Genomic DNA, 56,788 nt, shown 5'->3' with positions numbered 1-56,788 from the left:
GCTCCCCGCCTCGATCTCGCTCGTGCGGAGAACCGTCTTTACGTGGCCCAAGCCGCGGAACTGGATGTTCGTGCCCAGAGGGAGGTCACCGAGCACGCCATTGCGGTGCTCACCAACACGGCTCCGGAAAGTTTTCATCTGGAGCCGGCGCAGAGTTTCTCTCTTCAACAACTGGGCGTTCCGTCGGGTGTGCCATCCGAACTTCTTCAGCGCCGTCCTGATATTGCGGCGGCCGAGCGCGTGATGGCACAGGCCAACCGCTCCATCGGCGTGGCACGAGCGGCCTTTTATCCGCACATCTCTCTTCATGCAGATGGCGGGTTTCATGCCAATGGCTTCGATCTTGCAAAACTGGCGAACAGCGCATGGAGTTACGGAGCAACGGCGTCGATGCCAATCTTTGAAGGCGGCTTGAGACGGGCGGCGTTGCAATATTCCTGGGCGGCCTATCGGGAGACACGCGACGATTATCGGTCAACCGTTTTGGCTGGATTTCGGGAGGTCGAGGACGAACAGTCCCGTATGCACCTCTTTCGTGAGGAGGACATGCGGCTGAAGGCGGCGGTCCATACGGCTATGGACATGCAGGACATGACCATGACGCTCTACAAGGGCGGTCTCTCGAACTATCTCGACTCCATTGTGGCGCAGGAGGCTGCCCTCGATGCACGGATTGCGGAAGTTCAGGTGGCGGTGCGGTCCGTTCAGGCGTCCGTGGGGCTGATTCGCGCTCTGGGTGGTGGGTGGAATGACAGACTCTTGCCGACGCCCGATGACACCATGACGTTCGATGTCTTTCAGTATGATCATCTGCATCATCCAGAACCCGCTGGTGGCATTTCATCGGTGGCGCCGCAGAAATTCGAGAATCTTGTGGCTGGAGGACAAACTGCCATTTTGGCGCGGTAACGGCCGGTAGGACGTTTCGCCTTCTCTGCGTTGCGAGCGGGGTCAGCTTCCTGAAAGGTGGATTTCACGGGGCGGTGGCGGCCAAGATCAGTCCATCACCGTGCTCTCCTCGCGGATGAGAGCTTCGATCCGTCTACGGATATGGATGGCTTCGGCGTCGCTTGTGAAGTTGGGTTCGTGACGCCCGTCAGCTGTGGAAAGATGCGGTTCTATGGCATCGAGGATGCGAATATCTTCTGTAATCACTGAGCGGTTTCGTTCGGAATAGAGATCCGAAAGTTCATCGCAGTCAGTGGAAAAATCACGCAGGATGGCGAAGTGATAGTGCGTGCTGGTGTCGGTTTCCGGTGTGATGCCGTGAAGGAACTCCAGCCGGCCCATTGTCTGTCCGGGTTGCCCTTCCTGATTGCAGGAAATGATTTCCGATCCTGCCGCGACCACAAGGGAAACACCGAACAATTCGGCGCGACTCTGCACGCTTGTAATGGGGCCGATGTTTGGAAAGAGCGCTGCGATATCGGGGGATGTCGGATGCTTTCTGGCGGGATGCTGAAAGGAGATCCGGTTCGGTTCTTCGACGATGGAACAGGCTTTGGTGGGACCGTTTTCAATGTCGCGCGTGCCGAGTGTCTTGGGGTGCGTGAAACTGATGTGCGACTGATCGAACAGGTTTTCGAGCACGATCTGCGATCGGGCACGCACATGGCATGTGCCCGTTCCAAACAGAATTTTCTTGTCATCGGCGGGGAATAAGATGCTTGTGTCCGGCAGGCGGCTCATGTCTGCGGGTTCTTCCGGAGCAGCCCAGATCCACACAAAAGGGGCCTGCTCGACGACGGGGAAGGGTGTCAGGTCCATTCCTTGGGGAATGTGTGTCTGAAACGGCAGGCTTACGCAGTGTCCTTGTTGGTCAAATGTCGCGCCGTGATAGGGGCAGATCAGTCGATCGGCTTTCTGGTTATCGGCACAGAGCGGCATCTGACGATGAGGGCACAGGGCTGTAAGAGCTTTAACGTCTCCATTGCGGGTGCGCAGGAGCAGAAGATCCCGACCGAACATTTTCCGACGCAGCGGAGTTGTGGTGATTTCTCCACTCCATCCGGCGATGTACCACTGGTGTTGTGGATAGGGCTGAGAAACAGACGAAAAAGGATAAATCGGTGTCATGGGCGGAATGCGTCTCCCGAGAATGGTTTCGGATGCCGCAGTGGGATAAATGAAATGTAAGCGCAAAGAGGTTTTTGGGCGGAATTTAAGTTTCGAGCGAAATTGTAATGCTTCGTGACATTTGAAAAATCGTCATCAATTCAGAACTGTTTTTACAAAAGGAAAAAGGGTGGGAGCCTAAAGCTCCCACCCTTTGGCACTCTGCCGACAGTTTGACGTGTCTTCAGAAAGCGGCCTGCACGCGGGCGGCAAGCGAGTTGCCGTGGCGCGCGATGGTCAGAGACGTGTGGGCGTCGGTGAAGTGGTTGAAATCGACCATCACACGGAAGTGGCGGTTGGGGTACCAGTTCAGGCCACCCGACCAGACCTGCTGGCGTCCACCACGGATACCATCGGCCGAGTTGACGCGGCTGTTGAGGTCCGCTTCGCTGTAGCGACCGGAGATTTCCAGCGCGCCCCATGTTCCATGAGCCGGGTTGAACTCCTGCGATTCCGGAACACCCGGAGCGGCGAAGGCGCCTTCCTTGATGTTGTAGGCGCGGGCCTTGCCGAAGAGCGTGTAGTTGGCCGCGACATACCAGCCGTCGAAGTTGAGCGAGTGCATGGCCTGCCCGCCCAGCGTCTCATGACCGCGTGTCACGCCGACATGATAGTACTCACCTTTGAGCACGAACCGCTTCCAGCGCATTGCGAACTCAGGACCCGCCGCCCAGACCTGGGCCACATTCGTGATGGTGCCGGTGCTGAGCATGCTGGATTCCCCGAGATTGACCTCGGGGCGCTGGCTCAGGCTGAACGAACGACCATGGGTGCCATTGCTTGGCTTGAAAGCCGAAATGGCGGAAATGCCCAGGTGAACATCCCAGTCCTTGGTGGCCACCGGACGACCGGCCGCGCGGACGAGGCCGCCCGTCTGGCTGTCATTGATGTTGCCGTCGCCGCCATAGTAACCGCTGGCGTTACGACCGCCGAACTGTTGACCGGTGAAGTAGGCACCCACCCACCAGCGCTTTTCGTAATGCATGCCGCCGATTGAGAAGCGGGCGTCACCGGCTGCGATGCTACGCACCATGTCGGTGATGCCCGGACGCTCCATCATTTCGAAGTCGTTGGAGCTCTCGGCGTCTTCTTCCGTCACACGCGGCTGGAAGTAACCGACGGTCAGGATGGTGTTGCGCAGTCCGGCGTAGTTCAGGTTGCCTTCATAGAGGCCAACGGTGCCGTCGTTGTTGCCCGCACCGAAGTCTGGTGTGACGTTGGCCACCCAGTCTTTGTAGCGGAAGGTCATCGGCACACGCAGACGACGGGCGTTGGAGGTGAAGGAGTTGAACTTCTGGCTGGATTTAGCCTGAGTGCCGGCACCGCTCACGCCCATGAAGCCACCGAAGTCTTCATGGAAGGCCAGACCGATGGAGAAAGCGTATTTGCCGTCTTCGGACTGGATGGTCGGGCGACCGCCGGGGAAGCCGATCTTCATGCCGCCGACCTGCACCACTTCAGTGTCGGCGGACGCACGTTTGAAGTCTTCCCACGAACTGACGATGCCGCGATCCGATACGGGACGACCATCGCCAGAGGCGTGGTAGGAAACCTTGGCAGGCTGATTGAAGGCAATGCCTTGCTCAGGCGCGCTGTTGTAGTTGGGGGCCGTGTGCCTGGCCGCGACATGGCGCCCATGAGCGGCCTTGGCCGCTGAGGGTGCCTGCGTGCGCAGTTCGGAGCGCATCACCGACATCTCGCGGCGCATCTCGGCCATTTCACGACGAAGGGCTGCAACTTCCGCGCTGTCGGACGTTGTAGCGTTGGCGGGGTGAACCATGACGGCTGAGGCGCCGCTCAGCATGGTCAGGGCAAGCAGAACAGAACGGGGGGACAGGGTCATCTCTCTCGCTATCCGGCGCAGTGGGATGACCGGGTGGTAATCTTTCTCCTCGCGTAACGGGGTGAAGGCTCGGTGACATTAATATTGCAGTTCTGTTGCAGTGTGTCTTTTGTGCATGGGGTGTGGAAAAACGTGCGCCATCACCGTTCGGAGCTTGTGTCGCCAGCATTTTCATGAATGAGGCGACCCGCCACCCATGTGGCTTTCACGCAACGCTCATCCCCCAATGTCATCAATACGAAGAGCAATTCCTCAATGCTTGCGCAACGCTCCGTGCGGTAGCGCAGGAGGGGCGTGGCGCAGGGATCGAGCACGCACAGATCGGCTTCCATTCCGGGCGCAATCGTGCCGATCTGCGTGTCCAGTGACAGCGAGCGGGCGGCCCCGGCTGTCGCGAGCCAGAGCGCCTGCGCCGGATGCAGGCTTCGCCCCGTCAACTGCGCGACCTTGTAGGCTTCGCCCATGGTGCGGAGATGCGAAAGCGAGGTGCCGGCGCCAATGTCCGTGCCCAGCCCCACACGCACCGGGCGACGGCGATCGAGCGCGTCAAACACCCGAAACAACCCACTGCCGAGGAACAGATTGGATGTGGGGCAATGGGCAAGGGCAGAGTCCGTCTCGTGACAGCGGCAGAAATCGGTCTCCGTCATGTGAATGGCATGGCCGAACACCGAGCGCGGGCCGAGCAGTCCGGCGTGGTCATAGACATCCAGATAGGAGCTGCGTTCGGGGAAAAGGCGGCGCACGGTGGCGATTTCCTCCATGTTCTCCGCCAGATGCGTTTGCAGATACACGCCGTCATGCGTGCGCAGGAGATCGCCCGCCGCTTCGAGCTGTTCTGGTGTGCTGGTGATGGCAAAGCGGGGTGTGACGGCATAAAGCTGACGGCCTCGACCGTGCCAGCGGGCGATCAGGGCGCTCGACTCAGCATGGCCGCTGGCAGCTGTGTCGCGCAACTCGGCAGGTGCGTTGCGATCCATCAGCACCTTGCCGGCGATCATGCGGGTGCCTAGACGCTCGGATTCGGTAAAGAATGCGTCAACCGACTGGGGATGCACCGTGCAGTACGCGCAGGCTGTGGTGGTGCCTGCGCGCATGAGTTCACGCAGGAAGCGCCGGGCTACGTCACGGGCAAGCTGCGGGTCTGCAAAGGCGGCCTCGGCGGGAAAGACATAGCGCTCCAGCCATTGTGGTAGCTGCTCGCCCCATGACGCGATGACGGGAAGCTGGGGGTAGTGCACATGCGTGTCGATGAAGCCCGCCGAAATCAGTGCCTTGCCGTAAGACACGAGTGTCGTGTCGGGAGAAAGCCGATGGCGGAGTCGGTCGTAGGACCCCACGGCGTTGATCTGGCCGTTTTCCATCAGGATAAGGCCGTCCTCTTCGATCAACAGAGCGGAGGAGGGATCGGTTGCGAAAGGATCGGCGCGGAAAGTGACGATGCGTCCGCGCAGGGCGGTAGGGGCAGCAGACTTCACGGGCGGTCTCTTTCGGCTGAGGCTGGAGACGCGACGATAACGCGCATGTGTCACGGCATGGAATGCGGGGGTTCCATGCGTGGGCCTCCCATGGTCAGGACGATGGGGGCGGCTTATCGGTGAGGGAAAGGGGTGGTTCGATGGCCCGGCTCGTTCATCGAAGAAAGTAAGAGGCAACGGTGAAGAAGATCTGGCGGCGTCTGAATGCGCACGACACCTCCTCCGAGGGGCGGACATGGGGAGAGAAGGGAGTTCCCGATGAAGCGGTGGCCGCTCCGAAGGCGGCCCGCGAGACTGGCGGGAAGGATCAAGGGGACGCGAAGCGGATCACCACGCGGGAGGCGGTCCGGCGTTTCCGTGCGCACGCACTGGAAGACAAGACACATGACGATGTGGTGCGCGTGGGCGTGCATGACGCCATGTGGTCGGACCTTTATCATCACGCCCTGACCGCAAGCTGGGGTGCTTTCGTGGGTTGGGCCTTTCTGGCCTATGTGCTCATCAATCTTGCCTTCGCTCTGCTTTATGCCATCGCGCCGGGTGAGGTGAGCGGTCCGCACGCGCCCGATCTGGCGGATCTGTTCTTCTTCAGCGTGCAGACGCTCTCCACCATCGGATATGGCGTGTGGTCGCCCACCGGGACATGGACCAATTCCGTCGTCTCGGTCGAGGCGCTGCTGGGCATGATGATCAACGCGCTGGCCACGGGAGCCGTGTTCGCCCGTATCGCTCGCCCCAAGGCGCGGATCATGTTCAGCAATCAGGCGGTGATCTCGGACGAGAATGGCGTGTCCGCGCTGTGCATCCGGCTGGCCAACTGTCGCCGCAGCGTGATCCTGTCGCTGGATGTGGAGGTGGCGCTATCCCGCCTGACGGTCACGGCGGATGGTCATCTGGAGCGTCAGTTCGAGCCGCTGCTTCTGGTGCAGGCGCATGTGCCGGTGCTGCGTTTTGCCTTTGTGCTGGCGCATGTCATCACCGAGACAAGTCCGTTGCACCAGCACTCACTCAAGGAACTGGATTCGGAAGAGGCCGAGATCGTGGTGACGGTGACCGGCACGGACGAGGCCATGGGGCAGACCGTGTTTGCCCGGACGGCCTATGCGTTCGATCGTGTTCTGTGGAACCATCGCTTCGTGGACATCGTGCATACGCGGCCCAACGGCGGCATTGCCGTGGATTATTCCCGCTTCCACGATACCGAGGAACGCAAGCACGCGGAGGAGGATGCCCCGGTCGGCTGACGGCGGCTATACCAACGCCCTTACGATTGACCTTTTCGGCGGCAGCTAAATGGAGCCACCCCACCAAAGACCGTGACCTTGGGAAGCCGGGAGTCTGTGATTTCTGCCGAGGCGAGACAAACCCCAGTTTCCGAGAATGCTGGTATCAGTCGCATCCGCCCCAGCCACCCATGTCGCACAGAATGGTCCAGTGTTCAGGGGAGACCGGCACGACGGACAGGCGTGACTGCCGCACCAGAGCGAGGTCCGTGAGCGCAGGAGTGGCCTTGATTTCCGCCAGTGTTATCGGCCGAGGCATGGGGGCGACGGTTTTGACATCCACGCACACCCATGCGCCGGATTCGGCGGTGGGATCGGGATAGGCTTCCCGCGCGACTTCCACCACACCCACGATCTCGCGGCCCACATTGGAGTGGTAGAAGAAAGCGCGGTCGCCCTTCTTCATGGCCGCGAGATTCTTTTTGGCCTGATGGTTGCGCACCCCGGTCCAAGGCTCCACGTCGTTCGTGACCTGCTCATCCCATGAAAAGGCGTCCAGCTCGGACTTGATGAGCCAGTAGCCACGCGGCGCGGTGGTCATTCCGCGAGCGCTCCATCGCGGAACACCGTGCGCAGCGGGCGGACGATCACACTCTCGAACAGGTCCACCTTGGCGTAAGGATCGGCGGCGGCGAAACCCCGGGCGGTGGCGAGATCGTCCGCTTCCAGCATGACGATGCTGCCCGATGGCTTGCCGTCCGGTCCCATCATGGGGCCAGCGAACTGGATGCGCTCCGCATGGGATTTGAGATAGGCCAGATGGTCCGGACGGGTGGCCGAGCGGGTTTCGAAACAGCCGGGTTTGTCGGTGCAGATGATGGCGAACAGCATGAAAGAGGGCTCCGCGTTGACCAGAAGGAGGGCCGCCCATGCAGGGGGCGGGCCGTGTCAGGGACGCGATGATAGTGTAGGAGGAGCGCTCGCACGACCCCTGCCCGGTTTTGTGGCCGTCTTTCGCGCGCGCGGACGCTGCGCCATAAGGGGCGATCAATCCTTCGGGCTATTCCTTGCGGACGCCCCGACATGAACGGACGGAATTTGAGCGCGACGCCGACACTCACCGGACGGGCCGGAGCCCTGTTTCATCGCTATGCCAACCCCGGTCGCTTCCTGCGTCTGGGGGATCGGATGCAGCCGTGGCTGACATGGCCCGCGCTGGTGCTGACGCTCGTTGGGCTGGGCTGGGGGCTGTTCTTCTCCCCGGCTGACTGGCAGCAGGGGGATTCGGTGCGCATCATGTATGTGCATGTGCCCTGCGCGTGGCTGGCGTCCTCGGGCTATTTCGCGCTGGTGGTCTGTTCGGTGCTCTCGCTGGTGTGGCGGCATCCGCTGGCCGATCTGGCGGCGGTCGAGATCGGGCCGGTGGGTGCGTGCGTGACGGCAGTGTGTCTGGCGACTGGTTCCCTGTGGGGCAAGCCGATGTGGGGCACATGGTGGGTGTGGGACGCGCGCCTGACCTCTGTGCTGGTGCTGTTCTTTCTCTATCTCGGGCACATCGCGCTGATCCGTGCCTTCGACGATCCGCAGCGTGGCTACAGGGCGGCCGCCATTCTTGCGCTGGCAGGGGGCGTGGATCTGCCGATCATCAAGTTCAGCGTGCAGTGGTGGAACACACTTCATCAGCCCGACAGCATCACACTGACCGGTGCGCCCACCATGTCACACTCCATGCTCTGGCCGCTGGCCATCTCCACCCTTGGCTTCACGCTCGGTTTTGCCGCCATCGTGGTGGCGCGTCTGCGGGCAGGGGTGATGGAGAGTCGCATACGTGCGCTGCTGTCCAGCCCGCGTCGTGCGCGGGACGCGGCAACGGAGCAGGCGGCATGACGCATCTTCCCTACATTCTGGCGTCCTATGGCTTAGCACTGGGCGTGGCGCTTGTTCTCTCCATCGGTGCCGCGTTGCGTCTGCGACGGGATCGGGCGCGGTTGGCGTCGCTTGAGGCCGCGCGCGGTGGAACGCCCCGGCGCGGACAGGCCGGAGGTTCGGCATGAAACGCAAGACCCGTCGCCTGTGGCTGGTGATCGCCTGCGTGGTGGGCCTCGGCTCGGCCGCCGCGCTCACGCTCTCGGCGTTTTCGTCCAACATCCAGCTTTTCATGGCGCCCTCGCAGGTCAAGGCGCAGCCGCCTGCCACTGACCGCACGGTGCGGCTGGGCGGCATGGTTGTGGCAGGCTCCGTGCGCCGTGAGCGCCATGGCGAGACGCCGGTGAACATCTTTGACGTCACGGACGGTCAGGCCGCCGTGACCGTACGCTTCGAAGGCATCCTGCCCGACCTGTTCCGAGAGGGGCAGAGTGTGGTGGCTGTGGGTTCCATGGCTCCTGACGGCACGTTCACCGCGTCCGAGGTGCTGGCCAAGCACGATGAGACCTACATGCCCAAGGAAGTGGCGGAAGCGTTGCAGAAATCCGGCAAATGGGATCCGAAATTCGGGCCGCCACCCAATGCCGCAAGCTGGAACGCCATGACATCCAAGGATTCCAAGGCCGCGGGACAGACGCGGTGAGGGCGAATGTGTTGGTTGTGACGATGTGGTGCCGTTCGGGCTGGAGTGAAGCTGTATGAGTCCCGAACTGGGTCGTTTTGCGCTGGCGCTGGCCTGCGTGTTTGCTCTGGCGCAGGCCATCCTGCCGCTTCGTGGGGCGCGGAAGCGCGACCGCCGCCTGATGGCGCTCGCACCCGGCCTTGCCGTCGGGCAGTTGCTGGCGCTGGTGGCGGCGTTCGCCTGTCTGGTGAACGCGGCGGTGACGGATGATTTCTCGGTCGCCAATATTGTGGAGAACAGCGCGGTCTCCAAGCCGCTGCTCTACAAGATCACGGGCGTATGGGGGAACCACGAAGGCTCCATCCTGCTCTGGGCGCTCATTCTGGGGATCTGCGGCGCCGCCGTCGCCGGATTCGGGCGCAATCTGCCGTCCGCCCTGCGGGCGCGGGTGATTGCGGTGCTGGGCGGTGTGGCCGCGGGTTTCGAACTGTTCTGTCTCACCACCTCGGACCCGTTCGACCGTGTCTGGCCCGCCCCTCTGGACGGGCAGGGCATGAACCCGCTGTTGCAGGACCCCGGCCTCGCCTTCCATCCGCCGGTTCTCTACACGGGTTATGTCGGCTTTGCCGTGCCGTTTGCCTTTGCCATTGCCGCCCTGATCGAAGGGCGCGTCGATGCGGCATGGGGACGCTGGGTGCGGCCATGGGCGGTGGCGGCGTGGTCCTTTCTCACGCTGGGCATCGCGATGGGATCGTGGTGGTCCTACTACGTGCTGGGCTGGGGCGGTTACTGGTTCTGGGATCCGGTGGAAAACGCCTCTCTCATCCCGTGGCTGTCCGGTACGGCGCTGATGCACTCGGCTATCGTGGTGGAGAAGCGTGAGGCGCTGAAGATCTGGACCGTGCTGCTGGCCATCGGCACGTTCTCCTTCTCGCTTTCGGGCACGTTCCTTGTGCGTTCGGGCATTCTGAATTCGGTCCACGCCTTCGCGCAGGATCCGGCGCGCGGCATCTTCATTCTGGCGCTGCTGGGCGTGGTGATCGGCGGTTCGCTGGTGCTGTTCGCATGGCGCGCGCCGTCGCTCACGACGGGTGGCCTGTTCGCGCCGGTGTCGCGCGAAGGGGCGTTGGTGCTCAACAACGTGCTGCTGTGCTCGCTGTGTGCGGTGGTGCTGACGGGCACGATGTATCCGCCGTTCATGTCGCTGCTGTTCGGCAAGACGATCTCGGTGGGCAAGCCGTTCTTTGACGCCGCGACCATTCCGCTGGCCATTCCGCTGTTCATTTTCATGGGCTTCGGCCCGATGCTGCCGTGGAAGCGTGCGCAGCTCTGGCCGGTGATGAAACGCCTGTGGGCGGCGGCGCTGGCGACACTCGTGGCGTTTGCCGTGTCGCTCTTCGGTCTGTCGGGCGTGCTGCCCATCCTGTGCGCAACGGCGGCGGTGTGGGTGATCGGCTCCAGCGTGACGGATATCGCGGGGCGGATCGCGCTGTTCAAGGCGCCGCTGGCCCAGAGCTTCCAGCGGGCGCGTAACCTGCCGCGCGCGGTGTTCGGCACGGCCATGGCTCATGCGGGCGTGGGCGTGACGGTGCTGGGGCTGGCGGCGATGTCGCAGGCGCAGCACCGGATTGTGGAGGTGCATGTCGGGCAGACCGAGCACATGGCGGGGTATGACTGGACACTGACAGGCGTGAAGATGGCGCCCGGCCCGAATTACATGGCCATGGAAGGCACCATCGAAATCCGCCGGCATGGCCATCTGGTGACGGTGATGCATCCTTCCAAGCGCAGTTTCAACGCACAGAACCAGACGACGACGGATGTGGCGATCCACACCAACGGGCTGTCGGATCTGTATGGCGTGATTGGTGACAAGCACGGCACGGATGCGGACCCGACCTATGTGCTGCGGCTGCACTACAATCCGCTCGCCCCGTGGATGTGGTTCGGGGCGCTGATCATGGCGTTTGGCGGCGCGTTGTCGCTGTCGGATCGCCGGATGCGTGTGGGCGCACCGCGTCGCGCCCCTCTGGCTGGAACGGTGGCCGCACAATGAGCGATGAGCAGCAGCGCAACAATGTGACGCGGCGGCGTCTGATGATGGGCCTGCCTTTGGTGGGCGCCGGCGTATGCGGCGTGGCGTTCTGGAAGATGCTGTCGGGGATGCAGACCGGTGCGTTCAACCCGCATGACATCAACGCACCTGTGACGGGGCGGCCCGTGCCGGACTTCACGCTGGTGGATCAGCCGCCGGGGACAGGGTTTGCGGCGGCTGATCTGCGTACACTCAAAAGCCCGGTGCTGATCAATTTCTTCGCTTCATGGTGCATTCCGTGCATCGCGGAGATGCAGGCGCTGCTCGATCTGCAGAAACAGGTGCCGATTTGGGGCGTGGCCTACAAGGACAAGCCCGAGAACGCGGCGGGGCTGCTGAAACACGCTGGCAATCCGTATGCCCGTATCGGCAGCGACCGTGAGGGACGGGTGGCGATCGACTGGGGCGTCTCGGGCGTGCCGGAGAGTTTCCTGATCGCGCCGGGAGGCCTGATCGTCTGGCACAGCGCTGCCGGGCTGGACAATGAAGATGTGCGGACGAGCCTGAACGCTGCGCTGACGAAGGTGGCACGATGAGGAGCCTCGCGCGTCTGCGCTGCGTTCTGCCGCTTCTGGCGGTGCTGCTTGTCGCGGCTCCCATGGCGGCGCTGGCAGTGGACGATCCCGCTGAGATGCTGCCCGATCCGAGGGAAGAAGCGCGGGCGGAGGCCATCGGGGCGCAGTTGCGCTGTCTGGTGTGCCAGAACGAATCCATTGAGGACAGCAGCGCGGGGCTGGCGCGGGATCTGCGCAAAGTGGTGCGTGAGCATGTGGCCAAAGGCGAGAGCGACCGGCAGATCATCGACTGGATGGTGGCGCGCTATGGCAACTTCATTCGCCTCAGCCCACCGATCACCATCAGTACGTTGCTGCTTTGGGGCATGCCGCTGCTTGCGCTGCTCGTGGGTGTGATCGCGGCGCTGCGCGTGTTTCGTCGGCGTTCCACGCCCGAATCCGCGCCGTTGAGCGAGGAGGAGCGGGCGCGGCTGGATGAGGTGCGGCGTGATGCGTGAAGTCCGATCCATCAAGAGCGAGAAGACGACGGTATGATCTGGATGAGTTTTCTCGCGCTGGCGGTTATCACACTGCTGCCGGCTTTTCTGACATTGTGGCGCCGTGCGGTGGCGCGGGACGAGCGTAGCGCCGCGCTGGCGCTGCATGAGGCGCAGCTTGTGGAACTGGATCGCGATCTGGCGTCGGGGATGATCGCGCCTGCGGAACATATCGTGGCGCAGACCGAGATCCAGCGGCGCATTCTCGTGGCTGACCGCGCACCTGCGGACACGACCGAGCGGGCGAAACGCTGGGGCGTGGTGGTCGCGTTGATGCTGATCCCCGTAGTGGCGGTGGGGCTTTATCTCACAGGGGGGCATCCGGGCTTTCCGGCTCAGCCGCTGGCGCCTCGTCTGGAAGCGATCAAAGCGCGCGACGCCAAGGCCGGTGAGGCCATCGACAAGCTCAAGGCGATGTTGGCCACCATGGCGGCCGACGATCCCAGTCTGCGACAGGGCTATATCCTGCTGGGGCAGGCCGAGGCCGCGCGCGGGCATGACGCGGATGCCGCGACCGCGTGGCGCAAGGCTCTCGATCTCGGGTTTGCGCCCGATCTGGCGATCGAAGTGGCGGAGGAACAGGTCCGGGCAACCGGGCATATCAGTGCGGACAGCCTCGACCTTTATCGCCGTGCTCTCGATGCGGCTCCCAAGGATGCGCCGTGGCGGCAGGCGGTGCAGCAACGCATCGCGCAAGGTGAACACGAGCAGGAGCAACCCTGACATCGGAGGGTCGGGCCGGACACGGTGGGGTGATCCGGCTTGATCGCGGCGTCATTTGGCCCCTATGTGGCGGACACTCTGTGGAAAGCCCGGAACATGGATCAGACAGTCATAGCTCCGGCTCCCGTGGTGGAGCATGAGCGCGCGCATTTCCCCGAAGGTCTCACGCTCGATTGCGGGATGACGCTTGCGCCAGTGGAGATCGCCTATCGGACCTACGGCACGCTGTCGGAGGCCCGCGACAACGCCATTCTCATTTGCCACGCGCTGACGGGCGATCAATACGTGGCGGAGACGCATCCGGTGACGGGGCGGCGTGGCTGGTGGGAGCGCATGGTGGGGCCGGGACGCCCCATCGACACGGACCGTTTCTTTGTCATCTGCTCCAATGTGCTGGGCGGTTGCATGGGCTCGACCGGACCGCGCTCGCCACGTGGGGCGTCGGACGCGGAACCATGGGGCACGGAGTTTCCTCCCATCACCATCCGCGACATGGTGCGCGCCCAGCACGCTCTGGTGCGCAGTCTGGGGATCGAGCATCTGTTTGCCGTGGTGGGCGGGTCCATGGGCGGGATGCAGGTGCTGGAATGGGCCACGACCTATCCCGAGATGGTGAAGGCGGCGATGCCGATCGCGACATCCGCATTCCATTCGGCGCAGAACATCGCGTTCAACGAGGTCAGCCGTCAGGCCATCTTCGCGGACCCGGACTGGCACGGAGGGCGCTACTGGGAAGCGGGTGTCATTCCCGCGCGCGGCCTCGCCGTGGCGCGGATGATGGCGCACATCACCTATCTTTCGGAGGACGCGCTGACGCGAAAGTTCGGGCGACGTGTCCGCAAATCCGACGGCACGCCCAACCAGCCGTGCAGTGGTGGCTCTCTGTCGATGTTCGGTGAGATTTTCGAGGTCGAGTCCTATCTGCGGCATCAGGGGTCGAGCTTCGTGCGGCGGTTCGATGCCAATTCCTATCTCACCATCACCCGCGCGATGGACTGGATGGACATTGCCGCCGAGAGCGACGGCGATCTGGCAGATGCCTTTGCGGGCACGCGCACGCGGTTCTGTGTCGTGTCGTTCTCGTCCGACTGGCTGTTTCCCACCTCCCAGTCCCGCACGCTGGTGCGCGCGCTGATGCGGGCGGGGGCCAATGTCTCCTCCGTGGAGATCGAGACGGACAAGGGGCATGACGCCTTCCTGCTCGATGAGCCGGATTTCGACCGCACGGTGCGCGGTTTCCTCTCGGGTGTGGCGGAACATGCGGACCTGCCTGCACGGGTCAGGGGAGGAGCGGGCTGACATGCGGCTGGACCAAAGACTGATCGCGGGCATGATTACGCCCGGCACGCGGGTGCTGGATGTCGGCAGCGGGGATGGCTCGCTGATCGATCATCTCTACCGCACGCGCGGGTGCGACGCGCAGGGCATCGAGATCGACATGGGCGAGGTCACGCGCGCCGTGGCGCACGGATTGCCCGTGGTGCATGGCGATGCGGATCACGATCTGGCGCATTACCCCGACAACAGCTTCGACTATGTGGTGCTTCAGCGCACCTTGCAGGCTGTGGAGCGCCCGCGTGAGGTGCTGCGGCAGATGCTGCGCATCGGGGAACACGCCATCGTGTCCTTTCCCAATTTCGGGCACTGGGAATTACGGCTCAAGCTGCTGTTGAACGGGCGTATGCCCAACACGGCGGTCTGGAACACGCCGTGGTATGCCACGCCCAACATCCATCCCTGCACCATTCGTGACTTTCTCGCCCTCTGTCGGGAAGATGGCTACCGTGTCCATGAATGGATGGCAGTAGACGAAGAGGGCGAGCGCGCCCCATGGCGACGTTCCATCCGGTTGGCCAACCTGTTTGGCGAACAGGCGCTGTTTCTGCTGGGTAAAGGTCGCTCCGCCTCGCGTGGCGCTCGTCTGAAACGGTCGTGAAGAACACGCCGCAGACACTTCTGGTGGGCATCGACGGCGGTGCGAGCAAGACGGTTCTGCGGCTTGTCACGCCGAAGGGGCGCACGCTGAGCGAAGTGCGCGGCGGTCCGGCCAATATCGCGAGCGATACGGCGCAGGCCGTGAACTCCATCCGGGCTGCCTGTCAGGAGGCGCTCGCGCAGGCGGGGCTGTCAGCCGATATGGTGACGTCCGGTGCACTGCGACTGGTGGCAGGGGCTGGGCTGGCGGGGGCTGAGGTGAGCGGTTGCGCCGCACGCGTCCGGGCGCTCTGTCCCGAATTTGCCGAGATGGCCATTCGCACCGATGCCTTCACCTCCTGCCTTGGAGCACATGAGGGCAGAGATGGGGCCATTGTGGCAGTGGGCACTGGCACTGTCGGATTCGCGTTGCGTGGTGAGGAAACGCGCCGTGTGGGTGGATGGGGCTTCCCCCAGAGCGATGAGGGAGGCGGCGCGTGGATCGGGCTTGTTGCAATTCGTCACATGTTGAAGGTGGCAGATGGGCGGCGGTCGACCTCACGGCTTGCACGAAGGTTGCGGGCGCATCTTGCCCGGGAAGGGGAAAAAGACCCGCTTACGTGGAGTGTGGGGGCCACGGCGGCTGAGTTCGCCAGTGTGACGCCGTTAGTGGTGGCTTTGGCGCAGGAGGGAGAGGACGTATCGGGTCGTATTCTTGATGCGGCAGCAAGGGAAGTTGCTGAAATCGGGCGTGCCCTTCTTGCCGGAGCGCAGTGGGAAGCTCTGCCGCTGGGACTGGTTGGTGGGTTGGCGGAAACCTTGCTTTCCCGGTGGCCTGAAGAGATGTGTGGGCTGCCTTTTCTGCCGTCTGCTCATGCCATTGACGGGGCTGTCGCGATGGCGCGGAGTGTGGTCGGAAATCCCTAAGCTGAGAGGCAATCGCATATTGAACATCGTGGCAATTTCATGTATGTAAGATACTTGTTTTCCGGATACGGCCCATGAACTGGACGCAATGATCACGGCCGGAAGTCACCATATCCCATAGTGTGCACGTCCCGGTTGATTGCGGACCGGAAAGCCTGAGACCCATCCTGATAAGAGCGAAAACGCTCTGTTGTGGGTGGGATGTCGTGCCTCTCGGATCCCAAGATGACGTCGGGACAGACTCCCGACACTCCAGAACACACCCGGAGGTGTTTTTATCTGATGACCACGTTTGCCGACCTCCGGCTGGCCGAGCCGTTACTGAGGGCACTTGCCGAGGAGGGCTACACGCAACCGACCCCGATTCAGGCGCAGTCCATACCGCACCTGCTCGAAGGACGGGATCTTCTCGGGCTTGCCCAGACGGGCACGGGAAAGACAGCGGCTTTTGCCCTGCCCATTCTCCATCATCTTCTCACGCACCGGAAGCCGGCCGCGCCCAAAGGCGCGCGCACCCTGGTGCTTGCCCCCACGCGCGAACTGGCGTCTCAGATCGATGAGAGCTTCAAGGCCTACGCGCGCCACATGAAGTTTACCCACACCGTCATCTTCGGCGGTGTGGGACAGGGACGCCAGATCGAGGCCATGCGCCGCGGTGTGGATGTGCTTGTCGCAGCTCCCGGTCGTCTTCTCGACCTGATGGGGCAGGGCTATATCGACCTGCACGGCTTGGAAATCCTCGTCCTCGATGAGGCCGACCGGATGCTCGACATGGGCTTCGTGCGCGATATCCGCCGCATCGTGGCGTCGCTGCCGCGTGATCGTCAGACACTGCTGTTCTCGGCCACCATGCCGCAGAGCATCACCGAACTTGCGGGCAGCCTGTTGCGCGATCCGGTGACGGTGGAAGTGACGCCGCCGTCCAGCACGGTGGATCGCATCCGTCAGGCCGTGATGTTCGTGGAGCCGGACAAGAAAAAGGACGCGCTCCTGATGTTGCTGGAGTCGCCCAAGGTTGTCCGTGCGGTGGTGTTCACGCTGATGAAGCACGAGGCCAACAAGGTGGCCGAGTTCCTCAATCGCAATGACATCACGGCTGAGGCCATTCACGGCAACAAGTCGCAGGGCGCGCGTGAGCGGGCCATGGCGGGTTTCCGTGCCGGCACCGTCAAGGTGCTGGTGGCGACCGACATCGCGGCACGTGGTATCGATGTTGACGATGTGAGTCATGTCTTCAACTACGATCTGCCCAACATTCCCGAGAGTTATGTGCATCGTATCGGTCGTACGGCGCGTGCGGGACGTGAAGGCTGGGCCGTCTCCTTCTGCGATCCCGAGCAGCGCGCGTGGCTGCGCGACATCGAACGCACGATCGGCAAGGATGTTCCGGTGGTGCGCGATCATCCCTATCATTCCGATGTGGCCGAACACTCCAAGCTGCGTCCTCCCGTGCTGGGGGGAGGTGGCCGAGGTCGTGGCGGTGGCGGCGGTCGAGGTGGCCCGTCGGGCCGGGGTGGCGCCCCGGGAGGCGGCGGTGGTCGCAGTCGTGGACGCCGCGTCGTCGCGTGAGGCAAGATTATGCAGAAGGGCGGGGCCGTCAGGTCCCGCCCTTCTCATGTGACGTGACCGGAGCAGGACAATGAGCAGGACCACCCCCGCAACCGCATTTCTCCGGCGGCAGGGGATCACTTTCGAGACGCTTGAATATGAGTATGACCCTTCGGTCGGAAAACTCGGCGTGCATGCGGCGGCGGCTGTGGGAGAGCCGGAGGAGCGGGTCTTCAAGACGCTGATGGCCGAGGTGGACGGCAAGCCCGTCTGCGCCGTCATTCCCGTGGCGCGGGAACTCAGCATGAAAAAACTGGCGGCAGCTTTTTCGGGACGCAGCGCAGCGATGATGAAGCAGCCGGATGCCGAGCGGATCACCGGTTACAGACTGGGTGGGATCAGCCCTTTCGGGCAGCGTCGCGTGGTGCCGACCGTGGTGGCGCAGGAGGCGGAAAGCCTGCCGTGTATTCTCATGAACGGGGGCGGTCGGGGCATTCAGGTGCGTCTGTCGGTGGCCGATGCGCTGGCGGCGATGAAGGGACGGTTTGCCGATATTCTTGTTCCGCAGCGCATGCCGTGAGGTGAAGGCTGGACCAATGGAGACGGTTAGGTTGGGGAAAACCCGCTGTCGGGCGCGATTGCAGCGTGCCCGACCGGAAATCCCTGCCAGCCCCGGAGACCGTCCCTTTGACCGGCCAGAATTTCGATGCCTGCCTCGATTTCGTTCGTACTGCCGAGGGAGGGTACAGCGACGACCCCAAGGATGCCGGAAACTGGCTGCCCGATGACAAGGGCGGTCGCGGCACGCTGATTGGGAGTTGTCATGGCGTTTCGGCCGCTCTTCTCGCGGCATGGATGAAACCGGCGGTTCCGACGGCCGAGGATATGCGCACGCTCGATCTTGCCACGTTCGATGCGATTGCCCGCTCGCGCTTCTGGAATCCGCTCGGCTGTTCCGCGCTTCCGGCGGGACTTGACCTGATGGTGTTCGATTTCGGCTGGAACTGCGGCCTTTATCCTTCCGCTTCGCTTCTGCAGCGCATGGTCGGTGCAACACCCGACGGGCAGATCGGGCCCCGTTCACTGGCGGCATTGGCCAGCGTCACCATGGAAGACCTGCTCTCACAGTTGGATCCCGATGGTCTGTCCATCCTGCATGAGCGCCTCGGCCTGCCGCCCAGCAGCGGAATCGGTCCGGAAGTGCGGCGGGCCCTTGCGCGTCGCGACGGCATGGGACTGCTCATGGTGCTGGTGCTCTCAGGCATGCAGACCCGGGATTATCGCGCCAAGGTCGGCTTCCGGCGATGGGGCCGCGGCTGGCTGGCGCGCACGCGCCGGCGCACCGAAACGGCACTCGCAATGGTCAGTGCCGCCGCTGTGCGGGAGGCCGCGACACCCTCTTGGACCGGGCAGGCATGAGCGTGTGATCGCGCTTGCGTGATTGACCCCGCCTCCCGATCGTCGTCATGATGGGAGAATGACAGGATCACAGCCCGGCGCCGCTGCAACCCTCGCGCCATTTCTCGAACGGAAGGCGGACGGGGAGCAGCCCGTCTCGCCGGAGATACGGTCTCTGCGCACCCGGACGCTGGCCTGTGAACTGGGGGGCGAAGCCGCTGTCTGCGCGGCAGCCGCCATGATGCAGGACAGGACGACTGTTGTGGACAGCAGCGCGCGCTTTCTCGAAGGGCTTGTGGCGTTGTGGAAGGATCAGGGCGTGGATCCCGACACGATCTGGAACGAACTGCATGCCCGGATCGAGATGGGCGAACTCAGCCTGAAGCTCAGCCTTTTGCCGGGGCGTCCGAAAATGGCGCGCAAGAGGCCCTGGCGTGTGGCGACGAGCAAACTTCCCTGATTGCCCTCTCTTCGACGGTGACAGCCAGCAATCCGCAGTGGCATAAGCCTCCCGATGCAGGCGGCTGAGCGTTTCCTTTTTCCTAAGTCCTATTCCGGCGCTGCGGACGCAGAGGCGGCAACGCGCTGATGTCCGCGTCCGATTGGTATGCCCATACAGCGGTGCAGTACGTGCCCGATTGGGCCACGATCGGCGGGGCCGCAAACGCTGCGGCTCACGCTGTCGCCGTCAATCCGTTGGGTGCGCCCGCCGTGGTGGTGGAAGTCGTGCTCGTGGTCTCGCTACTGCTCGGGCTGCGCAAGGGGCTGTCGCGCGCCGTGCTGGGATTGGGCGGCTGGGTGGCGGCCCTGCTGGCAGCGCTGGCGTGGCACCATGCGGCCCGGCAATGGGCCATTCCCACCGTGCAGCCGGCGGAACTTGCGGAGAGCGTGGCGTTCGGCGTGGTGTTCCTCGCTGTGCTTCTGGGATGGGCGCTGGCGTCGTCGTGGGTGGCGCGGCTCATTCTTGCCTCCCCGCTGGCGGGCGTGGACCGGCTATTGGGTGGCGTGTTCGGACTGGTGAAGGGGGGCGCGCTCATCGTGGCGTTGTACATCGCCAGTGGATGGGTGCTTTCCAGTGTGGCGAAAACCTCATCCTTCTCCGATGAAACGCGGCCGATGGGTGGAATCGCGTCGGCTGCACCCTATATTGCCCCTTGGATGTCGAGATTTGCTCCGACGGGCCTTGCGCAGGGCGACCGCCCGCGTCATGACCTCCGCAAGCCGGAAGCGCCCGGCAATGCTGACCCTGATTGACCCCTGCACGTTGAGGCCGACCCGTCCGGAGGAGACGCGGGGGGAGAAGGATGAAGATCGAATGTCCGTAAGGCTTTCCCTGTTCCCTGAGAATGACAAGTTCCAGGAGGAATGCGCCGTCTTCGGAGTGTGGAATGTCGCTGACGCCGCCGCCATCACGGCGCTCGGCCTGCATGCGCTCCAGCACCGTGGACAGGAGGCATCGGGCATCGTCAGTTATGACGGCCACAAATTCTCTTCGCATCGCGGCCTTGGACTGGTGGGCGACGTGTTCCACGATCCGCGCGTCATGGCGGCGCTGCCGGGAAGCTGTGCTGTGGGGCACAACCGCTACTCCACCACGGGCGACACGCTGCTGCGCAATGTGCAGCCTTTGTTCGCGGAGTTCGAGTTCGGCGGTTTGGCGGTCGCGCATAATGGTAACCTGACCAACGCCCACGCCATTCGCCGCGCTCTGATCCGTCGCGGCTGCCTGTTTCAATCCACCACGGACACGGAAGTGTTCATCCACCTGATCGCCATCTCGCTCTACGCGACGGTGGAGGACCGCCTGATCGACGCGCTCAAGCAGGTGCAGGGCGCGTATTCGCTGGTGGTGATGTCGCGCGACTGCGTGATGGGTGTGCGCGACCCGCTGGGCGTCCGTCCGCTGGTGTTGGGCCGCCTGCCGGGCGCAACGGATGACGCGACGGGCTGGGTGCTGTCTTCGGAGAGTTGCGGACTCGACATCGTGGGCGCGGAGTTCGTGCGCGACGTGGAGCCGGGTGAAGTCGTCATCATCGACAAGAGCGGCGTGCGCTCGGTACGTCCGTTCGCTCCCGAGCGTCCGCGGTTCTGTGTGTTCGAATACATCTATTTCGCCCGTCCCGACTCGGTTCTGGATGGCGTGGCCGTCTATGACGCACGCAAGCAGATCGGCGTGGAACTGGCGCGCGAAAGCGCGGTGGAAGCCGATGTGGTGGTGCCGGTGCCGGATTCCGGCGTGCCATCCGCCATGGGCTATTCGCAGGAAAGCGGCATTCCCTTCGAGTTGGGCATCATCCGCAACCACTATGTCGGTCGCACCTTCATCGAGCCCACGGATCAGATCCGTAACCTTGGCGTGCGGATGAAACATTCGCCCAACAAGCCGGTGCTGGAGGGCAAGCGCGTCATTCTCGTGGACGATTCCATCGTGCGCGGCACGACCTCGCGCAAGATCGTGGACATGGTGCGTGCCGCGGGCGCTGCCGAGGTGCATCTGCGCATTTCCTCGCCGCCCACGAAACATTCCTGTTTCTATGGCATCGACACGCCCGAGCGCTCCAAGCTGCTTGCCGCCCAGCACGACCTGCCCAAGATGGCGGAACTTCTGGGTGTGGACAGTTTGGCGTTCATCTCCTTCGATGGCCTCTATCGTGCCCTTGGGCATGAAAAGCGTGACGCGACGCGCAGCCGTTATTGCGATGCCTGCTTCACCGGGGATTATCCCATCAAGCTGGTGGACCATGATGCCGAGTGCGGCGTGGGTACCGCCTGAACCGGAACATGGATTTTCCGTGCGTCGCATGGAGGACGTACGGAAAAATTCATCCTTTCAGGTGAGCATGACAGCATGGGTGTGCAGGGTCTGGACGCTGCGGAAAGAATGTCCGATATCGCAGGGGTTTGTCTCATTGCCCGTCTGCTGAGGTTTCGGGGCCGGACGGGCTGAAAAAGATCGGATCATGGTGGTTGATACAGCGGAAACCGAAGCGACTTACCTGACGCTTCCAATGGAAAAGACTTCCGACTTCACGTTGGAGGATTTCGCGCACGATCATCAGGCCATGAATTATTACCACAAGCATGGCGCGGCGACTGTCGAACATGCTTTTGCGCTGGCCAATATCCTGCATATGCACAAGCTGGTGCGGGAAGCGGCCTATTTTTATGGCCTTGCCTTCAACCTCCATTCCAAACATCCGCGCGAGTATCCGCTGGCGTCCTCGTTGCTTCAGGCGCGCCTGCTGTGCATGCTCAAGGCCGGTCTGACCCCGCCCGACGATGAGCTTGAGCAACTTGAGCGGTTGTCCAAACCCATTCATGACTACATCTGCGGCATCATGGTCGCGTGGCGACAGCACGACCCCAAGGGCGGACTGGAGCGCATGGGCAACTGCTTCGAAGCCTTCCACACGGGTGAGGAAGTGGACGTGCTTTATCTGGAGACGGCGCTCTCCGTTCTGCCCGAGCCGAAAATGCCGGCGCGTCCTCCCGAAGAGCAGACCATTCCCCCTTCCATTTACATGTACTGGGACAGCAACCGCCCCGAGGAAGTCGAACAGAATCTCGCCTATCATCGCGAGGAACTGGAAGCCTTCGATGTCCGTATGTTCGACCGCGACGATGCCGCCCAGTGGCTCTATGAGCGCTACGGGCGGGAGGCGCAGGATCTGTTTCTGAATGCCCGCCACCCGGCGGAAGCGGCCGATTTCCTGCGTGTGCATGTCATTCAGGAACTGGGGGGCTGGTGGCTGGACGCGGACATTCGCATCACCGCGCCCGAAGAGCTGGAAGCGCTCGCGGTGAAAAAGCCCTCTCACGTCTTCTTCGTGACCGACAATTACTACGTTCACAACGATTTCTTCGGCAGCCGCCGCAACAGCCCGATTCTGGCGGACTGCATGCTGTCGCTCTACCGCAACAGCTACCTCTTCAAGGATCTCTACATCGCCTACAAAACCGGTCCGGGCGTGTTCAATCGCGCCCTGAACCGCAAGCTCCACACGGCGTTCAGCACGGGTCAGCCCTTTGAACGTAGCGTCATGGTGCTGCGGTCGCCCGAGTTCGACAGCATCATTGCGGACATGGACATGGCCTATAAGAAGGACGGCAACTGGCACGCGGCCGGTTGACGCCGGCCTTCCCGGCACGGCCCTGAGTTTGTGCCATGCTGTCAAACGGTGCTGCGTGTCCGTGCCTTATTGGGTGAGCGCGCGAGGCTGACGCCTGCTGTTTTTCCGGCTATAGCCCCCATATGAAACGTGGCCGCACGCCAAGGCCATCACGTCCAGAGCGAAAGAACACGAGACATGCCCGCCTACCGCTCCCGCACCACCACCCATGGCCGCAACATGGCCGGCGCCCGTAGCCTGTGGCGTGCGACGGGCATGAAGGACGGCGATTTCGGCAAGCCCATTATCGCTGTGGCCAATTCCTTCACCCAGTTCGTGCCGGGCCATGTCCACCTCAAGGATCTGGGCCAGCTCGTGTGCGGTGCGATCGAGGAGGCCGGCGGCATCGGGCGCGAGTTCAACACCATCGCGGTCGATGACGGCATCGCCATGGGCCATGGCGGGATGCTCTACAGCCTGCCTTCGCGCGAGCTGATCGCGGACGCTGTGGAATACATGGTCAACGCCCACGCGGCTGACGCGCTAGTGTGCATCAGCAACTGCGACAAGATCACGCCCGGCATGCTGATGGCGGCCATGCGGCTGAACATCCCTGTCGTGTTCGTCTCCGGCGGCCCGATGGAGGCCGGTCATGTGAAAGAGGGCGAAATCGACAAGGCCGTCGATCTCGTCACGTCCATGGTCGCGGCCGCCAACCCCAATGTCACGCAGGACGAGTCCGACACCATCGAGCGCTCGGCCTGCCCGACCTGCGGCTCCTGCTCGGGCATGTTCACCGCCAACTCCATGAACTGCCTGACCGAAGCGCTGGGCCTGTCGCTGCCGGGCAATGGCAGCCTTGTCGCCACCCACGCGGACCGGCGCGAACTGTTTCTCAAGGCCGGTCGCCTGATTGTGGATCTGGCCAAGCGTTATTACGAGGGTGGAGACAGCCGCGTCCTGCCGCGTTCCATCGCCACGTTCGAGGCGTTCGAGAACGCCATGACCGTGGACATCGCCATGGGTGGTTCCACCAACACCGTGCTTCACCTTCTGGCTGCGGCCCATGAAGGCGAAGTGCCGTTCACCATGGCGGACATTGATCGTCTGTCGCGCCGCGTGCCGAACCTGTGCAAGGTCGCTCCGTCCAAGGCCGATGTGCACATGGAAAACGTCCACCGTGCGGGCGGTGTGCAGGCCATCCTTGGCGAACTGGACCGCATGAACCTGCTGCACCGTGACGTGCCGATGGTCCACGCGGCCACGCTGCATGACGCGCTCGCGCAGTGGGACATCGTGGGTGAGACCGCCACGGATGAGGCCAGAACATTCTACCGCGCAGCTCCCGGTGGTGTGCGGACGACGCAAGCGTTCTCGCAGGCCAGCCGCTACAAGGAGCTGGACCTCGACCGCGAGAAAGGCGCCATCCGCAAGGGCGACCACGCTTTCAGCAAGGAAGGCGGTCTGGCCGTGCTGTACGGCAACATTGCCGAAGACGGCGCCATCGTGAAAACGGCGGGTGTGGCGGAGGGGCTGCTGACCTTCTCCGGCCCCGCGCGCGTGTTCGAGAGTCAGGACGCTGCCGTGTCCGCCATTCTTGGTGATCGCATCAAGGCCGGTGACGTGGTGGTGATCCGCTACGAAGGACCGAAGGGTGGGCCGGGCATGCAGGAGATGCTGTATCCCACCAGCTACCTCAAATCGAAGGGGTTGGCGGAGTCCTGTGCGCTGATCACGGATGGACGCTTCTCGGGCGGAAGCTCGGGTCTGTCGATCGGCCATATCTCACCGGAAGCAGCGGAGGGCGGCGCAATCGGGCTGATTCAGGATGGCGACATCATCGAGATCGACATTCCCAACCGCGTACTGAAAACGGCAGTGGCGGATTCTGAAATGTCGGCCCGTCGCGTCCGTATGGACGATCTGGGTGATGCGGCATGGAAACCCGCGCGGGATCGCGTGGTGTCCACGGCGTTGCAGGCCTACGCCGCGCTGACGACGAGCGCGGCGCGGGGTGCTGTGCGGGATCTGGGGCAGATTGTGCGACGTGTGGCGCGATGAGGAAAGCGGGGCGACGACTTTGTCGCCCCATATCTATTGAACATATTACTTGATTATTTTTCGCTAAATTCTTCCAACATCTCCCGAATAACCCCCACATCCGTCTCCGCCAGCACGCGCCGCGCCAACTGGCGGCAGTCCTCATGCCGCATAGCGCGCACCACCTGTTTCACACGCGGCACGGCGGAAGGCGTCATGGAAAACGCGCGGCAACCCATGCCGATCAACAGCGGCGTCATCTTCGGATCGCCCGCCATTTCGCCGCAGATCGAGACTGGACGCCGCTCCACCAATCCGGCGGTGATGGTCTCGGCCATCATCCGCAGCACGGCGGGGTGCAGTGGGTCACACAGAGCCGCCACCTCGGCGGAAGAGCGGTCGGCGGCGGTAGTGTACATGGTCAGATCGTTGGTGCCGAGTGCCAGAAAATCCGCATGCTGCGCCAGCGCGCCCGCAGTCAGGGCGGCGGCGGGCGTCTCGATCATGATACCCAGTGGCGGCAGCGCATCGCCCGTCTCCACCCCTTTGCGTTTGAGCCGCCGCGCCACGCGTTCATAAATCTCGCGGGCGGCGATCACCTCCGACGCTACGGTGACCATGGGCAGCAGCACGCGCACCGGCCCCTTGGCGGCGGCGCGAAGAATGGCGGAGAACTGCGTTTCCAGCAGGTGCGGGTGTTCCAGCAGCAGCCGCAGCCCGCGCAAGCCGAGCGCCGGGTTTTCCTCCGGTTCCTCGCCATTGCCATTCATGCGGGCCAGCGCCTCGCTTGGCTTTTCGCCGCCCCAGTCCAGCACGCGGATGGTTGTCGGGTCGGCGCCCATGGCGGAGACGACGGAGGCGTAGATGTCGAACTGTGTGTCTTCGTCTGGCAGGGTCTCGGCGTTGAGGAACAGGAACTCGGTGCGCAGCAGTCCGATGCCCGCCGCACCCGATTGTGCGACCAGCGGCAGTTCGGCGGGCAGTTCCATATTGGCCTGAAGCGAGATTTTCTCCCCGCTGGCCATACGTGACGTCAGACGTCGCAGCCGCCCCAGTTCCTGCCGCTTGCGGGCATAGGCCGTAACCTGCCGCCGCGCGCGGCGCAGTTCGGTCGGCGTGGGCATGATGCGGACGGTGCCTTCATTGCCGTCCACCACCAGCGTCGCGCCAGTTTCCAGCCCGTCGAGAATGTCCTCCGCGCCCATGACGGAGGGGATACCCAATGCCCGCAGCATGATGGCGGAATGCCCGGTGGTGCCGCCATCCTCCGTCACCACGGCGGCAATGCGCGACGGGTCGATCAGCGCGGCGTCGGCGGGCTGGAGCGTGCGGCTGATAAGGATGGAGCCCGCCGGCACCTTGGAGAGCGAGACATAGGCGCGGCGCAGGAGGTTACGGATCAGGCGACGGCCGATCTCGCGGATCTCATCGGCGCGGCGGCGCAGGGCGGCGGCCTCGTCCGTGCCGGATTCCTGTCCTTCGAGCATGGCGAGCATCTGCTCGCGCAGGGCGTCGGTGCTGATATGAACGGCGGCTTCCGCCGTCAGTCCGTCCTCGATATGCCGCATGACCTCGCGCTGGAGGCGCGAGGGGCCGAGCATCCGGCGATAGACCTCCAGCAACGGGCCGATTTCGACCTGACTTTCCTCGGGCAGTCGTTCGATGCGGCGGCGCAGGGTGACGAGTTGCCCGATGGAGCGGTTCACGGCCTCGGTAAAGCGCTCGGCTTCCTGCGCGGGTGTGTGCTCGCTGCGGAGGATTTCCGGCTCGGGGGAGGGATCGTCACGGACGATATAGGCCGGACCGATGGCTACCCCGGGGCCGATGGGCTGGCCTTTCGTCAGGTGCGGGTCTGTCGCTTCCTCAGTGGTGGAATGCTGTCGCCCGTCCGTCCGTGTCCGCTCGATCATATGGTCCTCTGGTCGCGTGCCTTACGCCGCAGTCTGTCCGTCTTCCCCAAAGCCACTGCTCACGAGGGCCGCAAGCGCGTCGAGCGCCTGCGCGGCCTGCGGACCGGTGGCGTGAAGCGTCAGATCGGCGCCATGCCCCGCGCCGAGCATCATCAGCCCCATGATGGAACAGGCGGGCACGCTTTCGCCACCATGTTCCACGGTGATGTCGGCGTTCCACTTCTCGGCTTCGGTCACGAACTTGGCCGAGGCCCGGGCGTGCAACCCCTTGGCGTTGACGATGGTGAGAGTGCGGGTGAGCGGGGCCGTGCCGTGCGAGCCGTCCATTACAGGCCCTTGCACGTTTCAAGCGCGGGCAGGGCGACCGAAAGGCGCGGTGGCACGGGTGTGATTTCATGGCCTGAAGCCGCTTCCTCAGCGCAGCGGCGCGCGCCCTCAAGGCAGCGGGCGGGAAGCTGGGAGGCGCAGTTGATGTATTTGTGCGCGGCCTGCTCGGCCAGCAGCGTGCATTCCGCCAGCGTGTGGTCTTCTCGGAGCTGGGCCAGCTTGACCAGCATGGGCAAATTGGCGCCGCCCAGCACTTCGATCTCGCCGGGGCGCGTCATGGCGACGGCCAGATTGGCGGGTGTGCTGCCGAACATGTCCGTCACCAGCATCACGCCATCGCCGCCGTCCACTTCGGCCACACGCTGTTCCAGTTCCCGGCGACGGGCGCACAGATCGTCGTGCGCGCCGACGGCAACGGTGGCGAGCCGGTGCTGAGGGCCGACGACGTGTTCCATGGTTTCGCGCAGGGCTTCCCCGAGCGCGCCCTGCGTGACCAGGACAATGCCTATCATGTCATGCGTTTCCTTGTGCCGCGACCGGGCTGACCTGTCGGGTCGTGTCCGTGTCGCTGTCGGCGGGGCGGCGTGCCCAGCGCCATGCGGCGTTTGCGCCGTGCGCCTGACGGGCAAGCTCGCGATGCACCACGGCGATCGGGCCTTCGCCTTCCAGTCCACCCAAGGGGTTGGCCAGACGGTGGGCCAGATCTTCCACCAGTGTGACGGAGCGATGGCGTCCGCCGGAACAGCCGATGGCGACGGTGGCGTATTTTTTGCCTTCCTGCACGAAGCGCGGGACGACCAGATGCAGCATTTTCAGGATCTGGTTGAGGAAGGGCTGATAGTCCGGGTCGGTTTCCACATGCTCGGCCACGGTGCCCTCAAGGCCGGTCAATGGGGCGAGTGCGGGGTCGTAATAGGGATTTCTCAGGAAGCGCGCATCGAACACCATGTCGGCTTCGCGTGGCAGACCGGAGGGGAAAGCAAATGACATGAGCACCAGCGTCAGCCCCTCATCGGGTCCGTTGTGCCATGTGCCGAAGCGGGTCTCGATCACCCGGCGCAACTCCGGGGCGGAGAGGTCGGTGGTGTCGAGCAGCACGTCGGCACAGGTGCGTAATCGGGCGGTCAGCGCAATCTCGGCGTCAATGCCTTCCGTCACGCTGCCATGGGGAGCGAGTGGGTGGCGGCGGCGCGTGGCGGTGTAGCGGCGCAGCAACGTGCTCTCATCGGCGGTGGCGTAGAGCAGTTCGGCGCGCAGATGCGGATTGAGGCGCAGGCGGCTGACGGCTTCCAGCACGGCGGAGGCATCGAACCCACGGGTGCGCGAGTCCACGCCGATGGCGATGGGGCGGTCTCCCCGCGCCACGATCTCATCAAGCATCCCCAGCGGCGGGTTGTCGATCACCTCGTGCCCCAGATCCTCCAGAATCCTCAGAATGGAGGATTTTCCAGCCCCCGAGAGGCCGGTGACAAGGAGAATGTGCCGAGATGGCGTGTCATCGGAAATCTGAGGTGTCACCATGAAACCCGACAGGCACCCTGATGTGGCGGGGGCCGGAAGAGCCCCGTGAAAAAGATGGCAGGCAAAGCGCCGTGCCGACGGCTTAACCCCAAAGAGGGCGGCTGCACCGGACCGTCTGTCCGGCGGGAGGGCTGCCCACGTGGAGTCCGAACCCATCCCATACCAGATGCTGCCATAGTGCCGACATCATTTTGTCGCGTTCAGCCATCGTCACCCGGCATGCAGCCTTGCGGCAGGAGAAGGGCTCGGCCCGTGAGGCAGTCCAGCGCGATGTCCACCCGCTCGGGCGCGGAGACGTGCAGGCCATGCAGACGCAACAGCGGAAGGTCCGTGAGAGGGCAGCGCGCGTTTTCTTCCGGCATGCGGGAAATGGGCGTGTCCGCTGGAACCAGATGGACCGCGAGGACAGCGCGGACGGCCGGCAGATAGGCGCGTTGGACAATGCCCCATCCGCGCACCTCGATCAGTCCGCGCAGAGGCTCGGACGCGCAGGCCACTCCATCCGTCAGTTCCACGCGGTCATCGGCGACAAGGTCGTGGCCGCGGCCGAGCAGACGCAGGAGCAGGTCGGACTTGCCCGCGCCGGGAGGCCCGAAAATGAGCACACCAGCGCCGTTGCGGGCGCTGCATCCCGCGTGGAAGTGCTGGGAGGTCACATTCTCCGTGGACGGCAAGCGTTGCTGCACAGAAACATCTTTCATTTTCCTCTCATGGACATTATGTCATTTTCATGACTGAACGGAAGACGAGGCTGCAATGACGCCCGCATCGGCCTTAGCCAAGGCACATGATTCCTCCGACCAGACATTCTGTCCCGAAATGACCCCTCCGCGCTGCGAACGGGCCCGTGGCGGTCTGCGTGTGCGCAATGTGCGCGGTTATGACCGACGCAAGGGCTGTTTCCCCAAGCGCATCGCCGAGCAGTGCCGGTTGGCCTTCAGTACCGGGAGCGAGGTGCTGTCCGAACGCGGGATCTCGCTCGATGACGTCGTGCGGGTGGTCTATCTCGTCAAGGATGCGGGCCAGTTATCCTCCTGCGCGCCCTTCATGCGCGATGCGCTCGGGGAGAACCGGCCCGCGACGACGGTGCTCATCGTGGATGGGTTTGACCGTCCAGATGTGGAAATCGAGATGGAACTGGTGGTCCGCACGCCGGATATGGGTGACGTCAATTAACGGTGCGGGTGTTTGCCGCAGGCGGGTTCCGGGGTATCGGACTTCGTGACGTGCGTGGAGGCCTGACGGGTCTTCTCTCTTCTCCGCTGTAAGGCGCGCGTTCCGGCCCCTCCGCCAGACGGACTGCTGACGTGCCTCATTCGCCTCTTTCTCCTCCCGATGTTCCTTTTTCCCCGCAGGAGGCCGAACTGACTCGGCTGCGTAAGGAAATCGCGCGTCTGCGCGTCGCATCCCGACAGGACGAGGTGGAGGTGTTGCGGCAGTGGATCACCGCTTATGAGACCAGCACGTCATGGCGCCTGACGGCTCCGTTGCGCCACTGCGTCAAGCAGATCGCGCGGCTGAAACGTCGAAAGAAGCGTCCTGAAAACCGAACAGCACCGGGAGCTGCACAGTCCGCGAAGGAAGACGCGCCTCCCGCCACTCTGGTTGCGGTGTGTCCTGTCCCGGAACCGCCGGTCGCATTGCGATTTCCACGTCATGCGCGTCCGGTGCTGAGTATCGTCATCCCGACCTATGGACAGGTGCCGGTCACCCTGCGCTGCCTGCGTTCCATCTGTCGCCATCCGCCGACCTGTCCCTATGAAGTCATTGTGGCGGAGGATGCATCCGGCGATCCTTCGGTGGCGCAACTGGCCGACATTGCCGGTCTGGTGTTGATTCGCCGGACCGAGAATCTGGGCTTTCTGAAAAATTGTAACGATGCGGCGAGGAAAAGCGCTGGCACCTTCGTGCATTTCCTCAACAACGATACGGAAGTGCACCCCGATGCGTTCGATGCGCTGGTTGAGCGGCTGCAAAGGGATCCCTCCATCGGCCTGACAGGCTCAAAGCTCCTTTTTCCCGATGGGCGACTTCAGGAAGCGGGTGGCATTATCTGGAACGATGCGTCCGGCTGGAACTTCGGGCGCAATGATATGGACCCGGATCGCTCGGCCTATGACTGGCCGCGCGAGGTAGACTACATATCCGGCGCGTCGATCATGCTGCCGCGAGCCGTCTTCGATGCCCTCGGTGGTTTTGATGAGATATTTGCCCCAGCGTATTACGAAGATACGGATCTGGCTTTTCGTGTTCGTACGGCAGGCTTGCGGGTCGTGTACGAGCCCCGCTCGGTCGTGGTCCATCATGAAGGTGTCTCGCACGGCACGGATGAGACATCCGGCGTCAAGGCGTTTCAGGTGCGTAATCGCGAACGGATGCTCACACGCTGGAAAGAGGTGCTGGAGGCAAAACATTACGCACCGGCCACGCATTTTCTACGGGCATCGGTCCACGCGCATGACCGTCGCACCATTCTCATTATCGACCATTATGTGCCCGAACCGGACCGCGATGCCGGCTCGCGCGCCACATTGTGTGTGATCGACGCCCTTCTGACGGCCGGGTGGCTGGTGGTCTTCTGGCCCGAGAACCGTGTGCGCAATGCCTATACCTACGCACTGTTGGCGCGGGGTGTGAATGTCATCGACTGTTCCGAGCCGGACGATTTTCCGAAATGGATCGCGCGCAATGGCCCCGATCTCGATCATGTGCTGCTCATGCGACCCACGATCACGCGCGATTTCCTACCCGATGTCAAAGCCCACACGCAGGCGCGTCTGTCCTATTATGGACACGATATTCACTTCCTGCGGCTCCAGCGTGAAGCCGAAGTAACGGGCAGCATGGAAGTGGAACAGGCCGCCGCCGCCATGGAAGAATTGGAAACATCCCTGTGGAGGCAGGTGGAGTCCGTCATCTACCTCTCGGAACCGGAAGCGGCGCTGGTGCGCGAACGTGTCCCGCAGGCACATCCTTACGCCATCGTGCCGTTCTGCTATCGCCCCGATCTGATGGAACGTCAGCCACCTCGCGGGCATACTGTGTTGTTCGTGGGCGGCTTTGCCCATCCGCCCAATGTGGACGCGGCCATCTGGCTGGTGCGCGACATCATGCCGCGCCTCCGGGCGCGCTTGCCCGACGCGCACCTGATTCTCGCGGGCGCCAATCCCACGGAGGAGGTGCGTGCCTTGGCGGACACTCACACCCGTGTCACGGGAGCCGTGTCGGAAGAGGCGCTGCATGAACTCTACGCGACGTCGCGGGCGGCGGCTGTCCCTCTGCGTTTCGGGGCAGGCGTGAAGAACAAGGTGCTCGAAGCCCTGCATCAGGGGCTGCCGCTGGTCACCACCGTGATCGGCGCGGAAGGAATCACGGATCTGTCCGATGTGGCAACGGTGACGGACGACACCGGGGCTTTTGCCACAGCGCTCTTTGCCCTGCTCACGGAGGACGGGATGTGGACGAAGCGCTCGCGGGACGGGCGCGCCTTTATCGCGGCGCGGTATTCACCGGCGGCCTTTTCCCGCAGTCTCCTGACCGCGCTCGGAGAAAATGATCGGCATTCAGCCGACGTGGCGCCACTCGGCGGAGTGCAGCGCGAGCCAGCGTCGCAGCGCCAGAACGGCGGACAGGTCGGGCGTGATTTTCCTGTAGGGCTCGGCTGAGTCCATCCCGGCGACAAGCTGAATGGCGGATGCCTGCGTCTCGGATTGGACATTCGCATCCTGCGCGGCCAGTTGGGCCGCATGACGCCAGCGGGCGGCCTGTGCCGGCGGCGTGAGCATGGGCAGCACGAGGGCGGTCTCGATCGACGCGGCCATCGCCGTGGCCAGACAGGCGGAATAGAGCGGATCGGAAGGCAGGCGGCCCCGTAGGGAGAGGAAGGCACTTGGCAGGTCCGGGATGCCGGAGCGCATGTGGGATGCGAGCGTGAAAATCGGTTCGAAACCGTCTTTTTTCAGCTCCGCGAGAGTGTTCGCGTCCGCGTCCCGTGCGGAAAGCTGCACCACATCCACCTGTCTCTGTCGCAGGGCCGCCAGCGCATCGGGCGCGGCGGCAAGACCCCGGACGGGAATGACATGCAGGGACAGCAAAGACAGCGCCAGAAGGGTGGGCAACTCCACACCTGTCGGGTGCGTGACGGCCACGCGGACCGGATGGTCGCGCAGGAGGGCACCCAGAGAGCGGTGCAGATCCACATGACCGACAACGACAGGCGCGCCGAGGGCGAGGAAAACAGGCAGCCAGCGCTGATAATCGAAATGAACACGGGAATCGCCCGCAAGCGCGGCCACCATGGCGGACCCGGAAACGAGCAGGGCGGCGCCCGGTTCTCCATTGTTCTGGGCGTCGAACAGGTTCGCTCCAGTGACGCCGTCCTGTCCCGCGCTGACATGCAGCGGGATCGGTCCGTCCGCGGGGAGAGCGGATTCCAGTGCCGGTGCGAGCAGAGGCGCCCAGCGACCGGGACCGGTCTCGGCACTTCCCGCCACGATCAGGGAGGCGGGAAGGGAATTTGTCGTCGCATTGGCGGCAATGGCCTGTATGTCCGGCAGACCGGAGGCGTGCGCCGCCCGTATGAAAGATGTGGCGCAGGCCGCCCCGAGGGACGCGCGCAGCAGGGCGCGGCGACCGGAAGAGGATGTGCGCGATGCCGCAGGCCGCACGGGAGAGAGGACGTTTGGGTCAGGGGCGGCGTCCGTCAATGCGGGGCACTCTCCTTTTTGTGATCGGATCAGTCTCGACCGAAAAGATGACCATTCGGTCAAGGCGATTTCAGGCCCATTTCACTTCGGGCGGCATGCTCATGAGAATGGCTTCGGTGTTTCCGCCCGTCCGCAGGCCGAACAGGGTGCCGCGGTCGTGCAGAAGGTTGAACTCCACATAACGCCCGCGCCGCACGAGTTGGGCCTCGCGTTGTGCGGGAGTCCATGGCTCCATCATGCGCGAACGCACGATGGCGGGAAAAGATTCGAGAAACGCCAGTCCCACATCGCGGGTGAACGCAAAATCCATGGACGGGTTTCCGCTGTCGAGCCGGTCATAGAAAATGCCGCCCAGTCCCCGCGGTTCCTGCCGGTGCGGAAGATAGAAGTATTTGTCGCACCACGCCTTGAAGCGCGGGTAATATTCCGGGTCGTGTTTTTCGCAGGCCGTGCGGAATGCTGCGTGAAAATGGGCAGCGTCATCCTGTGCTTCCTCGCTTTCGGGAAACATGGGGGTGATGTCGCCCCCACCGCCGAACCAACCCTGCGTGGTGACGATCATGCGCGTGTTGAAATGGGCGGCGGGCACCAGCGGGTTGCACATATGGGCCACGAGACTGACGCCGGTGGCGAAGAAACGTGGGTCTTCCGCCGCGCCGGGGATGGATTTGCGGAACTCCGGACTGAGCTCGCCGCGTACGGTGGAGACGTTGACCCCCACTTTCTCGAACACGCGCCCGCGCATGATGCTCATCACGCCGCCGCCTTCGGTATGAGCATCCGCGTCCGCCTCGCGTGACCAGGGCGTGCGCTCGAAACGTCCCGCCTGCTCGCGCCCGTTCAGCGTGGGGGAGCCGCGTGCGGCGGCCTCGTCCTCCAAGGCTTCGAACACGCCGCAAAGGCGGTCACGCAAGGTCTCGAACCACGCGCGGGCCTGCGGTTCCAGCGCTTCGTGTTCCGCCAGATCGGAAGGGGTGCCGGGGAAGGAGGGGGCGTCTGCCATGACCGGAAAATCTTCTCTGTTGCGCTTGGGCCACAGGGGTGCGCCATCCCCATCCGCATTGCAAGACCCGACAGCCGATGGATGGCGGTAGTGGGCGCGGGAGGTGGCTTCTGGTATGGCTCTGCGCTTCTGTTCTGGCCCGAAACGGAGTGTCTGGTTCCATGTCCACCAATCCCGCGCAGGCGGTCCAGCCGGTTATCGGCATCATCGGCGGCTCCGGCCTGTATGAAATCGCCGGTCTTGAGAACAAGGAATGGCGCAAGGTCGAGACGCCTTGGGGTGCGCCGTCCGATGAACTGCTGTTCGGCACGCTCGATGGTGTGCGGTGCGTGTTCCTGCCCCGTCACGGGCGCGGTCACCCGCTTCCCCCTTCGCGCTTGAACTACCGTGCGAACGTGGCGGCCATGAAGATGTCGGGCGTGACCGACATCGTCTCGCTCTCCGCCGTGGGATCGCTGCGTGAGGAACTGCCGCCGGGGCATTTCGTGATCGTCGATCAGTTCATCGACCGTAGCTTCGCGCGGGAAAAGAGCTTTTTCGACACTGGCTGCGTGGCGCATGTCTCGGTGGCCGATCCGGTATGCCCGCGCATCGGCGACGTGGCGCAGGCGAAGCTGACCGAGATGGGAATTGCTCATACGCGGGGCGGCACGTATCTGGTGATGGAGGGACCGCAGTTCTCCACCCGCGCCGAAAGCGAACTGTACCGTCAGTGGGGGTGCTCCGTGATCGGTATGACCAACATGCCCGAGGCCAAGCTCGCCCGGGAGGCGGAGATCTGTTACGCGACCGTTGCGATGGTGACCGATTATGACTGCTGGCACCAGGATCATGACAGCGTGACGGTGGATGCCGTGGTGCGCGTTATGAAGCAGAACGCCGACCACGCCCGCGCGCTCATCAAGGCTATGATCCCGGCTCTTGGCGCGCCGCGTGGCCTGTGTCCGGCAGGGTGCGACCGGGCGCTGGAATATGCCCTCATCACCGCGCCGGAGGCGCGCGATCCGGCGCTGGTGAGCAAGCTGGAAGCCGTGGCGTCCCGTGTGCTCAAGGCGGGCTGAAATAAACCTTTCGCCAGTGTAAGGGCAGGGACACGTAGGTTCTCCGGGTCTTTTTCAGCCGGAGAACCTACGCACCATGACCAAGCGCAAGCTGGGCAAGAAGCCCGCGCGTCATGATCCCCGCACCTATCGTCTTGCTGCCCCGCTTCACTATCGCCTCCCCCAGCCCCCGGCTGCCATCAACTGGGCGCCCAACGCTGTCTGGCCCATGTGGGCCAATGATCGGCTGGGGTGCTGTACGCAGGTGTCCGTGGCCTCAGCCATTCTGACATGGACGGGAGCGGCGCTGACACCGATCACGCTTGCCGAGGCGCAGGTCATCGCCAATTACAGCGCCGAATCCGGCTATGTGCCGGGTGTACCTTCTACCGATCAGGGGGGCGTGGAACTGGATGTGCTCGCCCGTTGGTGCCGCGAAGGCTACGAGCGTCCAGGCCAGACGCGCGATTATCTGACGGCCTACGGCGCAGTCGATCCGACCGACACCGCTTCGGTCAATCGTGCGATTGCCATGCTGGGGGGCCTGTATATCGGGTTGCAACTGCCGGAGTTCGCCTGTGAAGGCGATGGAGACTGGGTGGTCGATCCGTCTTTCGATAACCGGATCGCAGGCGGCCACGCCGTGTGGATCCATGGCTATGACAGCGAGTGGCTGTATCTCAACACATGGGGCGCGGCGCGGCGCATGTCGTGGTCGTTCTTCACCACCTATTGCGACGAAGCCTATGGGCTGGTGTCCCGCCAGAACTGGACGACGCTGCGGGGTGTGTCCCCCGATGCGGAGACACCGGACGATCTGGTGACGGAACTGAGGGCGAGCGGCGCTACGTCCTGAAAGATCAACCCTCGCCGCGTGCGATGGCGTGCAGCCGCGAGGGGGTGATGATGCTGATCTCGTGTCCGTTGCGGACCGTGATCAGCCCTTCCCGGCGCAGCCCGCTGAGCGTGCGGCTGACGGTTTCGACCGTCAGCCCGAGATAGTCCGCGATATCGGCACGTGTCATGGGAAAGCTGATCCACGCGCCGGGCGCGGGCGAATCCCCATATTCTTTTTCCAGCAACTCCTGAAGGAAGCTTGCCACCCGCTCACGGGCCGTCTTGCGGCCCAAAAGCAGCATCTGTTCCTGTGCTGCCACCAGTTCATTGGCGGCTTCGCTCAGCAGACGACGCTCCAGACGTGGAATCTCATTGATCACAGGATCGAGGCGCGTGCGGGAAAAACGGCACAGGCGCACCTGATCAATGGCTTCCGCCCCGAAGGCATAGGTCTTGGAGACTGCCAGCCCGAGAAAATGTCCCACGGAGACGAATCCCGTGATCTGTCGCCGTCCATCGGGCAGGGATTTGAACAGTTTCACAGTGCCGGAGGTGACATTGAAGAACTCGTCCGCGCGGGCACCTTCCTCAATGAAAATCTGACCGGGTGGAATAACCACTTTCACCGCGACCTGCGCCAGCCGTTCAAGTTCGGGGTCGTTCAGGGCGCTGCATATGCCATTGGCCCGCACTTCGCAGATTGCGCAGGTTGCGCAACCTTCCGTGCCGGCCACGACAAGTCGGCGCGGGCGTGGTGTGGCGATTGCGCTGGTCAGAGAGGGGGGCATTCGGTTTTTCCTTCTCCCAGCCGGAAGCAATGAATATCGCAAGATTGCTGCTGTTTAACGCGTCCGGGCAGCGATCACACCCCCTGAAGCGCAGATATCGCTTGATATGAATCATTGCATGAAAGTCACGCTTTTGCAGCCACGAAAGTCGCTTCGACTCGTCTGTGGGTGCGATGGAGACGCATGGCTTCTCCACCTTTTTTCTGTCTTTTCAAGGCGCGCTCAGTGTGGCTCGGGCGCTGCCCTGCGTCTTGAGTGCGTCGCAGAGCAGTGAACCGTCACGCAAAGGCTGTCACGGCTACCTGTTGTACAAAAGCCTCATAGGTGTGGAAGTTCCCGAAGAGTTGATCCAGATCAAGGTTGTTAACCGTCCGTCCGTGGTCTTGGCAGCCATATTACATTTCAGAAACACGAGTGGATCACACGATGACGAAGCCCCGTTCCCTGCTGGCCGCGACCCTTCTGGCCGCCAGCGCGCTTTGCGGCACCGCCCATGCCCAGAGTGCCAGCGTACAGGCAGCCGTTTCGCCAGCAACACCTGCTCCCGCACCGGGAACGGCGTATGTCTCCGCTCCGGTTGCCCGTCCGATGGCCGAGCCCGTCAATCGTGGCAGCAACTGCAATGCTTTCGAGCACTGGATCGGTCGCTCCGAGGAAGCCTGCGCAGGCGAGAAGATCGGTCTGGGTCGTGGCGATTTTATGGTGCGTCTGTCGGGTGTGGGCGTTCTGCCGGAAGACCGTGACAACAAGCATGTATCCGTCAGCGCTCCTCCTCTTGGCGTGAACCACATGACGCGGATGGCAGGTACCCACACAGGCGCCACCAATCAGGCGATGCCTGAGCTGACGCTGGAATACTTCCTGACCGACAACCTGTCGCTCGATCTGATCGCCACCAGCACCCGTCATGAAGTTTCGGCTTCGGGTGGCGCTCTGGCCGGTGCGCTTGGTCATCACCAGACCGATCTGGGTAGCGCGTGGGTGCTGCCGCCCACCCTGACGGTGGCGTGGCATTTCCGTCCGCATAAGCGCTTCAACCCGTATGTCGGTGTAGGTGGTACGGCGCTGTGGTTCCACAACATGAACGGTGGCAATCTGTGGGTTGGTAACAACAATCTGGGCAAAGGCCGATTGAATGCGGGCTTTACCGGTGGACCGTCCATCAATGCCGGTTTCGATTACCAGATCGTGGGCAACTGGTTCCTCAATGTGGACGTGAAGCAGATGTTCATTCGTATGCATGCTTGGGAGAAGTGGGGCTCTGGTGCTGGTCAGGTGAAGGCGCACGCCAAAGAGTCGCTTGATCCGACCGTGGTCTCCGCCGGTATCGCTTACCGTTTCTGATCGTGTCGGACGCGGTAACGCCGGAGTTGCTTGAACGCTACGACGGCAATCTTCCGCGCTACACAAGTTACCCCACCGCTGTCCGTTTCTCGGATGCGGTGGGATCGGCCGAAGCGTCGCGCTGGCTGGGTGAACTCCCGGTTGGCGAGGCGCTTTCGCTTTATCTGCATGTCCCCTTCTGTGACGAGTTGTGCGGCTTTTGCGGCTGCAACACCTCCGTCATGCGCAGCGAGAGTGCTCGCAGCGCCTATGGCGATCAGCTTTGCGAGGAACTGACACGCGTAGCGGGTCTGATTGCGGCACCGAAAAACAGGCGGCCGCCGGTTGCGCATATCCACTTCGGGGGAGGCACTCCCACCACCCTGCCGGAAAGCGCTTTTCGCACCATTTTCCGGTGCCTGCATGCTCTTTTCGACATTCAGCCGGATGCCGAGATTGGCGTGGAACTCGACCCACGGCATTTCACACCGTCAATGGCGCGTTTTCTGAGCGAACTTGGCTGTAATCGCGGCAGTCTGGGCGTGCAGGATCTGGAACCTGCCGTGCAACAGGCTTGCGGGCGCATCCAGACGTTCGAACAGACCCGCGCCTGCGTGGAGTCCCTCCGCGAATCGGGCTTTACGAGCATCAATATCGATCTCATCTATGGTCTGCCGCGCCAGACTACAGAAAGCGTGTGCGCCACGGCGCGTCAGACGGCGGCTCTCAAGCCAGATCGCCTGGCCGTTTTTGGCTATGCGCATGTGCCGTGGAAGCTGAAGCGTCAGCAACTCATGCCGGAGGCGGAACTGCCCGGACGGGATGCGCGGATCGCACAGCGCAACGGCATCGACCGCACGTTGCAGGAGGCTGGCTATCTCCCTGTCGGACTGGATCATTATGTTCTGCCACATGATCGCATGGCTCAGGCCGCGCGAAACGGGAGTCTGCGGCGTAATTTCCAAGGGTATACGGCCGATGACGCCGCGCATCTCGTAGGGGTGGGCGCTTCCGCCATTTCCTCGCTGCCCGGAGGCTTTACGCAGAACATCGTTTCTGCCGCCGCATGGGGGAAGGCACTGGCCGAGTCGCCGGGGCTGCCTGTGGCGCGAGGTGTGGCCTGCACGGACGATGATCGCCTTCGCGGTCGCCTGATCGAACGCTTGATGTGCGATCTGGGCGTAGACCTTGGAGCCTTCGCGCCGGAAGACTTCGCGCTGGAGCGTGAGCGGTTGAGCCGTTTCGTGGCGGACGGATTGGTGGAGATGGAAGGTGATCGCCTGCGGGTGACCGAGCGGGGCCGTCCGTTCATTCGCAATGTCGCCGCCGTCTTCGACCGGTATCTGGCGGGGCAGGACGCAGGGCCGGGGCGTCACTCCCGCGCAATCTGATCTTTCAGGCGGACGGCTAGGCCGTCAGCATGTGCGGGCGGAGCGTGACCATGATCGGCCGGTGATCGGACGCGAAAATTGGCAGAACCTCACAGTCCTCGCAGCTTGCGCCCCGGACAAGGCAGCGGTCGAGGCGAATGGGCACGAGATCGACCATCTTGTGGGTCGGCGCGCGTGGTCCGACATCGGAAAAGCCGGGCACAAGGGTCGGGCCGACCAAATTGAAATCCCCCAGAATGGCGGCGGGAAGCGGCAGCACAGCCGCGAGGCGCCGCAATTGGCGCCGGTTCATGATCTGCCCATGCGAAAGGTGGACATTCGCCACCGTCAGATCCGGCAGGCGGATGATCTGCGCCACACGCCGGACGATCGGCCCGGAGGGAATGACGCAGGAGCGCGGCGCACGCGAAAAGGGACGGCGGCTCCAGCAGGCCACGCCGTGGATGCGTCCGGGCAATGGCGCACGGGCGTAATACCCGCCCACCAGCCCGGGCAGCCGGTCGATCTCGGCTGTGGCTTCCTGCATGAGCAGGAGATCGGGCTGTTCGAGTTTGATCAGTTCGACCACATCGTTCACGCCCGCGCCGATACTGTGCAACAGGTTCCAGCTGATGATGCGAACCGATGCTTCCGCCGTCCGTCCGGTATGGACGGTCACGTGCGGGCGGTTATGCAATCTGCGCAGAGGGCGCCGGAGAATCCGTTTGCGGAGGGTGTTGGTCTTCATGCCTCATGGTCTCCTGGCGTCTCAGATCGTCCCGCGATCTGGCCCGCTGCAAACTCGGCGGTGAGGGTATAGCCCACGGCCAGAAGGACGGGTCCGAGAAAGATTCCCAGCCCGCCAAACTCCAGAACGCCGCCGATCACGCCGATAAGGGTCAGCAGGTAGGGAAGTTGTGCGCCGCGGGAGATGAAAATCGGGCGAATGATGTGATCGGCTCCCGAGATGAAAATCACGCCGTAGAGCGCCAGAATGATGCCGCGCCACGGGTGATGGATCGCGACCAGCCAGATCGCAGCCGGTACCCACACTAAGGGAGCGCCGATGGGCAACACCGACATCAGGGTTGCCAGAACGGCGAGAAGAATGGGTTCGGGCACATGCACAACCGCCAGCCCGATGCCCGTCAGCACGCCCTGCACAAGGGCTGTGCCGAGAATACCGTAGACCGTGCCGCGCACGGTGCCGCCCACGATCATCAGCATCCTGTCGGCGTGGTGAAGGGCGACGCGCTCTATGAGTTGGCGGATGGTATGCCCCAGCGAATCGCCGCTGAGCCAGAAGAAGAAGGCGATGAACAGTGCCATGGCCAGTTGCAGCCCGCCGCTGGCCACCTGCACCAGCAGCGTAATCACCGATTGTGCGATGTCGCCGGCATAAGGCCGCAGGCTCTGGCCGACATGGCTGAGATCCTGTCCCACCTTCACCCATGTCCGGGTGATTTCGTCTCCCATGAGAGGCAGGCGGGCCAGCCAGCGGGGAACTTCCGGCAAATGGAGGCTGGGCAGAAGGATGTCCGTGACCTTGGTGACGACGCGCGGTGCTTCCGCCAGTCCTTTGGACGCCACGAGGACGAGCGGCACGAGGATGCCCACGCTTGAGAGCAATGTCATGCACAGGGCGGCGGCGACCGGCCCCATATGGCGACGATGCCACAGCAGGATCGGCCAGGTCACATAGGTAAGGATGGCCGCCCATGCGATGGCGGAGAGAAAGGGCGCGATGACGATCACGCACCCGTAGGCCACACCGAAAATTAACAGGCCGGTGATGATGCGTTCGGCGTTCATGACGCTCCGGAACCCTGGATTTTGTCCTCATCCTGTTCGGGAGAAGCCAGTACGCCACGCGCCTGCAGGACATATTGAAAATCAATGTGACGGTTTTTCGCTTCTTGGCAACAGCAGGGCAGCCAGACGTGTATCAAAATGTAATCCCATGTCGTGAAATGTCCGGCGGACTGCGAAATATCCCCGAGCGGCTGTTAAATGCGACTCCTTTACAAAAACGGGAATTAACGTATTATTGACGTTAAGGTTCCGTCGGTTGCGACAAAAAAATCAAACAACAAGGAGCAAGCAGATATGGCTGCTGTGACTATGCGTCTGGGTGAGATCGGACAGCAGCTACGCGCCTTTCGTCTGGAATCGGGTATGCGTGCGGATGAGATTGCCGCGCGCCTCGGCGTTTCGCGCGCCGCGCTGTACCGGTATGAAAAAGGCGAGGTCATCAAGCTCGACACGGTCCAGAGGCTGGCCGAACTGCTCAAGGTCTCGCCCCTGACGCTGCTGGGTATCGGCGTCGAATATTACAGCCGTCCCCTCAGCTTCTTCGAGCGCGTACGCCAGATGGAGGAGGCGGCGGACCAGATCCTCCAGATTGCCGATCCGGTGGCGTATCTCGTCACGTCGGACGTTTACGATTCCGTGCTTACCCGTGCCATTGCCGAGCAGACGGACGACCAGCAACTGGTGGAGCAGCATGTCGCCATCATGGCGTCACGCAAGGAACTCTATCGCCAGCGCCGACCGACGATGATCACGATGCTGAGCGAAGCGGCCGTCGAGCGTTTTCTCGTGCGTGGCGTGGGTGAAGGCATGGCCATGGACGAGAGCCTGCAAACAGAGGCGCGTCGCGTTGCGGCTCAGGAAATTGCGAATATCATCGAGATGATCGAGGCCGAGCCGATCGGGTTGCAGTTCAGTCTGCTGGGCGATGTGGACAGTTCCACCAACTGCATGCTTCTGCGGGGTCGTGAGCGCATGATGCTGGCGATCAACCCGTTCCGGTGCGACGCCTTCCCGGCCGCAACCACCGGCGTCTCGCTGGTCACCAGCGCGCCGGAAGCGGTGAACGCGCATCAGCGTGTCATCGAGGTGCTGTGGAAAGAGTCGCTCAAGGGGCGTGAGGCGGCGGAGCGGCTGCGTGACCTGCTTGCGCGGCACGGGCTGCGGTGATTCACTGGGCGCCTTTCGCATGTGAGCGGAGAGGAGCCCAGCCCATGACCGTCCCCCTCATCAGGGCGTCCGATCTTCATTCTCTCCTCAAGACGAAGGACGTGGTGGTTCTTGACGCCACGGCCCTGCTTCCGGGTGAGACGACCGATCCCGAGCTGGGATTTGCCACCGCCCGTATTCCGGGCGCCCGTCGCTTCGACATCGAACGCTTCTCCGATCCAGGCACCTCCCTGCCGCATATGGCCCCTGCTGCGGGCCGTTTCGCACGGCTGGCGGGTGAACTCGGCCTGACGCGGGAGCAGGCCATCGTCGTGTACGATCAGGGGAACATTGCGTCCTCCTGCCGCGCGTGGTGGTTGTTTCGCCTGTTCGGTCATGACCGTGTGCAGGTGCTCGATGGCGGTCTGCCAGCATGGCGGGAGGCTGGGGGCGATGTGGAAAGCGGAGCCACGCCACCGATAACGGCCACGACGTACACGCCGCGACTTACGGTGTCCTCTCTGCGTGGACTGGGGGATATGCTGAGTCTGTGCGCTGCGCCCGATGGCACCGTCATTCTGGATGCGCGTTCGAAAGGACGTTTCGAAGGCACCGCGCCCGAGCCGCGAGCCGGTCTTTCCTCCGGGCATATGCCCGGAAGCCGCAACCTGCCATTTGGCGAACTGCTCGATCCCACCCGCCATTTCCTTTCTCCCGAGCGTCTGGGCACACGATTTGCCAAGGCTGGCGCAAAACCGGGAACGCCGCTTGTCGCCAGTTGTGGCTCAGGCATGACGGCGTCTGTCCTTGTGGTCGCGGCGACGGTGGTAGGGCTTGGACCGGTGTCGCTCTATGACGGATCATGGGCGGAATGGGCGGCAACCGCAGGCGCACCCATCGAAACCGGCGCGGAGACAACATCATGACAATCAGTGAAGAAGATCGCGTCGCCGCTGGATGGGAGCGGCTGAACAGCCTGCTGGTGCGGCTTTCACGTCCTGATGTGTCCGATCCCGATCACGGCACACCCGTCAACGCGCCCGTTTCGCGCGCGTCCACGCTTCTGTTTCCCGATCTGGCGGCCATGAGCCGGGTGGGGCGCAGGCGCTACGAGCATGAGCCGATTTATGGCGCGATGGGATCCGCCAACCAGCACGATCTGGAGCGTGCGATTGCCATCATCGAAGGTGGCACGGACACGCAGATCGTTTCCTCCGGCCTTGCGGCCTGCACCACGGCGCTGCTCGTCTGGACGGCGGCGGGCGATCACTGTCTGATTCCCGATTCCTGCTATGGCCCCACACGGCGTTTTGCGGACACGATGCTCAAACGCTTCGGTGTGGAAACGACCTATTACGATCCCGTTCTGTCGGAAGAGGCTCTGCACGGGCTGATTCGTCCGAACACAAGCGTCGTGTTCACCGAAAGCCCCGGCAGCCATACGTTCGAAATGCAGGATCTGCCCATGATCGCCCACGTGGCGCACGAGCATGGCGCGAAGGTTCTGCTCGACAACACATGGGGCTGTGGCATCACCGCGCCGTTCGCGCTTGGTGTGGATGTGTCCATTCAGGCGCTGACGAAATACCCAGCCGGTCATTCGGACGCGATCCTCGGGGCGATCACGGTGGCGAATGAGCCGGACTGGCATCGTCTGCGCGATGCCGCCATTCAGTTGGGGCAGCTTGCCGGACCGGATGACTGCTGGCTCACCCTCCGCGGGCTGCGCACCATGGGCGTGCGTCTCGCCCGACAGGCCCGCACGGCCTACCGCGTGGCGCAATGGTTGCAGGGGCGCGAGGAGGTGGCGCGTGTGTTGCATCCGGCAATGCCAGATCATCCGGGACACGCGATCTGGTCGCGCGATTTCACCGGCGCGGGGCCGCTCTTCTCGGTGGAACTCAATGCGCGCTTTGACCGCGCGGCCATGGAACGGCTGGTCAACGGACTGACACGCTTCGGGATCGGCGCGTCATGGGGCGGGTATGAAAGTCTTGTGCTGCCCACGACGGGCGGTGTGGTGCGTTCGCGTGAGGGCGCGTTGCCGGTGGGGCCGACGTTCCGGCTGGCGATTGGGCTGGATGATGCGGCGGATCTGATTGGGGATTTGGAGCGGGGGCTGGAGGTGTTGGGCAGGGGATAATGGTTGTTGGTGTGGCTTGTGTGGGGATGTCGGCTACCGCCTCATGTCGGTCATCTAGTCCTGTAAACAGTTTGCCGCAAAGCAGACATAATTTCGCAGCGAGACGTCGTACCTCTTGAAATTAGACCGTCGCATCACCACAAACTTAATGGTCTCGTAATCACCTAAAATACGAGCCTGCGTTGTTATCCGGTGAAACTTAAATCTTGGGAGCGGCTTAATGGGGAATGCGAACGACAACTCCGCGACTGATCCTCTGTACAGCAAGGTCATGGCTGAGAGTGGCAACATGGTAAGCGGCGGGGCTGCCCTGCTAGTTCGAGCGAAAGCAGTGAACGGCCCGAGCAAACTCATCGAAATTGCAGTTAAAGCTGCACTCGATGCGTCTAATGCTGCGGTACATCAAAAGCATCGTAAAAAACTGCGGGCGGTTAGCTGACTACTTTTCTTGTAGTGGCAGAAACGGTGAATACCTTCTTTTTGTAATTATGAGGGAATTCATGCGCTCATTCATGTTAGATTTGTGACTTACTTCGCGTTGTCCGCTTCTGGAAGTATTTGTCTAGAAGCGGATTAACCAGATTCCCCCCTTATCTACCTGCCTGCTCCGTCCATGTTGAACAGACAGACGGCCCACACCTCGTTTCGGACGCCGAGCGCAGCCCTGAGTTTCCCCGACGCGGACATGGCTACATGGCGCGCGAGGATTGGGTTCTGTCAGACCCGCGCGGCTCGCCTATAGCTGTTGAGCCGCGTAATTTTCGCCCCACAGCTTCATCGCTTCCAAGACAGGCGCAAGCGTCCTGCCCCGCTCCGTGAGCGAGTATTCAACCCGGGGAGGCACTTCCGCGAACACCTCACGACGGATCACGCCATGTTCTTCCAACTGCCGGAGTTGGAGCGTGAGCGAGCGTTGCGTCACCCCACCAATCAGGCGGCGTAGTTCACCGAACCGCTTCGTCCCGCCGAGGAGATAATGAAGGATCAGCGGCTTCCATTTGCCGCCGGCAACTTCGACTGTGACTTCGACGGCACAGCGAAAAGGCTTCGGATCTGATGTCATAAGGCCAATAGTATACTCTTTACCCCTATATATCAAATGAGTGCCTTCTTGTATAAATGCCTGCATGTGAAGATTTTCTGCTCTGTAGCGTCCGCTTTGTGGCGTTCTCCAACAGTAGGAATTGATCATGCGTGCCATTTACTACGACCGCCAGGGTGCGGCGGACGATGTCCTGATCCTCGGCAACCTCCCGACACCCTCGCCCAAGGCGGGCGACGTTCTCGTGCGCGTACACATGTCTGGCGTCAATCCGACCGATATGAAGGCACGGACCGGGTTCTCGTCTGTTATGCCCTATGAACGCATCATTCCTCACCAGGATGGTGCCGGTGTGATCGAAGCTGTGGGTATGGGCGTCCCGGCATCAAGGATTGGGGAACGTGTGTGGATCTTTGAAGCGCAGGCAGGTCGTGCCGAGGGAACAGCGGCTGATTATGTCGTCGTTCCTTCCGCCAATGCGGTGCCGCTGCCGGCCGCGACGTCGTATGAAATCGGCGCATCTCTTGGCATTCCGGCGTTGACCGCGCATCGCTGCCTCTTTGCCGACGGAGACCTCAAGGGCCGGCGGGTTCTGGTTCATGGCGGTGCCGGGGTGGTCGGATCGGCCGCGATCCATCTCGCCAAATGGGCGGGAGCGTGGGTTGCGACGACGGTCCGCAAACCGCAGCACGAGGCAATCGCACGTGAAGCTGGAGCTGATTTAGTTCTCAACCTGCGCGGCGAAGACGTCCCGGCCAGGATACGGGACGCCACGGCGGGCAAAGGCATTGATCGGATTGTCGACGTCAATCTCGTCGAGAACCTCGACCTGGATCTCGCCTGTCTGGCGAACGGTGGAGTCATCAGCTCCTACGCGATGCGCGACGCGGCGGATGAAAGTTCGATCCCGCTGCTGCGCGCGATGATCGCCGGTGCCGTCTTCCGGTTCGTCTATATCTACACCGTGCCGTTGTCGGCCAAGCAGGCTGCTATCATCGACATCACCGCCTGTCTCGAAGCAAAAGCCTACAAGCCTGTGATTGGCCTGATCGTGCCCCTCCACCGCACAGCAGACTCACACACCGCTCTCGAACAAGGGGCCGTCACTGGCAAGGTACTTGTTCGGGTGGTCGACTGATAAGGCGGCAAGGCAACTCCGGCTTATCCTCGCCGCACAGCTGTCATTCGGCTTCCATCAGACCGTCTCGTTCGGGGATTCCGGGCTTTAGCGGATATCTGTGCCCGTTCTATGTAACGTCCCCTGTGGGTGACAGACCGACGCTGAAAGACCTTGCGCGCGCATGGACCGCGTCCGGCCTGAGGCCTGTGATCGACAGTGTGTTTCCCTTTGCTCGGGCAAGGGAGGCATTTGACCATCTCATGACTGGTAGCCATGTCGGGAAAATCGTCATTGCCCTCTCGGACTGACCCACGCGATAATGGTTCTCTATATTGCTCCGACGGCATGACGGCTGTCCTGGCGTGTCCAGTTGCACATTCAGATGAACCGTAGTCGGACCGTCAGCTTTCCCCCCCTTAACAGTCACCCCACCGAACAAACACACTCCGCGTAACCGGTTTCCAAAGGCCCACGGCCTTTGGCGGGTCCAAGGGCAGCGCCCTTGACTCCGGCGCACCACGCACTCCTTACCGGTGCCCCCGCCGCCTCCGACCAGCCGCCATCGCCGCAATGCCCGCAAGATGGCGGCGGCACAGCAGCAGATCCATCGCCCCCGTCTGCTTGCACGACAGCTCAAAAGCCTGCGTGCGGCGGGCCAGATCGTTCAGCGCATCGAGCGGCCAGAGATCAAGCGCGCGGTTGAAGGCCGTCTGCTTGCGAAAAAAGACAGGTGGGCGTAGCGTCTTTAGGGCATCGGGGCGGGACTGACCGCCTGCGATCTGCGCCTGCACGCGCCGCAGCCGACCGATGTGGTTCAGCAACACGCGGGCGACGGCCACGGGATTGGCGCCTTCCGAAAGGGCGCGCTCCAGCGCCAGATCGGTGCCTTCCCGGTCTCCTTCGGTGGCAAGAAACACCGCGTCTTCCACGGAAGCCGCGCCGGAATCCCCCATGCAGAGCTGTACATCTTCCAACGCCAGTTCGCCACCTTCACCGGCATAGAGCGCAAGTTTCTCGATCTCGTTGCGCACGCCCGCACGGTCGGAGCCAAGATGGGTGGCGAGCCATCCGAGAGCCTCGCTCGTGACGCGCACCTTGCGTTCTTCGAACATGCGTCGCACGGAGCCTTCAAGGGCGCGGCCTTCTTCGGGGTAACAGCCGATGGAGGCGGAATCGGTGCGGGATTCCGCCAGCTTGCGCAGCTTGCCGCGCGCGGGAAGGGAGCCGGCCTCCATCACCACGAGACTGCCGGCGGGACCGTCGAGAATGGCGGTCATGGCGGCGGCCAGCCCGTCTCCGGCTTCGCGCACCCAGACCACGCGCCGACCACCGTCGAGGGAGAGCGCCGTGGCTTCTTCCTCCAGACGCGACTGGTCCTCGCGGGCAAGGACCGAAACGCGGAACGGATCGTCCAGCGAACCGGCGGCCGTACGGACGAGCGTTGTGGCGTATTCGCGGATCAGGCCGGTGTCATCGCCGTGCAGCAGCACGAAGCGCCAGTTGTCGGGAGCGCCCAGAACCTTGCCCAGAGATCGACCGTCGATCTTCACCATGAGGGATGGGCCGCTTGCGTGCGGCCCATGTTACTGGCCGGTGACGCTGTTGTCGTCATCGAGTTCAAGCCGTCCGGTGGCCAGCGCCGGGATGCCGTCCGCGCCGCTCTTCTCCACGGGCTGCTGGTCCGAGGAGTTCGGCATGGCATTGGGCGTCTGGTAATACACCGGAGCCGAGCGGTTGCTCTTTTCGGTGGGGGCGTGGGTCTCGAACCAGATCGCGAGTTGCTGGGTGACATCCTCTGCCAGTGTCTTGGCCACGCGGGCCTGAACGGTTTGCAGATTCAGACTCTGGGCGAAATACTGCTCGAAGGTGTTGCTCATGCCGTCCAGAGTGGAGGCGTCGCCCTGCGCCAGAAACTTGGGATACTGTTCCACCGTGTAGAGTGCCCAGTGCGCCCGTCCGATGATACGCACACGTCCGGATGTGTTGTCCTGATGGATGTCCACCGACTCGATATCGAGTGAGGGATTGACCTGAAGCGTGTAGCCATCGGGGTGTTCCGGATCGGCACCGGCCAGCTCCGATTGCAGTGACAGGCGGACAAGCTGTCCGAACCGCTCGGGGATGCCAGCGACATAGACGCGCTTGAGCTGCTCGCTCACGCCCGGATGGGATTTCGTGTCTTCGTAGAGCGGATGGAAACCGCACGCGCCGAGGCTGGCGGGCAGCAGCAGGAGGCCAGCGAGCGTCAGCGTCCTGCGAGACAGCGTCGTGCGGTTTCCGTTCATTTCAGCGTGCCACCACGAAGTTGACGATGCGGTTGGGCACATGGATGCGCTTGACGATCTTCTGCCCTTCCAGCAGTCGCGCCACGTTCGGCTCCGCTTCCGCGCGCGCGATGACAGTGGCCGCGTCCTCGTCCGGCTCCGCTTCGATCGTGCCGCGCAGCTTGCCCATGATCTGCACAGCCAGTTTCACGCGGGTGACGGTCAGCAGGGCAGGGTCGGCTTCCGGCCACGCCTGCGCCACCACCATACCGGCGCCCGGTGCGATGATGGCGAACAGTTCCTCGGCCAGATGCGGCATCATGGGCGCGCTCAGCAGGCAGAGCGTGCGGGCGGCTTCACGGCGGGCGAACGCCATGCCGGGCTGATCGGCGGCGCGTTCACCGTCCGCGAGGGCCGAGGTCAGTTCATGCAGGCGGGCCACGGCCACATTCACAGCGAAGGCTTCGAGCGCTTCCGTCACGGCCACGATGGTGCGGTGTGTCGTGCGGCGCAACGTGTCCACGGCCTCGGGCATTTCGGCGGCGGGGGCAGCATCGACCGGGCAGGAAGCGGCGACCTGCGTGACAATGCGGAACAGGCGCTGCACGAAACGTCCGGCACCGGCCACACCGGCCTCCGTCCACTCCATGTCGCGTTCCGGCGGGCTGTCGGACAGCACAAACCAGCGCGCCGTGTCGGCTCCGAAGCGGTCGATGATGGCGGAAGGGGCCACCGTGTTGCGCTTGGACTTGGACATTTTCTCGACACGCCCGATGGTCACGGGCGTACCGGTTTCGCGGTGTGTGGCGCTGGTGCCGCTGCGCTCCACTTCTTCAGGATAGAGCCAGTTGCCGTTTTGGTCCTTGTAGCTCTCGTGGTTGACCATGCCCTGCGTGAACAGGCCCGCGAACGGCTCGCTCACATCCAGATAGCCGGTCTGCTTCATCGCCTTGGTGAAGAAGCGTGCGTAGAGCAGATGCAGGATCGCGTGCTCGATGCCGCCAATATACTGGTCCACGGCCAGCCAGCCGTCAGCGGCCGCCTTGTTCGTGGGTGTGGCGGTGTGTGGGGCTGTGAAGCGCGCGAAATACCATGAGCTGTCCACGAACGTGTCGAACGTGTCCGTCTCGCGCGTGGCGGGCTTGCCGCATTTCGGGCAGGCCACGTGTTTCCACGTGGGATGATGGTCGAGCGGGTTACCCGGACGATCGAACGTAACGTCGTCGGGCAGTTCCACCGGAAGCTGTTCGTCCGGCACGGGCACGGCGCCGCAGCTTTTGCAATGGATGATGGGGATCGGGCAGCCCCAGTAGCGCTGACGGGACACACCCCAATCCCGCAGACGCCAGTTGACCACGCCGGAGCCGACGCCGAGTCCCTCAAGGCGCGCGATGGCTTCCTTGCGGGCGTCTGCGCAGGACAGCCCGTCGAGAAAGCCGGAATTGATCATGGTGCCGTCGCCCGTCCACGCCTTGTCCATGATGCGGTAGGTGTCGGCGGTCTCACCGGCAGGCAGCACGACCGGCGTGACGGGCAGGTTGTATTTGCGCGCAAAATCGAGATCGCGCTGATCGCCCGACGGGCAGCCGAACAGTGCGCCCGTGCCGTAATCCATCAGCACGAAATTGGCGATCCACACAGGGAAGGCGGCGTCCGGCAGGAACGGATGCGCGACTTTCAACCCGGTGTCGAAGCCGCGTTTCTCGGCGGTTTCCACTGCTTCGACCGACGTGCCGAGACGGCGACATTCCGCGATGAATTCGGCGGCGTCCGCATTGGTTTCCGCCACCTTAGCCGCCAGCGGATGGTCGGGCGCAATCGCGAGGAAAGACATGCCAAACAGTGTGTCGGGACGTGTGGTGAAGACCTCGACGGAGTTCAGTTCCGCGTCCAGCCCTTCCGGCGGATGCGCCAGCGGGAAGCGCAGACGCGCACCTTCGGAGCGACCGATCCAGCGTTCCTGCATCACGCGCACACGCTCGGGCCAGCGCTCCAGCGTTTTCAGACCGTCCAGCAGATCCGGTGCGAACTGGGTGATTTTCAGGAACCACTGCGAGAGCTTCTTTTTCTCGATCAGTGCGCCGGAGCGCCAGCCACGGCCGTCCACCACCTGCTCGTTGGCCAGCACGGTGTGGTCCACCGGATCCCAGTTCACCCAGGATTCGCGGCGATCCACCAGACCGGCGGCAAGGAAATCGAGGAAGATTTTCTGCTGTTTGCCGTAATAGTCCGGCAGGCAGGTGGCGATTTCGCGGTCCCAGTTCAGGGAGAAGCCCAGCCGCTTGAGGGTTTCGCGCATGGCGGCGATGTTGGCGAGCGTCCATTCCTTCGGATGCACGCCGCGTTCGCGGGCCGCGTTTTCAGCGGGCAGGCCGAACGCGTCCCAGCCCATCGGGTGCAGCACGGAAAAGCCGCGTGCGCGCTTGTAGCGGGCCACGACATCGCCCAGCGCGTAGTTGCGCACATGCCCCATGTGCAACTGGCCGGAGGGATAAGGGAACATCTCCAGCACGTAATATTTCGGCCGGTCGGCGGGGGGCACGTCCGGCACGGTAAAGACGCTGTTCTTCGCCCATTCCTCCTGCCAGCGGCGCTCGACGGAATGGAAATCGTAATGGGCGGGAGAAGCGTCAGCGGTCATGAATCTGGGCAGTCCGAAAAGGCGAAAGGGCAGCCTGTGAGGGCTGCCGACAAGAAAGAGGAAGCGGAGGGCAACCGATCAGTTATCGCGGTTGCCGTTCTCGGCGCGAAGCTGACGGGCGCGGGTGAGAACCTTGGTGGTGATGTCGGAGGCCGTGTTGGCGGCGGGCGGCATATCGACCCACTCGTTGCCTTCACGGACCTGACGGAACACGGTCAGACGCAGCGCATCCGAACGCAGTCGCCGGTCGAGAATATAGGCTGTGATCTTGAAGCGCTCGTCACGGTCAGCCGGCGGTGTGTACCAGTCGGTCAGGATGAACCCGCCCACCGCATCCGCGCTGGCGATCGGCATGAAGGACAGCGTATCGAGCGCGCCGCGCCACAAATAGGCGTTCACGCCGCCGGAAAGCTGGTCGTCGCCTCCGGTGGCGCTGCGATCTTCGCTCAGGAGGTGATTGCGTGGCGCGGTGAGTTCGCTGGCCTTGTCATGGCTGGAACATGCGGCAAGCAGCAGGGCAGCCAGTGCTGCCGATGTCAGGCCGGAGAGGCGACCGGTGCCCCGGAAGCGCCTGCGAACGCGGGAAGTGACCATATGCTGCTGCGTCTCCTGTGCAAGACCTGCGAGCCGTCATCCCCGTTCACACGTTTCCCGATTCAGAGCGTGTGGACCAGAGCGCGGCGGACCGGGGCGTAACACCCCCTCTCTCCGCTGCCTTCATATCCCGTTGGCCGGATCACGCCAAGCATTGCTCCCCTTTCTGTTCCGGCGAGGCGGGCAGCCCTGCCTGTCGCAGCAGGGAGAGCAGCGTTTCGGCCAAAGGAGATGGAAGAGTGGCATGATGCGCGAGGACGTCTTCCGGAGAAAGTGTCGGGGCAAGACGACTGAGTTGAGCGCGTGTGGCGTCCAGCTCGTCACTGACATCTTTGTGTCCTTTTTCCCGCAGGGCAACGAGTGTGGCGGCGTGCAGAACGAGCATGGATACCCGTGTTGGAGCTGCACTGAGTGATGTGCGTCCCCGCTCGGCCGCCTCCTTGAACTCTCCGCCAAGGAGAAAGATCAGCATGAAGTCCGTGTCCAGCAGATCGAAGAAAGGGTGGGTTGGATGCTGCTGACGGAAGGCCAGAAGAGTTCGGGCAGCTTTTTGCGCCTGTCCTGCCAGCAGGGTTGCATAGGCATCGACGATGACACCGATGCCGCTGCCAGAGCAGGACGGAAGCGTCTCGATGAGAAGCTGGCGTCCGAACGTCAATGTGGACGGATCGTCCATCTGAAGGCGTGCGAGAAGCAGGCGACCGATCACCGTTTCCGGCAGGAGTTGCGTCAGTTTGCGGGCTGCTTCGATTCCGCGTGTGCGTGCTTCAGCCGCCTGTTGGGGAGAGGGGATCTCCGTTGAACTGAGGAGCCCGTTGAGCGCCGCGATCAGAAGCAGGAACGGATTTTCAGGAAGGTGATCCAGCGCATCGGACAGCATGTCACGGGCTTGCGGCAGCACGGCAGGATCGTTGCGGCTGGTCAGCGCGAAAGCGCGCAGGCCAAGTTCGAGGGGCGAGAGTTCATGGGCCGGGCGACTGGCGGCGTTGCGGGCTTCGGCCATGGCAATACGCCAGGCAATTTCCGTGACGAGAAAAGCTCCGATCGCGTCGGCATTGTCAGCCGTGATTGTGAACCGTTCGGCCCAGATGATGAGATTGTCCCGACGCTGGTCCGTCACACGCACCACCAGCCGGGCAGAGGGGGAAGGCGCCTTGCTTGGAGGCGGGGTGGTGGGTCTGATCTTCAGTTCGATCTGGTAGTCATGGGTGTGATGCGGTCCGCCCTGATCCTCGGATTCCTTGGGAGAGGGCGGAAACAGGGCAAGAAAACCGAATCGTGCGAGGCCGGCGGTTGCCTGATCGAACACCGACTCCACCAGAGGGAACAGAGGTGTCGTCCGATCGGGAAACGTAAAGGCGACGCTGGCGATATCACGCGCTGCGGGAAGGGTTGTGGTCGTTGACGCTCTTGCCGTTGGAGGCGCGTCCATGTCGTGGGCAAGTGTATTGGCCAGATGCCGCACTTCGGAAATAACTGCCATGGTGGCAGCGCTCGGCTCAGTGTGCAGGCTGTCGCGGAAGGTGGTGAGACACTGTTCCGCCGTCAGCAGGGCCGTGCTGCTGTCGTTGCGGCGTGCCAGTTCCCGCAGGAGAGTGCGCCATCCCGTCTCGTTCAGGCGATCGACGTGCAGGAGCCGGTTGGCGGCGGACAGGCGCTGATCGGGGTCCGAAAGAGTGCTCTGGGCCTGTTCGAGGGTGGAAATCAGATGATGACGCAGGCGGTCGCGCTGATGTGCCAACCATTCGTCCAGAGCCGGATCGACGCCGTCCAGGTCCGACAGCAGCAGGGTGTCGGTTTCGGGCAGGCGCAGGATGTTGGAGGGAGTGGCGTTGAGGTAACGCTCGGCGTCCACGCTGGTCAGCACGGGTTTGAGCGACAGGGCGTGACGCTGCACATCGAGAATGTCGGTGCCTAAGGGGCTGAGCGCTTCGGTCAGGCGATGAATTTCCTGCCGCAAAGAAGCGCGGGCCTGTTCCTCAGAGCGCATGCTCCACAGGAGCCCCGCCAGAGCCCTGCGGGTGACGGGGCGGCGATCGGAGAGGGCGAGTATGGCCAGAAGCCCGCGGGTCTTGGCCCCGGTCGGTGTCAGTGACGTGCCGTCGAGCATCTGCACGGACATCACGCTCATCAGGTCAAGTCGCAGGATGGAAGCTTCGGCTTTCCGCACTCCCGGTTTGGTATGATCAAACACGCCCATCAATCCCTGTCTTTCCATTCCGGCTGGCGACGGCCGGTGTTCAGGCGCGTCGGGCAACGGTGTGCCGGGCTGTGCCAATTGTCTGCTATGGGCAGAAACGGGCACGGATCGGCACGTGAACATGGCACCAAACGGTTTCATGACCGTGAATACTTCAGGGAGAACATTCCGGCTTCGTCAGGCGGGACCGCGTGTGACGGGAAAAGATGTCGTTTTTTGTGCGCACAGACGGGAGAATGTGACCATTCGGCGGCTGACCGGACAGGGCTGACACATTTCCGCTCACGGTCCCAAACAAGAAAAGGGGAGCCGAAGCCCCCCTTTCTTTCCAGTCCGAAGGCTGGAGGTGTCCGATCAATGCGCGATCAGGCGACCTGAGCGCCGCTTTCGGCTGTCTCGACGATGTAGGGACCGCCAGTCAGCACTTCGATCTCGACCATGCGGGCGAACAGATTGTCGCCAGCAGCACCCAGATCAAGTACCGCGTTGCCGTCGGTCCAGCGACCCACGCCGCCTTCCCATGCCTGCCAGCCCTCAAGAGCCGTGGCCGTCAGATGGGCGCTGACGCTGTGGCGGCTGCGACCAGCCGTCACGTTGACGTCGCCCACAACCACACCAAGCTGACGGCGGTCATCGCAGAACGGGCCGACCACATCCGCCGGACGTGAGGCGTTGGTGGCGATACGCACAGACGTCACGTCACCCGGCACCATGAAGCTGTAGGTGTTACCAGCGTGACGCACCGGACGGATCTCGCGACCGTTTTCCGTGACCAGACGAATGTTGGTCTCTTCCGTGGTGGTTACCGGCGCGGCGTCGGAGGCAAGTCCCAGCTCCTCGGCGCGGGCGGCCAGACGGTGCCAGATCGGCTCGACCGTCTCGCGATCCGTGGTCAGCGGAGCGGCCGCGTTGCTTTCCCAGCTCTTGCCGCCAGAAATGGTGATGCCGCCAGCGAAGTGCGGACGCAGTGTGCGCACCACCGAGTTCTCGAACGTGCCGCGGTTACCGGTGTCGAGATAGCTCTCGGTGGCCAGACCTTCGGAGACGATCACACCATGCTGCTCAAGCTCGACATGATAGAAGTCGTAATCGGTGATGGAGCGCTCGACCGTGATGGAGCGGCCATTGACCAGCATGCGGACCGGCACGAGACGACCGTCGATGAAGATGCTGTGCTCGGACGTCACCAGCAGATCGCGGTGCGGCATGTTGTCACCGAACGCGTCCTTGCGGATGCGGACCGGATAGGCGTCGGGGTCGAAATCCAGCGCCGCGACATCGGCGTGCGAACGACCGAGCCATGCCAGCGGACGATAGACCGTCTCACCGTTTTCGATCACCGCGATCTCGTCTCCGTCGACCAGAGTCTCCACCAGCTTCTCGCCAGCGCGCGTCAGGATGTGGGTGCCGGCAAGAAAGCAGCCTTCGATCTGACAGGGATCGTTCGGATTGGTGTAAATTGACTGATCGCCGCAGCCAGCCGTTACAGCAACGGGGACACCGATATAGCCGACGCCGTTATTAGCATGCGGATTGGCTGGGGTCGCTACTGTTGGGATAGAGTTGTCTTTTCTAATGATGAGCGTGGAACTGGACGTATAGCTGTCCGGGATTCCCATGTTGTTGCTATAACCGCCGGGAATGTTCTGGGCGCAGATCGCGGAATTGGAGCCAAAGTTCGTGATAATGGCATTCTGCAGTGCGGGGTATGTGTAATACTGGTCGCCACCTGCGGAAATGTCTTCGCCGGGCAGATTGGCTTCATAGACCCACTTACCACTGGTGTTCTCCAGCGTAAGGGTGGAACCACTGGTTCCCATATCGATCTTACCTGCCACATGGGCGTTGGTGTCGATGGTCAAGTGTGCGCCGTTAACGTCGACGCGGATTTCTCACATTTTGTCTGAAGAGTGTTATTCTCTGTTCTGAGAGCTGTGTCCTGTGCGTCTGATCTGGAATGACAACGGCATTTTGCCTCTGGAGGCAGAT

Annotated in this window: 54 protein-coding genes (1 of these 54 cut by a window edge); 32 read left to right on the top strand and 22 right to left on the bottom strand. The window is 63.0% G+C overall.

The genetic code is table 11. From position 1 onward, the window contains the following. A protein-coding gene (locus tag GOB87_RS06855; RefSeq protein WP_166314157.1) for an efflux transporter outer membrane subunit crosses the window boundary here: on the top strand, nt 1-909 show its 3' portion. The gene continues 651 nt to the left of window position 1, outside the view; 909 of the gene's 1,560 nt are visible here — the last part of the coding sequence; its start codon lies beyond the left edge, outside the window; it ends in the stop codon at nt 907-909. Nucleotides 910-996: 87 nt separating this feature from the next. On the opposite strand, the gene GOB87_RS06850 is transcribed toward GOB87_RS06855, so the two are convergent. The 3 genes from GOB87_RS06850 to guaD form a co-directional block, all read right to left on the bottom strand. Next, entirely contained in the window at nt 997-2,076 is a 1,080-nt protein-coding gene (locus GOB87_RS06850) for an aromatic ring-hydroxylating dioxygenase subunit alpha (protein WP_166314154.1), read from the bottom strand. Nucleotides 2,077-2,299: 223 nt separating this feature from the next. Beyond that, nucleotides 2,300-3,958 carry an OprO/OprP family phosphate-selective porin gene (locus GOB87_RS06845; RefSeq protein WP_166314151.1) on the bottom strand — a complete coding sequence of 553 codons (1,659 nt, stop codon included), beginning with the start codon at nt 3,956-3,958 and terminating at the stop codon, nt 2,300-2,302. 140 nt (nt 3,959-4,098) lie between these two features. After that, nucleotides 4,099-5,436: a guanine deaminase gene (guaD, locus tag GOB87_RS06840; RefSeq protein WP_264805984.1), complete on the bottom strand. Its 1,338-nt coding sequence runs from the start codon at nt 5,434-5,436 to the stop codon at nt 4,099-4,101. 266 nt (nt 5,437-5,702) lie between these two features. Here guaD and GOB87_RS06835 point away from each other — a divergent pair, with 266 nt between their 5' ends. Beyond that, nucleotides 5,703-6,680, top strand: coding sequence for an ion channel (locus GOB87_RS06835; RefSeq protein ID WP_373320713.1), 978 nt, complete (start codon nt 5,703-5,705; stop codon nt 6,678-6,680). A gap of 145 nt (nt 6,681-6,825) precedes the next feature. Here the strand turns inward: GOB87_RS06835 and GOB87_RS06830 are convergent, their stop codons facing one another. Beyond that, the gene (locus tag GOB87_RS06830; RefSeq protein WP_166314142.1) at nt 6,826-7,260 is read right to left on the bottom strand and encodes an EVE domain-containing protein; all 435 of its coding nucleotides are present in this window, start codon (nt 7,258-7,260) and stop codon (nt 6,826-6,828) included. Then, the gene (locus GOB87_RS06825) at nt 7,257-7,550 is read right to left on the bottom strand and encodes a YciI family protein (protein WP_166314139.1); all 294 of its coding nucleotides are present in this window, start codon (nt 7,548-7,550) and stop codon (nt 7,257-7,259) included. The genes GOB87_RS06830 and GOB87_RS06825 overlap by 4 nt, the downstream gene beginning before the upstream one ends. A gap of 207 nt (nt 7,551-7,757) precedes the next feature. On the opposite strand from GOB87_RS06825, the gene GOB87_RS06820 reads away from it, so the two are divergent. The 18 genes from GOB87_RS06820 (at nt 7,758) to ilvD (ending at nt 25,033) form a co-directional block, all read left to right on the top strand. After that, the gene (locus GOB87_RS06820) at nt 7,758-8,546 is read left to right on the top strand and encodes a heme ABC transporter permease (RefSeq protein ID WP_166314293.1); all 789 of its coding nucleotides are present in this window, start codon (nt 7,758-7,760) and stop codon (nt 8,544-8,546) included. Next, a complete protein-coding gene (locus GOB87_RS06815) occupies nt 8,543-8,713 on the top strand; it encodes a heme exporter protein CcmD (RefSeq protein WP_166314136.1) in 171 nt (56 codons plus the stop codon). The genes GOB87_RS06820 and GOB87_RS06815 overlap by 4 nt, the downstream gene beginning before the upstream one ends. Next, a complete protein-coding gene (ccmE, locus tag GOB87_RS06810; RefSeq protein WP_166314133.1) occupies nt 8,710-9,228 on the top strand; it encodes a cytochrome c maturation protein CcmE in 519 nt (172 codons plus the stop codon). Before GOB87_RS06815 ends, ccmE begins: the two co-directional genes overlap by 4 nt. Before the next feature lie 55 nt (nt 9,229-9,283). After that, the gene (locus GOB87_RS06805; RefSeq protein ID WP_166314130.1) at nt 9,284-11,263 is read left to right on the top strand and encodes a heme lyase CcmF/NrfE family subunit; all 1,980 of its coding nucleotides are present in this window, start codon (nt 9,284-9,286) and stop codon (nt 11,261-11,263) included. Beyond that, nucleotides 11,260-11,838, top strand: a complete 579-nt coding sequence (locus GOB87_RS06800; RefSeq protein ID WP_166314127.1) for a DsbE family thiol:disulfide interchange protein — start codon at nt 11,260-11,262, stop codon at nt 11,836-11,838. Before GOB87_RS06805 ends, GOB87_RS06800 begins: the two co-directional genes overlap by 4 nt. Then, complete coding sequence (locus GOB87_RS06795; RefSeq protein ID WP_166314124.1) at nt 11,835-12,314, top strand: cytochrome c-type biogenesis protein; 480 nt, start codon at nt 11,835-11,837, stop codon at nt 12,312-12,314. Before GOB87_RS06800 ends, GOB87_RS06795 begins: the two co-directional genes overlap by 4 nt. Nucleotides 12,315-12,347: 33 nt before the next feature. After that, a complete protein-coding gene (gene ccmI, locus GOB87_RS06790; RefSeq protein WP_166314121.1) occupies nt 12,348-13,076 on the top strand; it encodes a c-type cytochrome biogenesis protein CcmI in 729 nt (242 codons plus the stop codon). 96 nt (nt 13,077-13,172) lie between these two features. After that, entirely contained in the window at nt 13,173-14,375 is a 1,203-nt protein-coding gene (gene metX / locus GOB87_RS06785; RefSeq protein WP_166314118.1) for a homoserine O-acetyltransferase MetX, read from the top strand. A 1-nt stretch (nt 14,376) separates the two neighbouring features. Continuing rightward, the gene (metW, locus tag GOB87_RS06780) at nt 14,377-15,012 is read left to right on the top strand and encodes a methionine biosynthesis protein MetW (RefSeq protein WP_166314115.1); all 636 of its coding nucleotides are present in this window, start codon (nt 14,377-14,379) and stop codon (nt 15,010-15,012) included. Beyond that, nucleotides 15,009-15,917, top strand: coding sequence for a BadF/BadG/BcrA/BcrD ATPase family protein (locus tag GOB87_RS06775; RefSeq protein WP_166314112.1), 909 nt, complete (start codon nt 15,009-15,011; stop codon nt 15,915-15,917). The genes metW and GOB87_RS06775 overlap by 4 nt, the downstream gene beginning before the upstream one ends. A gap of 282 nt (nt 15,918-16,199) precedes the next feature. Beyond that, the gene (locus GOB87_RS06770) at nt 16,200-17,486 is read left to right on the top strand and encodes a DEAD/DEAH box helicase (protein ID WP_166314109.1); all 1,287 of its coding nucleotides are present in this window, start codon (nt 16,200-16,202) and stop codon (nt 17,484-17,486) included. Between the two features lie 70 nt (nt 17,487-17,556). Next, nucleotides 17,557-18,045: a Cys-tRNA(Pro) deacylase gene (gene ybaK, locus GOB87_RS06765; RefSeq protein WP_166314106.1), complete on the top strand. Its 489-nt coding sequence runs from the start codon at nt 17,557-17,559 to the stop codon at nt 18,043-18,045. A 107-nt stretch (nt 18,046-18,152) separates the two neighbouring features. Beyond that, entirely contained in the window at nt 18,153-18,884 is a 732-nt protein-coding gene (locus tag GOB87_RS06760; protein ID WP_166314103.1) for a glycoside hydrolase family 108 protein, read from the top strand. 58 nt (nt 18,885-18,942) lie between these two features. Beyond that, complete coding sequence (locus GOB87_RS06755; protein WP_166314100.1) at nt 18,943-19,323, top strand: phosphoribosyl-ATP pyrophosphatase; 381 nt, start codon at nt 18,943-18,945, stop codon at nt 19,321-19,323. 128 nt (nt 19,324-19,451) lie between these two features. Beyond that, nucleotides 19,452-20,117: a CvpA family protein gene (locus tag GOB87_RS06750; RefSeq protein ID WP_166314097.1), complete on the top strand. Its 666-nt coding sequence runs from the start codon at nt 19,452-19,454 to the stop codon at nt 20,115-20,117. A 61-nt stretch (nt 20,118-20,178) separates the two neighbouring features. Further along, nucleotides 20,179-21,636: an amidophosphoribosyltransferase gene (gene purF, locus GOB87_RS06745; RefSeq protein WP_166314094.1), complete on the top strand. Its 1,458-nt coding sequence runs from the start codon at nt 20,179-20,181 to the stop codon at nt 21,634-21,636. A 187-nt stretch (nt 21,637-21,823) separates the two neighbouring features. Beyond that, entirely contained in the window at nt 21,824-22,993 is a 1,170-nt protein-coding gene (locus GOB87_RS06740; RefSeq protein ID WP_242006211.1) for a capsular polysaccharide synthesis protein, read from the top strand. A gap of 177 nt (nt 22,994-23,170) precedes the next feature. After that, on the top strand, nt 23,171-25,033 hold the full coding sequence (ilvD, locus tag GOB87_RS06735) for a dihydroxy-acid dehydratase (RefSeq protein WP_166314091.1): 1,863 nt from the start codon (nt 23,171-23,173) through the stop codon (nt 25,031-25,033). A gap of 53 nt (nt 25,034-25,086) precedes the next feature. On the opposite strand, the gene ptsP is transcribed toward ilvD, so the two are convergent. From ptsP to GOB87_RS06710, 5 genes are all read right to left on the bottom strand, one after another. After that, complete coding sequence (gene ptsP / locus GOB87_RS06730; RefSeq protein WP_166314089.1) at nt 25,087-26,922, bottom strand: phosphoenolpyruvate--protein phosphotransferase; 1,836 nt, start codon at nt 26,920-26,922, stop codon at nt 25,087-25,089. Between the two features lie 21 nt (nt 26,923-26,943). Continuing rightward, nucleotides 26,944-27,249 (bottom strand): HPr family phosphocarrier protein, encoded by a 306-nt coding sequence (locus tag GOB87_RS06725; RefSeq protein ID WP_166314087.1) that lies wholly within the window; start codon nt 27,247-27,249, stop codon nt 26,944-26,946. Beyond that, a complete protein-coding gene (locus tag GOB87_RS06720) occupies nt 27,249-27,761 on the bottom strand; it encodes a PTS sugar transporter subunit IIA (RefSeq protein ID WP_166314085.1) in 513 nt (170 codons plus the stop codon). The genes GOB87_RS06725 and GOB87_RS06720 overlap by 1 nt, the downstream gene beginning before the upstream one ends. Nucleotide 27,762: 1 nt before the next feature. After that, on the bottom strand, nt 27,763-28,770 hold the full coding sequence (rapZ, locus tag GOB87_RS06715) for an RNase adapter RapZ (protein WP_166314083.1): 1,008 nt from the start codon (nt 28,768-28,770) through the stop codon (nt 27,763-27,765). A gap of 200 nt (nt 28,771-28,970) precedes the next feature. Beyond that, entirely contained in the window at nt 28,971-29,471 is a 501-nt protein-coding gene (locus GOB87_RS06710) for an HPr kinase/phosphorylase (protein ID WP_166314081.1), read from the bottom strand. Between the two features lie 55 nt (nt 29,472-29,526). On the opposite strand from GOB87_RS06710, the gene GOB87_RS06705 reads away from it, so the two are divergent. Beyond that, nucleotides 29,527-29,946, top strand: a complete 420-nt coding sequence (locus tag GOB87_RS06705) for a Rid family hydrolase (RefSeq protein WP_166314079.1) — start codon at nt 29,527-29,529, stop codon at nt 29,944-29,946. Between the two features lie 131 nt (nt 29,947-30,077). Beyond that, nucleotides 30,078-32,435: a glycosyltransferase gene (locus GOB87_RS06700; RefSeq protein ID WP_166314077.1), complete on the top strand. Its 2,358-nt coding sequence runs from the start codon at nt 30,078-30,080 to the stop codon at nt 32,433-32,435. On the opposite strand, the gene GOB87_RS06695 is transcribed toward GOB87_RS06700, so the two are convergent. Together GOB87_RS06695 and hemF are read right to left on the bottom strand one after the other, a co-directional pair. Next, nucleotides 32,334-33,476: a hypothetical protein gene (locus GOB87_RS06695; RefSeq protein WP_166314075.1), complete on the bottom strand. Its 1,143-nt coding sequence runs from the start codon at nt 33,474-33,476 to the stop codon at nt 32,334-32,336. The genes GOB87_RS06700 and GOB87_RS06695 overlap by 102 nt on opposite strands. Before the next feature lie 70 nt (nt 33,477-33,546). Continuing rightward, the gene (gene hemF / locus GOB87_RS06690) at nt 33,547-34,479 is read right to left on the bottom strand and encodes an oxygen-dependent coproporphyrinogen oxidase (RefSeq protein WP_166314073.1); all 933 of its coding nucleotides are present in this window, start codon (nt 34,477-34,479) and stop codon (nt 33,547-33,549) included. Between the two features lie 161 nt (nt 34,480-34,640). Here hemF and GOB87_RS06685 point away from each other — a divergent pair, with 161 nt between their 5' ends. Then, entirely contained in the window at nt 34,641-35,540 is a 900-nt protein-coding gene (locus tag GOB87_RS06685) for an S-methyl-5'-thioadenosine phosphorylase (RefSeq protein ID WP_166314071.1), read from the top strand. 76 nt (nt 35,541-35,616) lie between these two features. Beyond that, nucleotides 35,617-36,375 (top strand): C1 family peptidase, encoded by a 759-nt coding sequence (locus GOB87_RS06680; RefSeq protein WP_166314069.1) that lies wholly within the window; start codon nt 35,617-35,619, stop codon nt 36,373-36,375. Between the two features lie 4 nt (nt 36,376-36,379). Here the strand turns inward: GOB87_RS06680 and GOB87_RS06675 are convergent, their stop codons facing one another. Beyond that, nucleotides 36,380-37,144: a Crp/Fnr family transcriptional regulator gene (locus tag GOB87_RS06675; protein ID WP_166314067.1), complete on the bottom strand. Its 765-nt coding sequence runs from the start codon at nt 37,142-37,144 to the stop codon at nt 36,380-36,382. A gap of 426 nt (nt 37,145-37,570) precedes the next feature. Between GOB87_RS06675 and GOB87_RS06670 the strand changes: the two genes are divergently transcribed. Further along, on the top strand, nt 37,571-38,488 hold the full coding sequence (locus tag GOB87_RS06670; RefSeq protein ID WP_166314054.1) for an OmpW/AlkL family protein: 918 nt from the start codon (nt 37,571-37,573) through the stop codon (nt 38,486-38,488). A gap of 2 nt (nt 38,489-38,490) precedes the next feature. Next, nucleotides 38,491-39,858, top strand: a complete 1,368-nt coding sequence (hemN, locus tag GOB87_RS06665) for an oxygen-independent coproporphyrinogen III oxidase (RefSeq protein WP_166314052.1) — start codon at nt 38,491-38,493, stop codon at nt 39,856-39,858. 16 nt (nt 39,859-39,874) lie between these two features. Here hemN and GOB87_RS06660 read toward each other — a convergent pair whose 3' ends face one another. Together GOB87_RS06660 and GOB87_RS06655 are read right to left on the bottom strand one after the other, a co-directional pair. Further along, on the bottom strand, nt 39,875-40,585 hold the full coding sequence (locus GOB87_RS06660) for an endonuclease/exonuclease/phosphatase family protein (RefSeq protein WP_166314050.1): 711 nt from the start codon (nt 40,583-40,585) through the stop codon (nt 39,875-39,877). Beyond that, complete coding sequence (locus tag GOB87_RS06655) at nt 40,582-41,649, bottom strand: AI-2E family transporter (RefSeq protein ID WP_166314048.1); 1,068 nt, start codon at nt 41,647-41,649, stop codon at nt 40,582-40,584. The genes GOB87_RS06660 and GOB87_RS06655 overlap by 4 nt, the downstream gene beginning before the upstream one ends. 294 nt (nt 41,650-41,943) lie before the next feature. Here GOB87_RS06655 and GOB87_RS06650 point away from each other — a divergent pair, with 294 nt between their 5' ends. The 4 genes from GOB87_RS06650 (at nt 41,944) to GOB87_RS06635 (ending at nt 45,377) form a co-directional block, all read left to right on the top strand. Further along, on the top strand, nt 41,944-42,816 hold the full coding sequence (locus GOB87_RS06650; RefSeq protein ID WP_194303249.1) for a helix-turn-helix domain-containing protein: 873 nt from the start codon (nt 41,944-41,946) through the stop codon (nt 42,814-42,816). A gap of 44 nt (nt 42,817-42,860) precedes the next feature. Continuing rightward, nucleotides 42,861-43,721, top strand: coding sequence for a sulfurtransferase (locus GOB87_RS06645; RefSeq protein ID WP_166314046.1), 861 nt, complete (start codon nt 42,861-42,863; stop codon nt 43,719-43,721). After that, nucleotides 43,718-44,938 carry a cystathionine beta-lyase gene (gene metC / locus GOB87_RS06640; protein WP_194303248.1) on the top strand — a complete coding sequence of 407 codons (1,221 nt, stop codon included), beginning with the start codon at nt 43,718-43,720 and terminating at the stop codon, nt 44,936-44,938. Before GOB87_RS06645 ends, metC begins: the two co-directional genes overlap by 4 nt. 220 nt (nt 44,939-45,158) lie before the next feature. Continuing rightward, nucleotides 45,159-45,377, top strand: a complete 219-nt coding sequence (locus GOB87_RS06635) for a hypothetical protein (RefSeq protein ID WP_166314044.1) — start codon at nt 45,159-45,161, stop codon at nt 45,375-45,377. Between the two features lie 297 nt (nt 45,378-45,674). Here the strand turns inward: GOB87_RS06635 and GOB87_RS06630 are convergent, their stop codons facing one another. Continuing rightward, nucleotides 45,675-46,001 carry a winged helix-turn-helix transcriptional regulator gene (locus GOB87_RS06630; protein ID WP_019092466.1) on the bottom strand — a complete coding sequence of 109 codons (327 nt, stop codon included), beginning with the start codon at nt 45,999-46,001 and terminating at the stop codon, nt 45,675-45,677. Nucleotides 46,002-46,128: 127 nt separating this feature from the next. On the opposite strand from GOB87_RS06630, the gene GOB87_RS06625 reads away from it, so the two are divergent. Together GOB87_RS06625 and GOB87_RS06620 are read left to right on the top strand one after the other, a co-directional pair. Further along, nucleotides 46,129-47,118 (top strand): NADPH:quinone reductase, encoded by a 990-nt coding sequence (locus GOB87_RS06625; RefSeq protein WP_166314042.1) that lies wholly within the window; start codon nt 46,129-46,131, stop codon nt 47,116-47,118. A gap of 125 nt (nt 47,119-47,243) precedes the next feature. Then, nucleotides 47,244-47,408, top strand: coding sequence for a zinc-binding dehydrogenase (locus tag GOB87_RS06620; protein ID WP_264805959.1), 165 nt, complete (start codon nt 47,244-47,246; stop codon nt 47,406-47,408). Nucleotides 47,409-47,627: 219 nt separating this feature from the next. Here GOB87_RS06620 and holA read toward each other — a convergent pair whose 3' ends face one another. From holA to GOB87_RS06590, 6 genes are all read right to left on the bottom strand, one after another. Next, a complete protein-coding gene (gene holA, locus GOB87_RS06615; protein WP_166314281.1) occupies nt 47,628-48,650 on the bottom strand; it encodes a DNA polymerase III subunit delta in 1,023 nt (340 codons plus the stop codon). Nucleotides 48,651-48,683: 33 nt separating this feature from the next. Then, complete coding sequence (locus GOB87_RS06610) at nt 48,684-49,385, bottom strand: hypothetical protein (RefSeq protein WP_166314040.1); 702 nt, start codon at nt 49,383-49,385, stop codon at nt 48,684-48,686. A 1-nt stretch (nt 49,386) separates the two neighbouring features. Beyond that, nucleotides 49,387-52,005 (bottom strand): leucine--tRNA ligase, encoded by a 2,619-nt coding sequence (leuS, locus tag GOB87_RS06605; RefSeq protein ID WP_166314038.1) that lies wholly within the window; start codon nt 52,003-52,005, stop codon nt 49,387-49,389. 78 nt (nt 52,006-52,083) lie between these two features. Next, complete coding sequence (locus tag GOB87_RS06600; protein ID WP_166314036.1) at nt 52,084-52,599, bottom strand: DUF3576 domain-containing protein; 516 nt, start codon at nt 52,597-52,599, stop codon at nt 52,084-52,086. 142 nt (nt 52,600-52,741) lie between these two features. Then, entirely contained in the window at nt 52,742-54,793 is a 2,052-nt protein-coding gene (locus tag GOB87_RS06595; RefSeq protein ID WP_166314034.1) for an AfsR/SARP family transcriptional regulator, read from the bottom strand. Between the two features lie 371 nt (nt 54,794-55,164). Further along, the gene (locus GOB87_RS06590) at nt 55,165-56,661 is read right to left on the bottom strand and encodes a Hint domain-containing protein (RefSeq protein ID WP_242006210.1); all 1,497 of its coding nucleotides are present in this window, start codon (nt 56,659-56,661) and stop codon (nt 55,165-55,167) included. Nucleotides 56,662-56,788: the final 127 nt, after the last annotated feature.

Origin of the sequence: Acetobacter estunensis (genome assembly GCF_011516945.1) — a bacterium.
GTDB classification, from domain to species: domain Bacteria; phylum Pseudomonadota; class Alphaproteobacteria; order Acetobacterales; family Acetobacteraceae; genus Acetobacter; species Acetobacter estunensis.
This window is presented reverse-complemented; position numbering and strand designations above follow the sequence as displayed.

What these genes read in the sequence shown, in the direction of transcription:
- GOB87_RS06850 (WP_166314154.1), bottom strand. Translation starts at nt 2,076, where the DNA reads ATGACACCGATTTATCCTTTTTCGTCTGTTTCTCAGCCCTATCCACAA.
- GOB87_RS06705 (WP_166314079.1), top strand. Translation starts at nt 29,527, where the DNA reads ATGACGCCCGCATCGGCCTTAGCCAAGGCACATGATTCCTCCGACCAG.
- ccmE (WP_166314133.1), top strand. Translation starts at nt 8,710, where the DNA reads ATGAAACGCAAGACCCGTCGCCTGTGGCTGGTGATCGCCTGCGTGGTG.
- GOB87_RS06635 (WP_166314044.1), top strand. Translation starts at nt 45,159, where the DNA reads ATGGGGAATGCGAACGACAACTCCGCGACTGATCCTCTGTACAGCAAG.
- ilvD (WP_166314091.1), top strand. Translation starts at nt 23,171, where the DNA reads ATGCCCGCCTACCGCTCCCGCACCACCACCCATGGCCGCAACATGGCC.
- GOB87_RS06650 (WP_194303249.1), top strand. Translation starts at nt 41,944, where the DNA reads ATGGCTGCTGTGACTATGCGTCTGGGTGAGATCGGACAGCAGCTACGC.
- GOB87_RS06625 (WP_166314042.1), top strand. Translation starts at nt 46,129, where the DNA reads ATGCGTGCCATTTACTACGACCGCCAGGGTGCGGCGGACGATGTCCTG.
- GOB87_RS06830 (WP_166314142.1), bottom strand. Translation starts at nt 7,260, where the DNA reads ATGACCACCGCGCCGCGTGGCTACTGGCTCATCAAGTCCGAGCTGGAC.
- hemF (WP_166314073.1), bottom strand. Translation starts at nt 34,479, where the DNA reads ATGGCAGACGCCCCCTCCTTCCCCGGCACCCCTTCCGATCTGGCGGAA.
- ybaK (WP_166314106.1), top strand. Translation starts at nt 17,557, where the DNA reads ATGAGCAGGACCACCCCCGCAACCGCATTTCTCCGGCGGCAGGGGATC.
- GOB87_RS06655 (WP_166314048.1), bottom strand. Translation starts at nt 41,649, where the DNA reads ATGAACGCCGAACGCATCATCACCGGCCTGTTAATTTTCGGTGTGGCC.
- GOB87_RS06720 (WP_166314085.1), bottom strand. Translation starts at nt 27,761, where the DNA reads ATGATAGGCATTGTCCTGGTCACGCAGGGCGCGCTCGGGGAAGCCCTG.
- GOB87_RS06815 (WP_166314136.1), top strand. Translation starts at nt 8,543, where the DNA reads ATGACGCATCTTCCCTACATTCTGGCGTCCTATGGCTTAGCACTGGGC.
- GOB87_RS06795 (WP_166314124.1), top strand. Translation starts at nt 11,835, where the DNA reads ATGAGGAGCCTCGCGCGTCTGCGCTGCGTTCTGCCGCTTCTGGCGGTG.
- GOB87_RS06755 (WP_166314100.1), top strand. Translation starts at nt 18,943, where the DNA reads ATGACAGGATCACAGCCCGGCGCCGCTGCAACCCTCGCGCCATTTCTC.
- GOB87_RS06740 (WP_242006211.1), top strand. Translation starts at nt 21,824, where the DNA reads ATGGTGGTTGATACAGCGGAAACCGAAGCGACTTACCTGACGCTTCCA.
- GOB87_RS06670 (WP_166314054.1), top strand. Translation starts at nt 37,571, where the DNA reads ATGACGAAGCCCCGTTCCCTGCTGGCCGCGACCCTTCTGGCCGCCAGC.
- GOB87_RS06710 (WP_166314081.1), bottom strand. Translation starts at nt 29,471, where the DNA reads ATGAAAGATGTTTCTGTGCAGCAACGCTTGCCGTCCACGGAGAATGTG.
- GOB87_RS06770 (WP_166314109.1), top strand. Translation starts at nt 16,200, where the DNA reads ATGACCACGTTTGCCGACCTCCGGCTGGCCGAGCCGTTACTGAGGGCA.
- GOB87_RS06805 (WP_166314130.1), top strand. Translation starts at nt 9,284, where the DNA reads ATGAGTCCCGAACTGGGTCGTTTTGCGCTGGCGCTGGCCTGCGTGTTT.
- GOB87_RS06825 (WP_166314139.1), bottom strand. Translation starts at nt 7,550, where the DNA reads ATGCTGTTCGCCATCATCTGCACCGACAAACCCGGCTGTTTCGAAACC.
- ptsP (WP_166314089.1), bottom strand. Translation starts at nt 26,922, where the DNA reads ATGATCGAGCGGACACGGACGGACGGGCGACAGCATTCCACCACTGAG.
- GOB87_RS06630 (WP_019092466.1), bottom strand. Translation starts at nt 46,001, where the DNA reads ATGACATCAGATCCGAAGCCTTTTCGCTGTGCCGTCGAAGTCACAGTC.
- GOB87_RS06845 (WP_166314151.1), bottom strand. Translation starts at nt 3,958, where the DNA reads ATGACCCTGTCCCCCCGTTCTGTTCTGCTTGCCCTGACCATGCTGAGC.
- ccmI (WP_166314121.1), top strand. Translation starts at nt 12,348, where the DNA reads ATGATCTGGATGAGTTTTCTCGCGCTGGCGGTTATCACACTGCTGCCG.
- rapZ (WP_166314083.1), bottom strand. Translation starts at nt 28,770, where the DNA reads ATGGTGACACCTCAGATTTCCGATGACACGCCATCTCGGCACATTCTC.
- GOB87_RS06675 (WP_166314067.1), bottom strand. Translation starts at nt 37,144, where the DNA reads ATGCCCCCCTCTCTGACCAGCGCAATCGCCACACCACGCCCGCGCCGA.
- metX (WP_166314118.1), top strand. Translation starts at nt 13,173, where the DNA reads ATGGATCAGACAGTCATAGCTCCGGCTCCCGTGGTGGAGCATGAGCGC.
- leuS (WP_166314038.1), bottom strand. Translation starts at nt 52,005, where the DNA reads ATGACCGCTGACGCTTCTCCCGCCCATTACGATTTCCATTCCGTCGAG.
- GOB87_RS06680 (WP_166314069.1), top strand. Translation starts at nt 35,617, where the DNA reads ATGACCAAGCGCAAGCTGGGCAAGAAGCCCGCGCGTCATGATCCCCGC.
- purF (WP_166314094.1), top strand. Translation starts at nt 20,179, where the DNA reads ATGTCCGTAAGGCTTTCCCTGTTCCCTGAGAATGACAAGTTCCAGGAG.
- metW (WP_166314115.1), top strand. Translation starts at nt 14,377, where the DNA reads ATGCGGCTGGACCAAAGACTGATCGCGGGCATGATTACGCCCGGCACG.
- GOB87_RS06645 (WP_166314046.1), top strand. Translation starts at nt 42,861, where the DNA reads ATGACCGTCCCCCTCATCAGGGCGTCCGATCTTCATTCTCTCCTCAAG.
- GOB87_RS06685 (WP_166314071.1), top strand. Translation starts at nt 34,641, where the DNA reads ATGTCCACCAATCCCGCGCAGGCGGTCCAGCCGGTTATCGGCATCATC.
- GOB87_RS06610 (WP_166314040.1), bottom strand. Translation starts at nt 49,385, where the DNA reads ATGAACGGAAACCGCACGACGCTGTCTCGCAGGACGCTGACGCTCGCT.
- GOB87_RS06750 (WP_166314097.1), top strand. Translation starts at nt 19,452, where the DNA reads ATGTCCGCGTCCGATTGGTATGCCCATACAGCGGTGCAGTACGTGCCC.
- GOB87_RS06660 (WP_166314050.1), bottom strand. Translation starts at nt 40,585, where the DNA reads ATGAAGACCAACACCCTCCGCAAACGGATTCTCCGGCGCCCTCTGCGC.
- metC (WP_194303248.1), top strand. Translation starts at nt 43,718, where the DNA reads ATGACAATCAGTGAAGAAGATCGCGTCGCCGCTGGATGGGAGCGGCTG.
- GOB87_RS06600 (WP_166314036.1), bottom strand. Translation starts at nt 52,599, where the DNA reads ATGGTCACTTCCCGCGTTCGCAGGCGCTTCCGGGGCACCGGTCGCCTC.
- GOB87_RS06725 (WP_166314087.1), bottom strand. Translation starts at nt 27,249, where the DNA reads ATGGACGGCTCGCACGGCACGGCCCCGCTCACCCGCACTCTCACCATC.
- GOB87_RS06800 (WP_166314127.1), top strand. Translation starts at nt 11,260, where the DNA reads ATGAGCGATGAGCAGCAGCGCAACAATGTGACGCGGCGGCGTCTGATG.